The organism is Halorubrum sp. Atlit-28R (assembly GCF_003665955.1).
Lineage (GTDB): Archaea > Halobacteriota > Halobacteria > Halobacteriales > Haloferacaceae > Halorubrum > Halorubrum tropicale.
Genome location: NZ_QPLS01000001.1, coordinates 441,186 through 496,269, shown reverse-complemented (window position 1 = coordinate 496,269; position 55,084 = coordinate 441,186). Strand labels below are relative to the sequence as shown.

The window sequence follows — 55,084 nt, the reverse complement described above, 5'->3', positions numbered from 1 at the left end:
CCTGACGGGCGCGCTCCGGATTGAGCGAATTTGCGCTCGGCGCGTGACGTTCTCGCTCCCCTTTTCCACCGCTCCGACGCTTCCCATATCTCCCCCCTCGCCCGATCCTTTCGTCACGCTCCATCTACCCCTCTCCACTCTCCCTCCTCCTCACAGCGATTTATATGCGTTCGTCCAGATATTTGGGGTAGTGGAAGAAAACGCCAGTACGCGTCGCGGCGCACTGAGATCAATCGCCACGCTGGTAACTAGCGGAACGATCCTCGCGACCGCCGGGTGTCTTGACGGCGGGTCCGGTCCCAGTCTTGACAGTGAGATGGTTGTCGAGGGGCCGATGGTGAGCGTGTCCGCGTCAACCGATCTTTCTGCCACTGATACTGGATACGAACTGGCGATCACCGTCAGCAACAACTCAGAGAGGACCGCTGACACGGATGCCGAGGTCATCTGGGAGGTCAGCAATGACGAGAACGCGGTCGTGACACAAACCGAAACAAAAACCGTTGATCCTGGCGGTGAGACCACGCTTGTCGTAACTGCTGAAGACCCGAACGATTCGGTCACCGCCTATTCGGCGACTGTTCTTGCTGTACCGGCCTAACGGCCGCGTAGTCTCTCTCGGTAGTTGTTCCCGGTCTCCGAGCACATCGTCTACATTTCCGTCAGTTCTTAATCAACACTTCCAGACAAACCAAGTTGCTGTTAGTTAGGACCGAGAAGGCGGCGGGTTTCCGGCGTCCTGCTCGATCGCCCTGTCCCGACGTTTCCTTCCTCAAAACGTCCAGTCGCCGGTGAGCTTCATCCCGGTCGCCTTGCCCTCAGCCTCGAGCGCCGCCGCGATCTCGTCGGTGTCCCGACGCGGGATCGACGCGCTCGCCTCGGCGAGGTCGACGACCAGTTCGGTCAGCAGGATCGCCTGCTCCCGGAGGTTCCGCGACTCCAGTTTGTCGAGCGTGTCCGCGTGGGTGTGCCCCCAGCCGCGGCCGCGGCCCTCGGTCTCGCCCGAGATCATGTACCCCGGGATCCCCCGTTTCACGAACGGCCAGTGGTCGCTGTGGGGGACCAGCTCTCCGCCCGTCGACACCGGGTGATCGAAGCGGTCACTCACGCGCTCGGCGGCGGCCGCCAGCGCGTCGAAGTCGTGGTGGTCGACGCGGAGCGTCCGCCCGAACACGTTGCTGTCGACGTTGACGACGGCGCGGACCGCCTCTCGGTCCGCCGCCTCGGCGGCCACCGACGAGCCGACGAGCCCGACCTCCTCTGCGCCGAACGCGGCGAACCGCACCCGCACGCCGAGTTCGTCCTCGCGTGCCGCCAGCGCCCGCGCGACCTCGACTATCGTCGCCGTGCCCGCGCCGTTGTCCATGGCGCCCTCCGCGAGGTCGTGCGCGTCGACGTGCGAGGAGACGATCAGGTGCTCGTCGGTGTCGGGGCCGAGCTCGGCGACGGCGTTCCCGCTCGTCGCGGTCGGGGTCCCGCAGTCGACCGCGACGGTGAGCTCGTCGCCCTCGTTCCGGCGCGCGAGGCGGGCGCCGGTCTCCTTCGAGACGCCGACCGCCGGGACCGCCCCGATCGGCGCGTCCGCGGTCCCGACGCTGCCGGTCGGCGGGAGCGTCCCCTCGACGTGGTTGGCGAAGACGAAGGCGGCGGCGCCCGCGTCGACCGCGCGGTAGTACTTCTCGCGGCGGTGAATGAAGCGGTCGACGGAGTCGGGGGTGTCCGACGACGCCATGACGACTTTCCCCTCCAGGTCGGCCTCGAAGTCCTCGGGGACGCCGTGGCCGAGGTCGACGAACTCGCCGGTCGCCTCGCCGCTCGGACTCCGGGGCAGCGCGATACAGGCGTTCGGGCCGACCGCGACCGGGTCGCCGCTCGCGGCGTCCCGGACCGCGCTGTCGCCGCGCTCCCAGCCCTGGATCTCGAACTCCTCGACCGCGGCGTTTCGTGCGCCGGCGTCGGCGAACGCGTCGCGGGTCAGCTCGAGCGCCTCGCGCTCGCCCGGGGACCCGGCCATCCGGTCGCCGACGTCGACGAGGTCGGTGAGGTGGTTCCAGCCCGCGTCGCTCGTGAACGTCTCGCCGATCCAGTCGGTCATGGGTAGCGGTGTCGCGGGCGCCGCTCAAGCGTTTCGGTGGCGGCGGAGGCGGCCGGGACCGGATTCGACGGGGTCGCCGTCGGCTCAGACGGGGAGCGCCGGGAGGAGCACCGCCGCGGCCTCCGCGGCCTCGAACGTCGACCCGTACAGGTGATTCAACAGGAGGTATGTGACGACCCCGAGCACGAGCGAGAGGATCCACGCGCTCGCGGCGATGCGGCCGACCCGGCGGTGCGGCGTCTCCGTGCGGAGCTCCTGTTCCGTGTGCGTGAGCCCGAGCACGATGGCGTACAGGACGACGGGTACGGAGACCACCGAGAGGACGATGTGGACCGCGAGCATGACCAGGTACGCCGGGTACACCCAGTCCCAGAGGGGTACCCACGCGTACGACGACTCCAGGACGAACTCCTTGGTGCCGCCGCCGGCGACCTTCGGGAGGTACATGCCGAGGAACACGAGGATGAGGACGAACGAGGTCGTCATCGCCGCGGCGTGTTTCTTCACCTCGTCGTTGCGGATCCAGTACCACCCGAGCGAGAGGCTGATCACGGCCATCGTGTTGACGACGGCGATGGCGTGCGCGAGGAGGTCGACGGTGCCCTTCGTGAGCGTCGGGAACAGCGCCTGGAACTCGGGGACGAGGAAGACGCCGCCGACCGCGCCGTAGCCGACGAGCGTGAGGAGTACGGTGATCGCGCGGGCCCGGTCTTTGGCCCGGTCGCGGACGCTGGCGGTAGCCATACGACCAGTTGTCGCGGCACGGTTATTTCGCTTTCGAGGTCGGGCGCCGCAGCCGGGGGCGGTCCCGACGACGATCCGGGGTCACCGGTCGATGACGCCCGTCGCGGTCGCCACCTCGACGGCGGCCTCCTCGTTGATCCCGCCCTGGAGGATGGTGTAGCGGTCGCGGATCTCGTGGGCGCTCGTCAGGGCGGCGATCAGTTCGGCGTCGTCGATCCCCAGCTCGTCGGCGGTCGTCGGGGCGTCGAGCTCGGCGAGCGCGTCGCGGATCGCCGCCCACCGCCCGTTCTCGCCGCTGTGGAGGTACTCCGTCATGATCGAGGCGACGCCGACCTGGTGGCCGTGGAGCGCCTTGCCGGGCGCGATGCGGTCGAGTTGGTGGGAGATGAGGTGCTCCGCGCCGGAGGCGGGCCGCGAGGAGCCCGCGATGGACATCGCGACGCCGGACGAGACGAGCGCCTTCACGACCACCCACGCCGACTCCTCTAACCCCGGACGGATCATGTCGGCGTTCTCGACGAGCAGCTCCGCGGTCATCTCCGAGAGCGCCCCCGCGTACTCGCTGTACTCGACGTTGCGGAGGCGGCGGGCGAGCCGCCAGTCCTTCACGGCGGTGTAGTTGGAGATGATGTCGGCACAGCCCGCGGTCGTGAGCCGCCAGGGCGCCTCCGCGAGCAGCGTCGTGTCCGCGACGACGGCGAGCGGCGGGTCGGCGGCGACCGAGTGGCGCGTGTCGCCCTCGGGGATCGATGAGCGTCCGGAGACGATGCCGTCGTGGGAGGCGACGGTCGGGACGGAGACGAAGCCGACGTCGAGGTGGTCGGCGGCCATCTTCGCGATGTCGATCGGCTTCCCGCCGCCGAGTGCGATCAGGTAGCCGGGGTCGACCGCCTCGGCGGTCGCCTTCAGCTCCTCGACCGCGTCGAAGGAGGCGTCCTCGACGACGGCGGTCGCGGGGTCGTCGAACTGTGCCCGGACGCGGTCGCCGGCGATCTCGTTCGGCGTCGGGCTCGTCACGATCAGCGGCCGCCCCGTCAGGTAGAGCTCGCCGACCGCCTCGCCGAGGTCGTCGATGACGTCGTGTCCCACGAGGACGTTCCGCGGGAGCTTGATCCACGTCGTCTTCTCGAACATATCGGGCGGTCGCGCCGACGGGTCAAAGCCGTTGTCCATGCGCGTCGCGGGCCGCGCGGACGCGGCCGGGCGGCGGGCGCGAGCGGTCGGGGGCGGTCGCCCGCTACGCGCCGAGGGCGGCCAGCGTCGTCGCCGCGTCGTAGAGGAAGTACACGCCGAACCCGGCGAGCACGACCGCGGACAGCACCGCGACGATCGGCGCGAACGTCTCGATCCGGCGCTCGGCGGCGACGAGCCCGGTCGGGAAGCCGACGATCCAGGTCAGCACGCCGAGGAAGAACCCGCCGATGAGCGCCGGCGAGCCGGTCGCGACCACGAGCGTCCCCGCCAGGTCGCTCCCGACCACGGGGAGCCGCGCGAGCACGTCGAGCTCGCCGGGCCGGAGCAGCCCGACGCCGATCGTCAGCCAGAACAGCACCTGGTACGGGTTCGTCAGGGCGAGCACCAGCGCCTTGCGGAACCCCTTCCCCTCCGCGACCATCGGCTCCTCGCCGGCGGTCGGCCGGAACGACTCCCGCGCCCCGCGGGCGGCGCCGGCGGCGAAGTACAGCATCAGCACGCCGCCGACCGCGACCATCAGGCCCTGTAACAGCGGAAGCGACTCGACGACCGCGACGACGCCGACGTACGCGAGGACGAAGAAGATCGCGTCGGCGGTCGCCGCGCCGAGCCCGGCCCGGAAGCCGGCGAGGCGGCCGCGGAGGACTGACTCCTCGGCGATCACCGCGTTCATCGGTCCGGGCGGCGCCGCGAGCGCCAGGCCGAAGACGACGCCCGCACCGAGCGTGACGAGGGTACTCACGTCGCTCGAAACGGCCGATTTCGTGAAAAAGCCCGCGAAGAAGGGGCGGACAGCAGCGGACGGCACCGGCCGTCACGCCCGGGATCGGGACATCGACGGACGGATCCGAACGTCGGTGCGCACCGCGGACGACCAACCCCGGCCGGCGGCGACCCCGCGCCTACGCGTCCTGGAGTTCGGCGTCGCGGAGCGCCTCGTTGAGGTCCTCGCGGACCCGCTCGCCGGTCTCGCGGTCCATCGCCGTGGTGACGATCCGGTTCTCCTGGACGCTGGAGCCGTCGCGCAAGAGGAGCCGGACGTTGCCGTTCGTCCCCGCGCGCGTCGCCTTCGCGCGGAGCCCGGTCCGCGACCCCGTCCCGCCGGCGTCGATGGGGCCGGGAACGATCTTCTTGACGTGCGGGTGCTCCGCGACGGTCTGGACGGCCTTCCGCCCCTTGCGGCCGCCGATGAGCGTCGAGTGCGAGCCGCCGATCTTCTCCCGCGGCGGCGTCTCGACCACCGCCAGCGACCGGTCGCCCCGGCGGTCGAGCACCCAGCGGACGACCGGGCTCACGTCCGGCTCGCGGTCGTCGTCCGAGGGGTCGCCCGCGGCTCCGGCGTCGTCGCTCGCGCCGCCGTCCGGCACGCGGTAGAACTCGTGGTGGAGCTGCGCGCGGGTCTCGCGGAGCGGCTCGCGCTCCCCGGCTGCGTAGACGGTCTCGGGGCGCTTCCGACGGATCTCGTCGGCGACGCGGCCCGCGAAGTTCCGCAGTTGGACCTCGCTCAGCCGCTCCCGGTCCTCCGGCCGTGTGGTGACGGTCGTCTCGCCCACGACGTCGTCCTCGTCGAGCAGCGTCAGGTGCGCGCGGTCGGGCCCGAACTCGGCGACGACGGCGTCGGCGTTGGCGGTGTTACAGGTCAGACAGTAGTCCCCGGGCTTCTCCAACGGGGTCCCGCACCGCCGGCAGTTCATACCGATCGGACGGTCGTGTGCGGTAAAAGGCCGTCCGTTCGCCGTGCGACCGGCCCGTCGGGCCTCGATCCGGAATCGCCGCCCGGTCCGGAGCAACAGGTTATAACTCTCGCCGGTCTCCCTACCGGGTATGGACGGAGACCGACGCCCTCGGGGCGGTGACGGCCCCGAGCGGGACGCCGGGGAGCCGGAGACCGTCGAGGACCGGCTGGCGCGGCTGGTCCGCGACGGGCGGTTCAACGCGCTCGCGGCGTGGACGATGATCGCGGTCCTGACGGGGGTGCTCGTCGAGAGCGCGCTCGACTACGACCTCCTCTCGGCGGTCATCGTCGTCGGCCTCGGGGCGGTCGTCCTCGCGCCGACGGTCGCGGCGCGGGACTGGCGGGCGATGCTCCCCGCGGAGCTGGTCGGCCTCGCGCTGCTGCCGGTCCTCGTGCGCGCGGTGTTCGGCGGCGAGTTGGGGACGTTCGCCACCTACGTCGCCATCGCGGCGCTGGCGCTCGTGGTCACCGTGGACCTCCACATGTTCACGTCGCTGCGGGTGACCCACTGGTTCGCGGTCGTCTTCGTCGTGATGGCGACGCTGGCGACGGCGGCGGTGTGGACGGTACTGCGCTGGAACCTCGACCAGCGCGGCGGGACGACGTACCTCACGACGAACGACGCGCTGATGATCGAGTGGCTGTACGTCACGCTGGCGGGGCTCGCGGCGGGGCTCCTCTTCGACGGCTACTTCCGCGGACGCGGGCGCCGCCTCCGCCGCGCCATCCGGCGGGTGGTGCGGCGATGAGGCTGCTCCCGCGCCCCTCCATCCGGTCGCAGCGGCGCCTCACCGGCGCGATGCAGGTCCTCCTGATCGCCATCGTGGCTTACGGCTTCCTCGCCGGCGAGCAGAAGGCGATAAGCAACGGGATCATCGCCTTCCTCGTCACGCTGGTCCCGGCGGCGCTGGAACGCCGGTACGACCTCCCCTTGGACCCGTGGCTCGCCCTGTGGATCACGATGGCGGTGTTCCTCCACACCGTCGGGTCCGCCGGGTTCTACGCCCGGGTCGAGTGGTGGGACCACATGACCCACGCGCTGTCGGCCTCGCTGGTCGCCGCGGTCGGGTACACGACGCTCCGGGCGGTCGACCTCCACAGCGACGGCATCCGCATCCCGCCGCGGTTCGCGTTCGTCTTCATCGTCGTCGTCGTGCTCGCGTTCGGCGTGCTCTGGGAGCTGTTCGAGTTCGGGCTCGACATCGTCGCGACGGAGACGGGCATCGACATGCCGCTCGCGCAGCACGGGCTCGAAGACACGGTCAAAGACCTCACCTACAACACCATCGGCGCGGTGCTGGTGGGCCTGTTCGGACAGGCGCACCTCACCGGGGTCGCCGAGTTAGTCCGGGACCGGGTCCTCGGGAGCGCGGCCGAGTAACGCCGACCCGACGCCGGGCCGGCCGCGGCGGTCAGTTCAGGCAGGCGGCAACGACCCGCAGCGCGGCCTCGCCGCGCACCTCGTTCGCGAGCAGGGGCACGCGCTTCACCTCGCGGCCGCGGAACAGGTCGGTGGCCTCGCGGAGCGCGTTCTGCTGGACCTCCCAGCGGCGCGCGCAGAACTCGCAGGTCTCCGGGTTCGGCTCGACCACCCAGTCGGGGTCGACGCCGGCGCCGCTCCCCCCGGTCACGTCGTCGACGCCCTCCATCACCCGGTTAACGACGAGCGTGTCCACCGGAATCTCGAACTCGTCGAGGCGCGCGACCAGCCGCTCGGACTCGACGACGCTCATCTCCTCGGGGATCATCACGACGCGGAAGTCGGTCTTCGCCGGGTCGCGGAGGACGGCCCGCAGGCGCTCGATGCGCTCGCGGAGCTCGTCGAGGTCGGCCGACGGGTCGGGCTCGTCGTCGCTCCCGCCGAACATTCCTTTGAGTCCGTCCATCATCCCGGAGAAGCGCTGGCGGAGCTTCATCACGCGCCCCAGCATCGAGTCCATGATCTCGGGCAGTTGGAGCAGCCGGAGCGTGTGGCCGGTCGGGGCGGTGTCGACGACGACGCGGTCGAAGCGCGGGTCGTCGAGGTACTCCAGCAGCTGGCGCATCGCCGCGGCCTCGTCGGCGCCCGGCATCGTCCCGCCGAGGAGGCCGCCGAGCCCCTCGTCTTCGCCGACTTCGTCGCCCATGTCGCCGCCGGGGCCCATCCCGCCCATCGCGTCGCCCATCTCGCCGAGCCCGCCGAGCGGGTCGGCGTCGGCGCCGAACATCCCCTCCTCCATCGCGGCGTCGGGGTCGATCTCGGCGGCGTACAGCGGCAGGTCCTCGCGGATGCGCGCGGGTTCGGCCGGGATCTCCGTCTCGTAGGTGTCCGACAGCGAGTGCGCGGGGTCGGTGGAGACGACGAGCGTCCGGACGCCGCCCGCGGCCGAGGCGAGCCCCGTCGCGGCCGCCATCGTCGTCTTCCCCACGCCGCCTTTCCCGCCGTACAGCACGTAATCGGGCGCGTCGACGCCCGCCGGGAGGTCGGCGAGGTCATCGTCGACGGGCAGCGCCTCGTCCGCGTCCGCCGGCTCGACGGCGGCCTCGTCGGGCTCCTCGCCTTCGGGCTCGTCGACCCGGTCGACGGGTTCGACGTCGATGTCGTCCATACACGCGTGTCGTTCCGGCGGATACCTGTACCCGTCGGTCCGGCGGAGACGTCGACGCGGTCGCCGCGAGAGATCCGGTCGGCTCGGCCCACGGCGGACGACGCCGCACTCAGCACTCCCGCTCGTAGACGACCGACGGGTTCGCCTCGCCGACCACGACGATCTCGCCCGTCGCGCGCGGCTCGAATCCCTGCCCCTCGTAGAACGCGCGGCTCTCGTCGTGGGCTTCGAACGCCTCCAAGACGAGGCGGTCGTACCCCGCCGGAACGCGCGACAGGACCGCCTCGACCAGCGCGCCCCCGACACCGGTGCCCTGGTACTCGGGGTCGACGTAACAGGCGCGCAGCTCAGCCTCGTCGTCCCCGACGAACTCGTTGGTCCACTCGTCGTCCCACACCAGGGTCGCCCAGCCGACGACGGTCGTCGAATCCTCGGATCCGTCGTCGGCCACCGCGACGAACGCGCGGTTGTCGGCCGCCGATCCCGTGAACTCCGCGTGTTCCCGCTCGAAACCCTGGTCGAGCATCACCTCCTCTATCGTCGACAGCGCGTCCGGCGAGAGGAGGTCATCGTAGCCCTCCGCCCACGCCCGGACCGTCAGTTCCCTCCCCGCACGAACCTCCGCCGCGCTCTCCGGTTCGCGTACGTTCACGGCTCCTCCCTCTTATCGTCCGACAATAGTTCCGTCGGACCCGCCGAACCACCCGAAACGCCCTCGCCGAGTCCCCGTCGCCGCCCCCACCGGTCGGAGGCGGTTCGCGTTCGATTCGGGGTCCGCGGTGGAGCGCCCGCAAGACAGTTACCTCGACTTCACCGACACGCGGTATGCTCGTCCTCCAAGCCCTGCCGATGGAGGTGCTGATACTCGCAACCCTCGCCGTCCCGCTCGTGCTCGTTTACCTCGTCTACACGCTGGTTCGGGCGTTCGAAGCGCGCTGACGGACGAATCGGCGTCGCGCGGGACGACTGCGGCTACTCGACCGCGCCGTCGCGCTCGACGTCCGTCCCGAGGTCGGCCATCGCGTCGAAGAAGCCGGGGAAGGAGACGTCGACGTGTTCGGCGCCGCGGACCGTCGTCGTCCCCTCGGCCGCGAGCGCGGCGACGGACAGCGCCATGACGATCCGGTGGTCGCCGCGGCCGTCGACCGCCGCGCCCCGGAGGTCGCTCTCGGAGCCGTGGACGGTGAGCACGTCCGGTTCCTCGGTCGTCTCCGCGCCCATCTTTTCGAGCTCCTCGGCCATCGCCGAGACGCGGTCCGTCTCCTTGTAGCGGACGTGCTCGCAGTTCTCGATCCGGGTGTCGCCGTCCGCGACCGCGCCGAGCGCGGCGATCGTCGGGAGGAGGTCGGGCGTGTCGCCCACGTCGACGGCGACGCCGGCGAGGTCGGCGCGCTCGACCGCGATCTCGCCGGCCTCGCGGTCCCAGTCGACCGGCGCCCCCATCTCTTCGACGACGTCGACGATCGCGGCGTCGCCCTGCGCGCTCGGTCGCGCGCCCTCGATCCGGACCGCCCCGCCGGGGTCGGCCGCGACCGCGCCCGCGCCGAGCAGGTACGAGATCGACGAGAAGTCGCCGGGCACCGCGTACGTCCCGCCGCTCGGCGCGTACGTCTGGCCGCCGGGGACCGAGAAGCCGGCCGCGCCCGCGGCGCCGTCGAGCGGGTCGCCGCCGGCGTCGACGGGGGTCGCCTCGACGCCGAAGTCGCCGAGCAGTTCGAGCGTGATGTCGACGTACGGCGCCGACTTGAGCTCGGTCGTGAGCTCGACCTCAATCCCCTCGTCGGTGACCGCGCCGGCCATCAGCAGCGCGGTGACGTACTGCGAGGAGACGTCGCCGGGGATCGCGACCTCGCCGCCCGCGAGCGGGCCGGCGACCACGAGCGGGGCCTGCCCGTTCGACCGGGTCGACTCCGCGCGGACGCCGAGGTCGCCGAGCGCGTCGAGGAGCGGTCCCTGGGGCCGCGAGCGCAGCGACCCGTCGCCGGTGAGAACGGTCGTGCCCTCGGCGAGGGCGGCCGCGGCGGTGACGAGCCGCATCGTCGTCCCCGAGTTCGCGCAGTCGATCACGTCGTCCGGGACGGCGGGGCGGCCGCCGAACCCCTCGACGGCGAGCGCGTCGGCGTCGGTGAGGTCCGGCTCGACCTCGGCCCCGCCGTCGGCCCCCGCGGGCTCGACCGCCCCGCCGAACGCGGTGACCGCGCGGGCGGTGGCCCGCGTGTCGGCGGAGACGAGCGGCGACTCGACGGTCGCGCCGTCGCTGTACCCCGCGGCGAGGAGCGCGCGGTGCGTGTAGCTCTTCGACGGCGGCGCGCGGGCGGTCCCCCGGAGGGTCGAGCGCGTGATGTGGACGTCCATACCCACTCTGCCGCCCCCGGCGACAAGTCGGTACCGGCCGCGGCACGATTGCGGCTGCGCCGTCGGCGGCGGGCGACCCGCCGCGGACACTCGCCGCGACGCCGCGGCACACCCTTTATACCACCGGGAGCGTTAGCGTCGCGTATGCCCCAGTGTGAGATGTGCGGCGCCGAGGAGGCCTCGCTGACGACGACGAAGGTCGAAGGCGCCGAACTGGAGCTCTGTAGCTCGTGTACGGACTTCGGCACCGAGGTCCGCGATGAGTCGACGAGCTCCGGCGGCGGCAAGTACTCCACCAGCTCCAGCACCGGGAAGTCGTCCTCGTCGTCCGGCTCCTCCGGCTCCGGTGGCTCCTCGGGGAGCTCGACCCGCCGCCGCGACATGTTCGACGACATGGACGAGATCGCTACCGACTACGACGAGCGGATCCGCGAGGCGCGGGAGTCGCGCGGGCTGAGCCAGGAGGAGCTGGCCGACCAGCTCAACGAGAAGGCGAGCCTCATCCGCAAGCTGGAGCGCGGCGACACGCTCCCGACCGACGAGGTCCAGCGGAAGCTCGAACGCGCGCTCGACATCTCGCTGGTCGAGGGCCAGTCGGCCGACGACGCCGACTGGGAGACCGACGACGCGGGCACGATGACGCTCGGCGACGTCGTCAAGCGGAAGGACTGACCGACCCGCTCGCCCCGACCGACCTTTTCGTTCCCCGTCGACCGCGTGCTCAGACGCGTCGCCGGAGCCCGAGCAGCGCGACCGCGAGCAGCCCGAACGCGACGAGCGACAGGTTCGGGGCCGTGAGGCCGAGCAGCGGGCTCCGCCACTGAACGGTCGCACAGGGGCCGCCGACCGCACACTGCGTCATCGTCGCCTGGAGGTACGAGTGGTACGCGGCGAGCGGGAGGCCGACGGCCACGAGCGGCAGCGCTGTCCGCCAGACCGCCGGGCGACGCTCGACCGTCGCGACCGCCGTGACGACTGTCGCGGCCGACAGCCACGCGGTCGCCGGGGACGGGCGGGCGGTCACACCGTCGCGCCGCCGTCGTCCGTCTGCTCCGAGCCGCCGTACCGCTCCGTGAGGTAGTCGATGATGTACTCGACGGTCTCGGGGTCGTAGCTCCAGAAGCCGAAGAACTCGCCCGGCGCGCGCTCCTCCGCGAGCAGCGCGCACTTCGCCTCGTCGTAGCCGCCCCCGTCGTAGGCGACGAACCACGTCTCGCGGATCTCGGCGGCCTCGCCGACGTGGACAGTGTAGTGTTCCACGTCGGGTGCCTCGCCCTCGTCGGCCGCGTACGCGTGGACGTCGAGCCGCTCCTTCTCGCCGAGCAGGGCGTACGTGTCCGCCTCGCCGGTGAGCACGTCGAGCGTCTGGAACCCCGCGTGGAGCTCGCCGTCGCCCACCCGCCAGGCGCGGTCCTCGATCTCCCTGGACGCGGCGACCATGTCGTCGCGGGAGTAGGAGGTGAACATCGTCTCGTCGAGGTGGTCCAACACCGGCCGCCCGACGCGGTCACCCGTGCCGCCTCGTTCCCCCGATCCGCCGCTTCCCGTCTCGGACTCGGCGGCCTCCACGCCGGTGCCCGCCGTCTCCCCCTCGTCCGGCCGCGACAGCAGCTCGTCGACGGTCACGGCCGTGACGAACTCCCCGTCCCGCGCCAGGACGGCGAACTCCTCCGGGCCCGAGGCGGTCTGGTCGTCGACGATCCGGACGTTGCGGTCGGCGAAGTGCTCCCGGAGTTCGTCGGTCACCGCCGGATCGGCGTTGAACACGGTCAGCGTGGCCTCGTGCGCCTCCACGCCCGCGATGAGCTCGATGAGAGACATCCCTTGTCCGACCCACAACAGCGGGGTATAAGGACGTTTCTGCTCCCGGGACCGCGACCGTCCCCGGAAACCGGGATTCGAGGGGGACCGGCGAACCGGGCCGCCGCCGGGCGCGGTGCGGCGCGAAGCACGAACCTATTTGCGCCGCGCTCCCCCAGCGTGGGTATGTTCATCCTGGTGAACCTCAAGGCGTACCCGTGCGATCCGATCGAGGTAGCGACCGCGGCCCGCGACGTCGCCGAGGCGTCCGGCGCGCGAATCGCCGTCTCGCCGCAGGCTGCGGACGTCGCCCGCGTCGCCGAGACCGGCGTCGAGACGTGGGCCCAGCACGTCTCGCCGATCGGGCACGGCTCGCACACGGGCTCGACGCTCGCCGAGGCCGTCGCCGACAACGGCGCCGAGGGGACGCTGATCAACCACTCCGAGAACCGGCTGAAGCTCGCGGACGTCGACGGCTCCGTGCGAGCGGCCGAGCGGGCCGACCTGGAGACGATCGTCTGCGCGAACAACCCCGCGCAGGTCGGCGCCGCGGCCGCGCTCGGCCCCGACGCGGTCGCGGTCGAGCCCCCGGCGCTCATCGGCGGCGACGTCTCCGTCGCCACCGCCGACCCGGGGATCGTCGAGGACGCGGTCGCGGCCGCTGAGGCGGTCGACCCCGCGGTCGACGTGTTCTGCGGCGCCGGCGTCTCGACCGGCGAGGACGTGTCGACCGCCGGCGACCTCGGCGCGGCCGGCGTCCTGCTGGCCTCCGGCGTCGCGAAGGCCGACGACCCAGAGGCCGTGCTCGAAGACCTCGTGAGCGGGATCTGAGCCGCTGCGGGGGCTCGACGCCCCGATCTCAGCGGTCCGGTCGCGGCGGGCGACCCCCCATCCGTCCCGGAGCCGCTGCGTTTGCGGATCTGTATAAATACATCGATGTGAGCGACTCACACGATCGAGAAATCGCACGACTGCGGCGGGTTCGTTTCCGTGGCCGTATGGCAGCATCTAGTAACCTTTAACCGAAACAAGCCGCTAGCTATGACCAAGATGGCGAGCAACAAGATTCTCGGTATCGACCTCGGTACCACCAACTCCGCGTTCGCGGTGATGGAGGGCGACGAGCCCGAGATCATCGCCAACGCGGAAGGCGACCGGACCACCCCGTCGGTCGTCGCCTTCGCCGACGACGGCGAGCGCCTCGTCGGCAAGCCGGCGAAGAACCAGGCCGTCCAGAACCCCGACCGCACGATCCAGTCGATCAAGCGGCACATGGGCGACGACGACTACACCGTCGAGATCGGCGACGACGACTACACGCCGGAGCAGGTCTCGGCGATGATCCTCCAGAAGATCAAACGCGACGCCGAGGAGTACCTCGGCGACGACGTCGAGAAGGCGGTCATCACCGTCCCCGCCTACTTCAACGACAAGCAGCGCCAGGCGACGAAGGACGCCGGCGAGATCGCCGGCTTCGAGGTCGAACGCATCGTCAACGAGCCGACCGCGGCCTCCATGGCGTACGGCCTCGACGACGAGTCCGACCAGACCGTCCTCGTCTACGACCTCGGGGGCGGCACGTTCGACGTGTCGGTCCTCGACCTCGGCGGCGGCGTCTACGAGGTCGTCGCCACGAACGGCGACAACGACCTCGGCGGCGACGACTGGGACGAGGCGCTCATCGACCACCTCGCCGACGAGTTCCAGAACGACCACGGGATCGACCTCCGCGACGACCGGCAGGCGCTCCAGCGGCTGAAAGACGCCGCCGAGGAGGCGAAGATCGAGCTGTCGAACAAGAAGGAGACCACGGTCAACCTCCCGTTCATCACCGCGACCGACAGCGGCCCGGTCCACCTCGAACAGTCCGTCACCCGCGCGACCTTCGAGAACCTCACCTCGGACCTCATCGAGCGCACCGTCGAGCCGACCGAGCAGGCGCTCGCCGACGCCGACTACTCGAAGTCCGACATCGACGAGGTCATCCTCGTCGGCGGCTCCACCCGGATGCCGCAGGTCCAGGAGCAGGTCGAGGAGCTCGTCGGCCAGGAGCCGAAGAAGAACGTCAACCCCGACGAGGCGGTCGCGCTCGGCGCGGCGGTCCAGGGCGGCGTGCTCTCCGGCGACGTCGACGACATCGTGCTGCTAGACGTCACCCCGCTCTCGCTCGGGATCGAGGTGAAGGGCGGCCTCTTCGAGCGGCTCATCGAGAAGAACACCACGATCCCCACCGAGGAGTCGAAGGTGTTCACCACGGCCGCTGACAACCAGACCTCCGTCAACGTCCGCGTCTTCCAGGGCGAACGCGAGATCGCCGAGGAGAACGAGCTGCTCGGCGCGTTCCAGCTGTCCGGCATCCCGCCGGCGCCCGCGGGCACCCCCCAGATCGAGGTCTCGTTCAACATCGACGAGAACGGGATCGTCAACGTCGAGGCCGAAGACCAGGGCTCGGGCAACGCCGAGTCGATCACCATCGAGGGCGGCGTCGGCCTCTCCGACGAGGAGATCGAGGAGATGCAAGAGGAGGCGGAGAAGCACGCCGAAGAGGACGAGGCCCGCCGCGAGCGGATCGAGGCCCGCAACGAGGCCGAGACGACGATCCAGCGCGCCGAGACCCTGCTCGAAGAGAACGAGGAGGATCTCGACGAGGGCCTCGTCGGCGACATCGAAGACGCCGTCGAGGACGTCGAGGACGTGCTCGAAGACGAGGACGCCGACACCGACGAGATAGAGTCCGCCACAGAGGCGCTCACCGAGGAGCTCCAGGAGATCGGCAAGCAGATGTACGAAGGCCAGGCCGCGCAGGCCGGTCCGGGCGGCGCGGGCGGCGCCGGTCCCGGCGGCATGGGCGGCATGGGCGGCGCCGCCGGCCCGGGCGGCGCGGCGGGCCCCGGCGGCGCCGGGCCCGACGGCGACGACGAGGAGTACGTCGACGCCGACTTCGAGGACGTGGACGACGACGACGAGGAGTAAGCCGCTCCGACCCGATTCTCGACGCCGCGACCCCGCCGTTTAAATCGACCCGTCGATCAACACCAACCAACGAACGCAACGCATGAGCGAAGATTTCTACGACGTCCTCGGCGTGTCGCGGGACGCCAGCGAGGAGGAGATAAAGAAGGCGTACCGCAAACAGGCCGCAGAACACCATCCCGACGTCAGCGACGCCGAGAACGCCGAGGAGCGGTTCAAGAAGATCCAGAAGGCCAAGGAGGTGCTCACCGACGAGCAGAAGCGACAGCAGTACGACCAGATGGGCCACGACCGGTTCACCGAGGCCGACAAGCGCGGCGCGACCGGCGGCGGTGGCCCGGGCGGCGCCGGCGGGCCCTTCGGCGGCGCGGGCGGCGCCGGGGGCGCCGGCGGCTTCGAGGACATCTTCAACCAGTTCTTCGGTGGCGGCGGCGGTCGCGGCCGCGGCGGCGGTGGCGGCGGCGACCGGCCGCGGCAGGGACGCGACCTCAAGACCGGGCTGACCATCGACCTCGAAGAGGCGTTCGAGGGCGCGACCAAGGAGGTCACGCTCACGCGACCCACCACCTGCGCCACCTGCGACGGCGCGGGCCACCCCCCGGACGCGGACGTGGAGACGTGTCCGCAGTGTAACGGCCGCGGGCAGGTCCAGCAGGTCCAGCAGACGCCGCTCGGGCGCGTCCAGCAGACCTCGACGTGCCCCCGCTGTGAGGGCGAGGGCGAACTGTACAGCGAGGACTGCCCGGACTGCGGCGGCGACGGCGTCGTCCGCGAGGAGGCGACGCTCTCGGTCGAGATCCCGGCCGGGATCCGCTCCGGACAGAGCCTCCGGATGGAGCGCGAGGGCGCGCCCGGCGAGAACGGCGGCCCGAAGGGGGACCTCCTCATCGAGGTCGACGTCGACGTCGGCGACCGGTTCGAGCGCGACGGCGACGACCTCCGCGTCAACGAGGCCATCTCCTTCCCGCAGGCCGTCTTCGGCGACACCGTCGAGGTGGAGACGGTCGACGGCAGCGTCGAGATGGACGTCCCCGCGGGGACGCAGAGCGGCGAGACGTTCCGCCTCCAGGGGAAGGGGATGCCCCGGCTCCGGCGCCGCGGACGGGGGGACCTCTACGTGCAGGTCGCCGTCGTCGTCCCCGAGTCGCTCAACGACGAACAGCGCGAGGCGCTGGAGGCGTTCGCCGAGGCCGGCGGCGAGGACATCGACGTCGGCGGCGGGTTCTTCGAGAAGCTGAAGAGCTCGTTCTGAGCGGAGCGGGGCCCTCGTCCGGCGCTCGGACCGCTCTCATTTCGCGGCCCGTAGCTTTTCGTCCCTCCGAGTCGTCCGTCGGCGCATGGGCTACGACACGACCGCCTACGACGACGTCGAACCGCGCGCGCCCGGCATGTACTTCCTCCGCGACGCGCTCGACTGCGAGCGCCTCGGCGTGACCGTCGTCGAGGCCGACGCCGGCTGGGAGGGGATGGAACACGACCACGCCGACGGCGATCACGAGGAGGTGTACGTGCTGCTCCACGGCGAGGCGACGCTCACGGTGGACGGGGACGCCGTCGACCTCGCTCCCGGCGACGCGGTCCGCGTCGACCCCGGGTCCACCCGGGACCTCGCCTTCTCGGCCGACGGCTCGAAGATGGTCATCGCCGGCGCCCCGTGACGCCGCCGCGAGAGCGCGTTCTCCCGCCTCTCCCCCCGCCCGCAGCGCGGTCGACCACGGACCCGTTTCGTCGGCGCCGCAGCGTTAAGGCTCGGGCGCCCCGAACGTCGCGTATGGACCTCGTCGGGGATCTGCTCGCGCGCGATCGACGCACTCGCGAGACGGCGCTCGTCACGGCGGACGGTCGGGAGCGGAGCTACCACGACCTGATCACGAACGGGTACAAGGCGGCGAACGTGCTCCGGTACCTCGGCGTCCGCACGGGCGCGACCGTCGCCGTCGACCCGACGCCGGGCTTTCACACGACGCTCGCGTTCCTCGGCGCCGGCGCCGTCGGCGCACCGGTCCGGTTCGACCCGGCGGCGGGGATCGAGGCCGGCGACCGCGTCGTGCTCGCGCCGGTCGCGACCGCCGCCGCCTTCGACCCGGCGCCGGGCACGAACCTCGCCGCGTTCGGCGGGTCGCCGGAGCACCCCGAGACCACGCACTGGGAACAGGAACTGTGGAGCGAGAATCCGGGAACGCCGCCGAGCGACGTCGCCCCCGCCGACGACGCGGTCGTCGGGCCGGACCGGGCGTTCAGCCACCGCGAGTTGTGTTCGACCGCGGCGGCGGCCGTCGAGGCCGGCGCGATCGACGAGGGGACGCGCGTCGTCCTCCGTCGCCCCTTCTCCGATCCGCCGGCGCTCGCGGCCGGGCTCGTCGCGCCGCTCTCGGTCGGTGCGACGACAGTGCTCGCGCCGCCGGCCGGCGACGGCGAGCCGGACGGAGAATCGCGCGGCGACGTGGCGGTGGCCCCGCCGGACGCGGACGTTCCGGAACCGCGACGGATCGATCCGTCGTCGGTCGGTTCGGCGGCCGAGTAAATATCTCCGACCCGGGCCGTTCCCGGATTAGTCGTCCGCCGGGTTCGGCTCCGCGGGCGCCCGCTCCCCGTGGAGGAGGCAGGCGGACTCGTGGTCGGCCGAGTGCGCCGTGCGCTGCGGCTCCGTCTCGGCGCACGGCGTCGTGATCGCGTCCGACAGAACGCTCCCGGCCTGTTCCTCGTCGTCCTCGATGAGGAGATCGAGCGCCTCCGAGAGTGTCCGTTCGAGTTCGGGGTCGTCGACGGTCTCGCCGATGTCGAACTCGCGGCGGATCTCCGCGCGGATCTCCGCGCTGGTCGGCTCGGTGCCGCTGGCGGCGACGTTCTCGCGGACCCCTTCGACGTCGATCTCGCCGGCGTTGACGTTGTCGCGCAGGTTCAACAGCCCCCGCCAGTCCTCCTGGTCGACGTCGACGCCGTCCGGCTGGATCACCTTGTGACACCGCGTGTGGAACCGACAGCCGCTCGGCGGGTTCGTCGGGCTGGGGACCGTGCCCTTCAGCTCGATGCCGCCAACGCTCGCGCGCGGGTCCGGCGTCGGGATCGAAGACAGCAGCGCCTCGGTGTAGGGGTGTTGCGGGTTGGTGAAGATCTCCTCGACCGGACCGATCTCGACGATCTCGCCGAGGTACATCACGGCGACGCGGTCGCAGATCTGGCGGATCACGGACATGTCGTGGCTGATGAACAGCAGCGACAGCCCGAACTCGTCCTGGAGGTCGTTGATCAGCGAGAGGATCTCCGCCTGGATGGAGACGTCGAGCGCGCTCACCGGCTCGTCGGCGATGATGAGGTCCGGGTTCAACACGAGCGCCCGGGCGAGCGCGATCCGCTGTTTCTGCCCGCCGGAGAACTCGTGCGGATACCGGTCGAAGTCGTTCGCCGAGAGCCCGACGCGTTCGAGCAGGTCCTCGACGATGGCGCGGCGCCGGTGGCGGTCGCTCATGCCGTGGACCTTGAGCAGCTCGCCGACCGCGTTGCCGACGGACACCCGCGGGTCGAAGCTCGACGACGGGTCCTGGAAGATCATCTGGGCGCCCCGTCGGAACTCCATCATCTCCTGGTCGTCGAACTCCGTCACGTCGTTGGGGTGGGTCCCGTCGGGGTCGCGCGTCGCGCCCTTCCGGCCGTTCCCGTTGAAGATGACCTCTCCCGAGGTCGGCTCCTCTAGGTGGATGACGGAGCTCGCCGCGGTCGACTTGCCGCACCCGGACTCGCCGACGAGGCCGAGCGTCTCGCCCTCCTCGATGTCGAAGCTGATCCCGTCGACGGCGCGCGCGGCGCCGACCTGCCGGTTGAAGATCCCCTTCCGGATCGGGTAGTGCTTCTTCAGGTCGCGGACCGAGAGCAGCGGCTCAGTCATCGGCCGGACCCACCTCGCTGTCGCCGGCCGCTCCGGTCTCGTCGCCCGGCCCGAGCCCCTCGCTTCGCACTATCGAGGGGTTGCCGCCCGGCCCGTAGTGGACGCAGGAGACCTCTTGATCTGGCGCGACCTCGATCTCGTCCGGCTGGTCGCCGGTGCGGCACGCCTCCTCGGCGTACTCGCAGCGGGGCGCGAACCGACAGCCGTCCGGCGGGTTGTGCGGGTCCGGGAGCGTCCCCGGGATCCCGCCGCCGGAGCCGCCGAACTCCGGCAGACACTCCAGCAGCTGTTGGGTGTACGGGTGCGCGGGGTGATCGAAGATGTCGAGGACCCCGCCCCGCTCCATCACCTTCCCGGCGTACATCACGACGATCCGGTCGGCTATCTCCGCGACGACGCCGAGGTCGTGCGTGACGAACAGGATGCCCATCTCGAACTCCTCTTGGAGGTCGTCGAGGAGCTTTAAGATCTGGGCCTGGACCGTCACGTCGAGCGCCGTCGTGGGTTCGTCGGCGATGAGCAGGTCGGGGTCGCCGACCAGCGCCATCGCGATCATCACGCGCTGCTTCTGTCCGCCGGAGAACTCGTGGGGGTAGTCGTCGAACCGCGAGCTCGCGTTCGCGATCCCCACGCGGTCCATGAGGTCGACCGCCTTCGCGCGGGCCTCGTCGTCGGAGACGTCCTGGTGGATCTGGAGCGCTTCGGTGATCTGCCACCCGACGGTGTAGCAGTGGTTCATCGCCTCCTGCGGGTTCTGGAAGATGTGCGCGATGTCGTTGCCCCGGATGTTGCGGAGCTCCGACTCGGACATCGACAGCAGGTCGCGCCCCTTGTACCGGACGGTCCCCTCGATCTCGCCCGGCGGGGTGTTGATGATCCTGGTGATCGACTCGGTCGCGACCGTCTTCCCGGAGCCCGACTCGCCGACGATACAGACCGTCTCGCCGGTGTCGACGGTGAAGTCGATCCCGTCGACCGCGGTGAGGGTTCCGTTGTCGGTGCTGAACGTCGTCGTGAGGTTTTCGACCTCGAGTAGTGGCTGATCGTCGGCCATTATTCGTTCTCCGCCTCCGCTTCGGGGTTCAGCGCGTCCAACAGCGCGTCGCCGAGGAAGTTGAACGCGAGGATGGTCAAGAACAGCACGATACCCGGCGCCAGCACGATCCACGGGGCGAAGGAGAGGTCGCTCCGCCCGGCGGAGATGAGCTGCCCCCACGAGGGAACCGTCGAGTCACCGATCCCGAGGAACGCCAGCTGCGCCTCGAACAGCAGGAAGCCGGGGATGAGCAGCGTCAGGTTCGTGATGATACTGCTCGCCGCGTTGGGCACGACGTGGCCGCGGATCACTTGGTACGTGCTCGCGCCGCTGATCCGGCTCGCCTTGATGAACTCCTCCTCGGAGATGGACAGCGACTTGCTGCGCACGTAGCGGGCCATGCCGCCCCAGGCGAACAGCGAGAACACCACGATGAACATCCCCAGCCCACCGCCGTAGATGTACAGGATGAGCAGGAACATCAGGAACGTCGGGAACGAGAGGATGATGTCGACGAACCGCATCATGATCTCGTCGACCCAGCCGCCCGCGTACGCGCTCAGCGTCCCGAACGAGATCCCGATCGTCGCGACGATGGTCGTCGTGATGAACGCGATCTGCATGCTGATCGTCATCCCGTAGACGATCATCGTGAACACGTCCTTCCCGCCCTGCGTGGTTCCGAGCGGGTGTTGCCAGGTGCCGTGACACCGGTCGTTGATGACTTCGCCGACGCAGGTCGCCGGTGTCGTGTCCACGACGGACGTGAACACCGGCGGCTGGTAGGCGATGAGCAGTTCCTGCTCGGGGGCGCTCAACACGAGCGGCCCGACGAGTCCGCCGACGAAGACGATTGCGAGCCAGCCGAGGCTCACGACCGCCGGCCGGTTGCGCTTGAACTCCTTCCAGTAGTACCGCGTCATCCGCGGGTTCTGGTACAGCGGCAAGACGAGGTACCAGAACGCCAGGAACAGCGTGAAGATGAAGAGGAAGTCGATCGTCTCTAGGTTCCGCTCGAGGCCGATGAACTCGAAGGTCGGGGTCCGTTGACCGGTGAACCGCCAGTCGTACACGCCGAGCAGCGCGAGCGGGACCGTCGTCAGGAGCATCCCGAGCGAGTTGATCGACAGATCGAACCGTCCCGACCGCGAGAGGTCGTTCCAGTCGACTTGGTCGAACCGTTCGGATTCTTCAGTTGCCATTGTTCTCAGTTGAATTACCTGTCATCGTAGCTGATCCGCGGGTCGAGTACGGTGAACACGAGGTCCTCGAGGAGGTTCCCGATGACGGCGACGAACGTGAAGAACAGCGTCGTCCCCAACACGAGGCTCGTGTCCTGTGCGACCAGCGCCTCGTAGGTCAACCGTCCGAGCCCGGGAATGGCGAACACGACCTCGACGAGCAGCGACGCGCCGAGGAACAGCGCGAGCAGTTGCCCGACGAGCGTGGTCGAGAGCGGGACGAGGGTCGGCCGCATGACGTGATACGCGTACGCACGAAGCGGTGATACGCCCTTCGCCTTCGCGGTCTTCATGAAGTCGGCGTTCTGGAACTCCGCCGACTCGTTCCGGGAGACGCGCATCACGGCGCCGATCGACCCGGTGACCAAGACGAACACCGGCACCGCCAACTGCCTCGCGTTCTCCAGGCTGAACACCGGCACGCCCGTGTTGTAGGTGATCGGTATCCACTCCAGCCACACGCCGAAGACGAGCAGCAGGATGATCCCGAAGAAGAAGTTCGGGATGGCGTAGCCGAAGAACGCGAACCCGGTCGCCGCGTGGTCCTTCCAGCTGTACATGTTCGCGGCGGAGTAGACGCCGACGAGCGGGCCCAGGATGATCGTGAGGATCGTCCAGGGGATCGAGTACTGCGCGGTGTAGTACAGCGCCTGGGTGACGGCCTCCATGACGGGCTGGCTCCGACTCACGGACCAGCCCCAGTCGAGCGTGTACACGCTCCGAATGAAGTCGAAGTACCGGACGTGGAGCGGCTCGTTGAGGCCGCGTAGCTCGCGCGCGCGCTCTGCGGCGGCGGCCGGATCGCCCCCTTGGAGCGCCGCCTGCGTCGCCGCCCGCTGGACGGCCGGGTTCGGGGCGGCCGAGAGCAGCAGGAACGTGACCGTAACGATGATTAGCGATACCACTGCTGCCCAGAGAACCCGAGCGGTTACGTACCTTCCAAATCCCATGTGGTGTCTAAAACGGTGAGGTGAGAGCGGGGTGGTTCGGGCTTACTCGTCCGTCTCCGGGTAGAACTCGGACCAGCGGGGCTGCCAGGTGAAGTGCGGCGAGGCGAGCCCGCGATAGACCCCCTGGATGAGGTCTTGCTTGCTGATCGCCGACGCCATCGCCTGGCGGAACGGGACCAGCTGGAAGAGGTTACCCGGACCGGCGTTCCAGCCGTTCGCACGCTGGTTGACGGAGATGATCGTGTTGTACGGCGTGGGGACCTGCCGGACGGTGACGTTGTCGTCCTGATTGTACGACTCGTACTGCTCCGGCGGAATCGCGGCCGAGTCCGCCTCGCCGGTCTCGAGCGCGCCGAGACGCGACGCCTGCTCTTGGACGACGCTGATCGAGGCCTCCTCGAACAGCGGCCCCTCGGAGAACAGGTCGGGCCCCTCGTCGATGTCGCGGAGATAGTACTCGTCGTTGCGGACGTACTCGGTGCCCGAGCCGCGGTTCCACTCGGTGAGCTCGTACGCGCCGAGGTTCCCGGTGAACTGGAGTTCGAGCAGCTCCTCGTCCTGCTGGAGCCCCTCGACGTCCTCCTCCTCCACGTACGGCTGGACGAGGTCCTTCGGGATCGGGTACAGGAGCGGGTCGTACGTCTTGGGCCACAGGATGTTCGACGACTCCAGCGTCGCCTCGAACTGGAACTCGCCGGTCTGCTCGACCGTCACGCCGTCCCAGCTGCTCGACGCCGCGGTGGGCGCCCAGTCGGCCTGATGGAGCTCCTGCACGAGGTAGACGAAGTCCTCGGCGGTGACCTGCCCGTACGGCTCGCTGAACTGGAGGTTCTCCCGCACGTCGAACGTCCACACCTCGCCGTCCTCGGTGGACATGTCGTACAGCAGCGGGAAGTAGTCCTGGTTCTCGTCGAACGTGTACCCCTGGTCGAGCGCGCGGCCGATCGCGTTGCCGGCGCCGTTCTCGGTGTTGAAAAGCGGGTTGAGGGTGGTGAACCGCGCGGAGGTGACCGTGTCGTAGGAGCCGCTGATATTCGGCTCGCCCTCGTACCACGCGGGGAGGTCCCAGCCGTTCGAGAAGTTCTCGATCGGCCCCTCGAGCTCGGGGTTGTAGCCGACGATGTCGTCGCTGAACAGGAGGGTGATGTACGGCTGCTCGTACGCGAGGTTCTCGAAGATTTCGACGAACGCCTCCCGGAGTTCCTCGACGCTCGTCGCCTGCCGGGCCTCGTCGAACAGCTCCTGCGCGTTGAACTGCGGGTAGTACCCGACCGGGTTGTAGAACGGGTTTGCGCCGTCGAAGAACACGGAGTTCGTGAGCGGGTTGAGCGGGTAGGTGTTCAGCCCGAACACGATGGACATGTCCCACGCCTCGTTACTGGTGACCGACTGCGGGCCGGGGTTCTGCGGCGTCGGGTTCTCCCAGGTGACCTCCTCGCCGTTGACCGTGTCGGTGCCGCCCTGGGGCTCGCCGGTCCAGTACTCGTTGTTGAACCGCGTGCCGTCGATGGCCTCGACGGTGACGTCGATGCCGAGGTTCTGCCCGAGTTCCTGGGCGATGAAGTCGGCCGTCAGCTGCGAGGTCTCCTGGCCCGCGCTGTGGTAGATGTCGAGCTGGACCTGGTCTCCGTCGGGGTTGACCATCGTGTCCCCGTCGAAGGAGTAGTCGTACTCGGACTGCTCGAAGGCGCGTTCGGCCAGCGTGTGCGCGACGTCTCGGCCGTAGAGGGGGTCGACGCCGAATTTCGGGAAGTCGGAGAGTTCGAGGCTTTCGCCGCCGTCGGAGCCGTCCGACCCGTCGGACCCGTCCGAGCCGTCGCCGCCGTCGCCGCCGTTCCCGGAACAACCGGCGAGCGTCACTGCGCCGGCCATGCCGAGCGCGGAGAGCCATTGTCGCCGGCCGATATGCCGAGAATCATCACGATCCTCAATGTTTTGCCGTGGCATACAATCTGATACGAGCGTGTGTATAAAAAACTTCAGACTTCGGGACAGTTGTCGGGGACGATCACCTTACATCCGTTTCGATAATCGGCGTATCCGGGCGGGAAAACCGGTCTGTCGGGGTCCGTTTCAACACGGCTGTGGCAGTTTGACACAACCTACGTCGCGAAATTTACCCCAACTAACCGCTCAGTGACCTCGGACGCGGAGTCGGCGTCTCCGGAATAATCTCCGGACGCCTCCCGGAGCAGGCTCCGGGAGTTCCGGCGAGGCCGTGTTCCACTTCGCACGGTCCCGGTCAGACCGGCCTCGCGCACGCCCTTCAGTCGCCGCGACCGTCCTGACCGGCAACGTTGTCGGTTCCGGCGTCCCGCCCTTCGTTCGTGCGGCCCGAGGCGGCGACCTCTTCCGTTCCGATCGCTCGGCCGTCGCCGCCGTCGGCCGACGACCTCCCCGTCGATCCGTCGCCGGCCGCCCGCTCGTACCGCGCGATCTGCTCGCGGTGGAGGGAGTGAATCATGTCGGCGAGGACGCCGAACACGAGCAGCTGTATCCCGAGGATCGTCGCGCCGACCGCGCCGACGGCGACGATTTCGTGGCTGATCCCGAACGCGAGGTACCGGTAGAGGACGAACGCGCCCATCGCCAGCCCCGCCGCGGTCGCGGCCGCGCCGGCGCTTCCGAAGTAGAACAGCGGGTTGTTCGTCTTCGCCTTCCGGTACAGCTCCAGGAAGATCACGCCGCCGTCCCGGACCGGGTGGAGGTTCGTCGCGGAGCCGCCGGGCCGCTCCCGGTACGTGATCGGGACCACGGCGACCGGGACGCGGTTCTTCACGCATTCGACGGCCATCTCCGTCTCGATACCGAACCCGTCGGCGGTGAGGTGGAGCCGCAGGAACGACTCGCGGGTGAACGCGCGGTACCCGGAGAGGATGTCGCGGTAGCTCTCGCGGTGGATCGCCCGGAACGCGAGGTTGATGAGGCGGTTTCCGATCCGGTTGAGCCGGGTCATCGCGCCCGGGCGCATGTCCGCGAACCGGTTCCCGATGACGTGGTCGGCCTCGCCGTCGCGCAGGGGGTCGAGCATCGCCGCCGCGTCGCTCGCGTCGTAGGTGGCGTCCGCGTCCGCCATCAGGACGTACGGCGCCCGGACGTGGTCCCTGACCGCCTCCCTGACCGCCTGCCCCTTGCCGCGCCCCGACTGCTCCACGACGCGCGCGCCGGCCTCGCGGGCGATCGACTGCGTCCCGTCGGTCGAGCCGCCGTCGATCACGAGGAGGTTCTCGAAGCCGGCGTCCCGGAAGTCCTCGACGACGCGTGCGACCGTCTCGGCCTCGTTCATCGTCGGCAGCAGGACGCAGACGTCGTCGTGGTCGCTCATCAGACGAGCGATCACGGGGGAGTCGGTAAACTCTGTCCCTCCCGGTCGCCGGCCGGGGCTGCGGCCACCCACACGCTCATGTATGTGAACATTGATCGTGAGTGTATGCCCCACCCACCGGACCAACGCGCAGAGGAACTGCTCAGCGCCGCCCGCACCGCGACGGGAGACGAGCTGCGGAGCCTGACGTACTTCACGGAAGAGGACGTCGACCAGCTGTACCTCCGCAGCGACCTGAGCCGGACCGCCGACCTGGTCGGCTTCGCCGAGAACGAGCGTCAGGGGTTCCACGCGCAGTCGATGTACGCCAACACCCAGCTCGGCGACTACCAGTTCACGGTCCGCGTGTTCGAGAACGGATACCTCACGCGCGTCATCGCCAACGACCACGGCGTGTGGGTGACGACCGACTCGATGGAGATGGACCGGTTCGAGGAACTGGCGAGCGCGCTCGCGTCGATCCTCCGCTCGTTCGATCCCGCCTGATCCCGCGTCGGACCCCGAGCGCCGCTACCCGAGGTGGCTCTCGAACTCGCCGACCAGCTCCTCGGCGTCGACGGGCTTCGTCACGTAGCCGTCGGCGCCCGCCTTCACAGCCTCCATCATCTTCTCCTGCTGGTCGACGCTCGTACACATCACGATCACCGCGTCGGGCCAGCGGTCCTTGATGGCCGCCGTGGCCTCGATCCCGGTCATCTCCGGCATCACGACGTCCATCGACACCGCGTCCGGCTCGTACGCCTCGAAGAGTTCGACCGCCTCTGCGCCGTTCTCCGCCTCGTCGACGACCTCGAACCGCTCCGCCAGCGCGTCCCGAACGACGGTCCGCTGGAAGGAGGAGTCGTCGACGACGAGTACCCGCTCGGTCATACCCGTTCTCTCACCCTGACCGACATAAGCGCGCGGATCGGTCCCCGCTCCGACCATCCGTCGTGAATCCGATCTCGGCCTCGATCCGCCTCGTCGTCGCGGCGGCGGCGTCCGGCCCCCCACCACGGTGCGCCAAGTATCCCTTGTATATTCGGCTCGGCGTATAATGAACATGGGAACAAGGTTAAGGTCTATCCGGCGGTACGGTCGGGCATGGAAACGCGGAAGGTCCAGCGGCTGGGGCCGTCGACGCTGGCGATGACCCTCCCGGCCGAGTGGGCGCAGGAACACGGCGTGAACAAGGGCGACGAGGTGTCGCTGCGGATGGGCGGGAAAGGGACGCTCACGGTGCTTCCCGAGTCGGTGAGCACCGAGGAGTCGGAGGCGGTGATCAACGCCGACGGGCTCGACGCGCGCTCGCTCGAACGCGCCATCGTCGCACAGTACGTGTTGGGGCGGCGCGTGATCCACGTCCGCAGCGAGGGGGCGCTCGACAGCGAGCACATCAACGCGGTGTACAAGGCCGAGACCCAGCTGATGGGGCTCGGCGTCATCGAGGAGACCCCGGAGGACATCTCGATCCGCTGTTCGGTCGACCCAGAGGACTTCACCCTCGACAACCTGCTCGAACGGCTGGAGAACACGGGGTCGACGATGCGCGGCGAGGGCGTGAAGGCGCTCGCCCACGGCAACCCCGACCTCGCGCAACGCGCGCTCAACCGCGAGCGGCAGGCGAACAAGATATTCGTCCTCCTGCTCCGGCTCATCTTCACCGCCTATCAAAACCCCAACCTCGCGCGCGCGGTGGGCCTCGAAGAGGGGTTCCCGCTGATCGGCTACCGCTCCGTGGCGAAGAACCTCGAACTCACCGCCGACAACGCGGAGGACATCGCCGAGATCGTGATGGAGGCGGACGGGCATACCCTCGACGTCGACAGCGCGACGATGCGGCAGATCCGCGAGTTCACCGACCAGGTTGACGAGCTGACGGCGCTCGCGGTCCGGGCGGTCGTCGAGCGCGACTACGACCTCACGGTCGAGTGCCGCGACCTGTTCTCGCGGTTGGAGGACCGCGAACAGGAGATTCTCGACGAGCTCCCGAACGACCTGGACAACGAGACGCTGCTCATGACCCGGGAGGTGCTCGTCAGCCTCCAGCACACCGCGGAGTACGCCATGCGAAACGCCGAGATCGCGGCGAACCTCGCGCTCAACGAGGCGTCGGACCACGTCGAGATCATCTGATCGCGGCGTCCGGCCCGCAGTCTTCCCTTCTGTCTCCCCGACGCGTGTCGCGCGGTTCGCATGAACTAAGTGGTCCCCCGCGAAGCGACTCGTATGAGCGAGGGTTCCATCGAGTCGGACAAGGAGGTCGGCGTCGCGCTCGCGCTCGGCGCCATCGCGGTCGTCGGCGCCGTCGTGATGGCAGCGTACCCGGGTCAGCTCGGGAAAGCGTGGGGGTTCGCGGGCGCGTTCCTCTTCGCGACGCTCGCCGTCGGCGCGGTCCAGCTGTTCGACTGACCGGTCCGCGCCCCGGATCGGTCGGCCGACCGCGAAAGACGAGAAACCGTTAAGGACGTCAGACGCGTAGGTCTGGTAATGAGCGAGTACACCGAGGAGGAACAGCGGATCCTCGCGTACCTCACGGACAGCGTCACCCGTGGTGAGCGGTACGTTCGCTCGAAGACGATCGCCGACGCGATCGGCCTCACCGCGAAGCAGGTGGGCTCCCGGCTCCCGCGGCTCGCCGAGAAGTCGGAGGACGTAGACATCGAGAAGTGGGGCCGTGCGAAGTCGACCACCTGGCGCGTGACCCCGGAGGGTTGAGGTCGTCGGACGACCGCGTCCCCCGCACCCGACACCGTCGACGCGCATTTTTAACCCCCGTAGTCCCAAACGAGTACGTATGACCGTTCGAGTCTCCCGGACGTTCGAGTTCGACGCGCCGCCGGCCGACGTGTGGGCGTTCATCTCGGACGCGGAGCAGCGCGCGGGCGCCATCAGCGTGGTCGACTCCTTCGAGGTACACGACGACGGCAGCGCGACCTGGCACGTCGCGCTCCCCATCCCGATGATCCGCTCGACGATCGACGTCGAGACGAAGGACATCGCCCGCGACCCCCCGAACCGAGTGAAGTTCGTCGGGAAGTCGCGGGCCTTCCGCGTCACCGGCGAACACGAGATCACCGAGACCGACGGCGGCTGCCGGCTCGCCAACGAGTTCGTCGTCGACGGGAAGCTCCCCGGCGTCGAGTCCTTCTTCAAGCGGAACTTCGACGCCGAGCTGGACAACTTGGAGGACGCGCTCCGCGCTTCGCTCGCCTCGCCGGCATGAGGCTCGCCGGCGTCCAACTGGCGGTCGAGGGCGGCGCGGTCGCGGCGAACGTCGACCGGGCGCTCGACCGGGTGCGGGCGGCCGCCGACGAGGGAGCTGACCTCGTCGTGCTCCCCGAGCTGTTCGACGTGGGCTACTTCGCGTTCGACGCGTACGGCCGGGCCGCTGAGAGCCTCGCCGGCGACCGGCTCGCCCGGTTCGCGGCCGCGGCCGACGACCACGACGTGGCGGTGCTGGCCGGCACGGTCGTCGAGGACCTGTCCGCGTCGGCCGCGGACGGCCTCGACGTGCCGGCCGAGTCCGGGCTCGCAAACGCCGCGGTGCTGTTCGACGCCGACGGCGAACGGCGCCTCGTCTACCGGAAGCGCCACCTCTTCGGGTACGGCTCCGAGGAGACGGACCGGATGGTCCCCGGCGAGCGGGCACCCGTGGTCGACCTCGGGGGCGTCACGATCGGGGTGACGACCTGCTACGACCTCCGATTCCCGGAGCAGTTCCGCGGGATGGTCGATCGGGGCGTCGAGTGCGTGCTGGTGCCGAGCGCGTGGCCCTACCCGCGGATCGAACACTGGCGGACGCTCGGCCGCGCGCGGGCCATCGAGAACCTCGCGTACGTCGCCGCGGTCAACGGGAGCGGGCGGTTCGGCGACGACGCGCTCTGCGGCCGGAGCGCGGTGTACGACCCCTGGGGGACCGCGCTCGCGTCGGTCGGCGACGAACCGGGCGTCGTGACCGCGACGGTGGACCCCGACCGGGTCGCGGCGGTCCGCGAGGAGTTCCCGGCACTGCGCGACCGCCGGTGAGCCGACCCGCGCGTGCCTCGCGTGGGGCGTCGGATCCGGCGTGCCTCAACCCCGCCTCGCCGGATCCCACGTGCCCGGATCCCGTCTCGCCGGATCGCGCCGTTCCGGATCTCACACATTTATACGCCTGAGGGACATAGCGTCTTTTGCCGAAGACCGACGCTTTTCTCGTTGGAATTCGGCGTTAATCGATCCGCGCGCCCGTCCCGACCGCCCGGGCGGCGACGCCGACGACAGCCTGGGGGTCCGCTGTCCGGCCGTCGCCCGCCGCCTCTCGCCGCCGCTTCGCCTTTCGCCCGCCTCCCACCTCTCCCACCCCTTTCCCTCGTTCCCTTGATGGCCAACGTCGTCTCCGTTCCGTCCGGTTTTGTCCCTTTCACACTCCGAGTATCTCTCCTGATAACTCGGGCGGTAGGTTCTTAGGTCGCTCGGGATAGGAAGTAAACGCCGCGGACGAATCCGACAGGCCCCATCCCGTTCCGGGCGGGCCGGTCGGCCACTCGCTTCCACCGTCCGTCGTCCGTCGGCTTGGGTTCGGGTCCACCCGCTCCCACACCGAGCCCGAACCCGCTTCTGTTCGCGCCCCGCTCCGCTCCTCGAACAGTGACCGCCGTCGTCGCCGCGCGCGGCCGAAGCGCAAGGACGAAACCCTCGGCCGACGAACCGGCGGTCGAATGTTCCCCCGCGAGTACCGCGGCGTCGCCTTCGTCGTCGGGCTGTTCCTGATCGTCCAGGTGGGCGCGCTGGCGCTCGTCCCCGAGTTCGCCGAGAGCGGGTACCAGGCGGTCGAGAACCCGGACAACCCCGTGAACAGCGTGGTGTACGTCGCGGCCATCGTCGTGATGACCGGACTGATGCTGGCGGCGTTCCGGTACGACTTCGACGGGGCGATCCGGCTGCTGATCGTCGGCGTGTCGGCGTGGCTCTCGTGGTACGTGTTCTCCGCGCTCGTCCCGCCGCTCGCGGCCGCCGTCCCGGCGGTCGCGGTCGCGGTCGGCCTGCTCGTCCACCCCGAGTGGTACGTCATCGACACCGCCGGTGTGTTGATGGGCGCCGGCGCCGCCGGGTTGTTCGGCATCTCCTTCGGCCTCCTGCCCGCGCTGATCCTGCTCGCCGTCCTCGCCGTTTACGACGCGGTCTCCGTGTACGGCACCGAACACATGTTGTCGCTCGCGGAGGGCGTGATGGACCTGAACATCCCCGTCGTGCTGGTGATCCCGCTGTCGCTGTCGTACTCGCTGCTCGACGGCGGGTCGGCCAGCGACGAGGCCGCGGGGGTCGGCGACGAGTCGGCGTCGGACGCGGAAGGCGGCGAGACGACGGGCTCCGACGCGGACGCCGACGACGCCGTCGCGGACGCGAATGACGCCGAGGACGTGGCCGCCGACCCCGCCGACACCGGCGACCGCGACGCGTTCTTCATCGGCCTCGGCGACGCCGTCATCCCGACGGTGCTGATCGCGAGCGCGGCGACGTTCTCGCCGGCGAGGGACCTCGCGGTCCCGCTCCTCGGCGTCAACCTCCCCGCGCTGCTGGCGATGGTCGGGACCCTCGCGGGGCTGCTCGTCCTCATGCGGTGGGTGATACAGGGGCGGCCGCACGCGGGGCTTCCCCTCCTGAACGGCGGCGCCATCGGCGGCTACCTGATCGGCTCGGTCGTCGCCGGGGTCCCGCTGATCGAGGCGCTCGGACTGGCGGGATTCTTATAGGTCGATTCGGCGCACGATGAGTTCGTCCACGGACCACCGACCGACACGAACACCCCCGAAGCCCCAGCCGCGAGGCGACCAGACGCTCGCTGCGCTCCTCGTCGCTCGCGTTGCTCGCTTCTGCGGTGCTTACGTCGCCTCTGGTCGCCTCGCGGCTGCCCCTTCGAGTCCCGCCCGACCGCAACCGCACCTCACGCCTCCCCAGCCTCGCGGTTCGCGCTCTCCGAGCGCTCACCGCGTCCCTCGCGCGTGCCGCCTCGCGGCCTCCGCTTCGCGTCGGCCGCTCGCGGGCACGCGCCACCGCAAAAAATTCGCTATCCGCCGTCTGCGGGGTTCCCGTCGCGCGTCTTCACGGCGACGCCCGAGCCGAGTTGTTCGGCCTCCGCGCCGGAGAGCTCGGCGCGCCCGACACCGAATATCGCGTCGGACTCGTCGACGACGAGCACCTCGTCGCCCGGCCGGATCCCGCCGTCGGCCGCGGTGACGAACTTCGCGAACGCGTTGCGCCCCTCGCGCACGAACGGCTCGCTCTCCTCGCCGACGACCATCCGGTGTCGGGGCGGTGCGAACGCCCTGTGGATTCTTCTCCCGCCCGCGAGCCCGAGCGTGAACCGGCCGTCGGTGCCGTACGAGACGAGCCGATCGCCCTCGCTGCTGCCGGGCGTGTCGTCGACGTCGCCGTCGATCACCTGTCGCGGGCGACCGCCGCTCGACCGGCGCACGGTGAGCGGGTCGCCCGGCGGGAACAGCGCGTCGCCCGCGCCGGCCCCGAACTGGTAGTCTGCCGCCGTCCGCAGGTCCGCGAGCGTGTCGGCGTCGGTCATGGCCGCGGTTCTCCGCGCGCGCCCAAAGCGGTTGCGACACCGCCCGCGGCTCACCCGAGCGGCGGGTACGTCGCGGCGCCGTCGCCGTCGACGCGCCAGCGGTCGGCGAGCGCCCGGTACGCCGCCGGGTCGGCGGCCGACTCGGCCGGGACCCTCTCTGGCGGCGACTCCCGCAGCGCCTCGGCCACCGCCTCGCGGTCCGTCGTGGTCGGGCCGCCGGGACTCTCGCCGAGGAGACCGGCCAGCTCGTCGGCGGCCGCGACGACCGCCCGAACCGCCTCGATCCGGTGGCCGAGGTCGAGCGCCGCGGTCAGCCGGGACGCCGCCGCCTCGCCGTCCCCGCGCCGGGCCGCCGCGGCGCCCAGCGTCGCGAGCGCCTGCGCCTCGACCTGCGTGAACCCGCCGGCGCGGGCCGACTCGACGGCGGACTCCAGCGCGGCCGCCGCGGCGTCGCCGTCCCCCCGAGCCAGCGCCAGCCGGCCCCGGACCCGGTCTAACTCCGCCAGCCGCTTGTGCCCCGCGTGGTCGTCGAGCAGCGACGCGGTCCGGTCGACCCACCGCTCGGCCGCGCCGAGGTCGCCGCGGTCGATGGCGACCTCCGCCAAGATGGCGGTCACCATCGCGCAGCGCGTGTCGGCGCCGAGCGCGTCGAGGCGGTCCAACGCGTCGGTGAGGTACCGCTCCGCCCGGTCGAGGTCGCCGGCGACGTGGGCCGCGCTGCCGAGGTGGCTCAGCGCGAACGCCTCGTACAGCTCCGAGCCGACCCGCTCGGCGATGGCCCGCGCCTCCGCCGCGCGGGCTACCGCCTCGCCGACGGCGCCGCGCTGCTCGGCGACCGCCGCGAGGTTCAAAAGCGAAATGGCCTCGCGGTGTTCGTCGCCGACCGTCCGGTAGCCGTCGAGCGAGCGCCGCGCCGTCCGCTCGGCCGCGTCGAGGTCGCCGCGACGGCGCAGCGCCACCGCCTGGTTCGCGCGCACGTTCGCCGCCCCGTGCGTGTCGTCGTAGGCGCGGAACAGGTCGCCGGCCACCCGGTAGTGGGCGAGGACGGCGTCGGTCCCGTCGAGCCCGTCGAGCGCGTTGCCGACGTCCATCAGCGCCTTCGCCTCCGCGATGGGGTCGCCGACCTCGACGGCGATGGCGTACGCCCGCGAGGCCGCCTCGTAGGCCTCCTCGAAGTCCCCGTCGAAGTGAGCCGCCTGGGCGCGACCGCGGACGGCCGCCGCGAGCCCGCCGCGGTCGCCCGCGGCCCCGAACAGCTCCTCGGCCCGCTCGTACCGCTCGCGCGCCGCGTCGTACTCGCCGCGCCGCCGCGCCACGTCGCCGTACCCGCGCTGGCGCTCGGCGGCGCCCGCCTCGTCGGCGGGCCGCCACGCGTCGAGCGCCGCCGTCGCCCCGTCGAGGTCGCCGGCGTCGACGTACATCCGGGCCACCCACTCCGGCGGCCGGTCGCGCAGGCCGTCCGGGCACGCGTCCGGGAGATCGATCCAGGCGTAGCGAACGCGCCCGTACAGCGGCGCGAGCCGGGGGTAGCGACGGCCCACGCCGTACACCGCCCGGACGGTCTCCGCCGCCCACGCGCCCGGGTCGCGCTCGATCCGATCGACCGTCGGCGCGTCGCCGCCAACGGCGCGCCGGACGCGGGCGCGCCGCGTCGGGTCGTCCGCGAGCGCGAGCACCCGCGAGACGGCCCGCCCCACGCGCCTGGCGACGATCGGCGCCGGCTCCCGCTCGACGAGCCGCTCCAGGAACAGCACCGACCACTCGTCGTGGACCGCGCGGTACCCCTCGTCCCCGGAGCAGACGAGGGCGGTCCCGACGAGGCGGTCGAGCGCGCGCCGCACCCCGTCGACGGTCGGCGACGGGTCGCCGTCGCCCCCCTCGGGGTCGCCTCCCGAACTCCCCGCCGGCCCGTCGACGAGCGCGTACGCCAGGGTCCCGACGTCGCCCACGCCGGCGACGTTGAGGAGGTTCACGAGCGCCGCCACGTCCGCCGTCGGCGGCGGCCGGTTCCGGACCTCCCGGACCGCCTCCGCGACCGCCGCCTCCAGTCCGGACTCGGGGTCGGCGTCTCCGCTGCGTCCGGCCGTCCCGTCGCTTGTCTCGCGTTCTCCCGAGGCGCCGGCCGCGCTCTCCCCCGGGTCGGCGCCGGCGACCGACCCGGTCGCGCCCTCGCCGCTCGCGCGGACGAGGCGGTGGACGAGCGCGAGCAACTCCCCGACGCGCTCGTCGTCCGCGCGCCGCACGTCGTCGAGCAGCGCGTTCGGGTCGGCCGCCGGCGCCGACCCGGTACAGTCGGCGACGTGGGCGACGAACCGCTCCACCTCGCGCGCGTCGAGCCGGGGCATCCGCACGGTCGCCATCTCCCGGCGGTAGCGCAGGTCGGCCGGGGACAGCGGGAGCCCGTCGGGGTCGTCGTACGGCTCCTCGCGGGCGTCGAACAGGAAGGACACGCCGTCGCGGTCGGCCAGTTCGCGGGCGAGACCGACCGCCTCCGCGGCCCCGGGGTCGACCGCGTCCTCGACGACCACGAGGTGGTGGCCGTCCCCCGCGGTCACGCGCTCGCGGAGCCGCTCCGTCGCGGCGAACGGGTCGCCGCCGTCGCTCGGCCGGTACGTCACCGGACCGCGTCCCGACCGGTACCACTCGACCGCGACGCTCCGGCACACCGTGCTCTTGCCGCTGCCCGGCGGGCCGACGAGCGCGTGGTCGGTGCCCTCAGTGAGCCCGTCGACGAGCAGCCCGGCGATCGACCGCCGCTCGCCGTCGCGCACCGCGGTCCTGTCGAGGACGTACCCCGCGTCGACCTCCGGGAACGACGCCGTCGCGCGGAGCGGTCCGTACGGGTCCGGCTCGCCGGAGAGCCGGTCCTCGTCGACCGCGTGGAACCCCTGCGCCGAGAGCGGGCTCCGCCCGGTGTCGTCGGACCCGGTCCCCCCGAAGAGCCGACCGCCGGTGTGCCCTGTCTTCTCGTCCGCCCCGGCGGATCGCTCCCGGCCGTCGGTCGCGTCGGGGTCGCCGCCCGCCGACGAGTCGCCGGCCTCCCCCTCGGATCGGTCGCCACCGCGCGCGTCGCGCCCGGTCTCGCCCGTCTCGGCGTCGTCCATCGCCGCGAGCGCGTCGCCCGTGTCGTGCCCGCGGTCGATCAGTCCCCGCACCTTCCGTTCCGCCCACTCGACGGCCTCCGGCTCGGTCGACGCCGCCGCCCCGTGGAGCGTCCCGCCGTCGTCGAAGGTGAGAAGCAGCGCGGTCCCGTCGGCCGCGACCACCCCCGCGTCGACGGCGTCGACCGCGGCGACGCGGGACCCCTCCCGCCGCGCGACGGCGCCGAGGTCGTCCGCGAAGCGCTCGGCGGCGTGTCGGTACGCCCGGTCCGCGAGCGCCAGGTCGACGGTCCCGCCGCCCGCGGCCGTGCGCCGGAGCCGCTCCGCGACCCGCGGGTAGGGGAACGCGGGCAGCGCGGCCGCGACCGCGTCCGCGTCGGCGAGCGCTCCGTCGAGCACCTCCAGCGGCCGGTAGGGGTCCGGGGCCGCGGCCCGGTACGTCTCCGCCTCGCGGAGGACCGCGGGGTCGACGTCGACGTCTGCGCCGAGCGGGTCCAGCACGTCGCCCGCGGCCGCGAGGTCGTCGGCGGCCGTCAGGAACTCGCGGTACTCGGTGGCGAGGAGGCGGCCGGACAGCGTCGTCCGATAGCCGTCGGTCTCGCTCGCGACGAGCCCGGCCGCCTCGAGCTCGTCTATCGCCCGGTTCACCGTCGACCGGGAGTGGCCGAGCGCGTCGACGAGCTCGTGTTTGCGCAGCGGCTCCGCGGCGAGCCGTTCGAGGAAGTCGAGCCGGCGCTCGACGGCGCCAACGAGCTCCGACGCCTCCGTCATACGTGCTTCCGCACCACACCCACCGGTATAACTGTTTCTTCGGTGACGACTCTCGCGCGCGGTGGCACAGTGTTTCACTGGGTGAGAATAAGGGCGTCACCGTCACACTCGCTCCCATGAACGAGGACCGTGGGAGCGGGGGCGACGAGGCGGAGGCGTCGGCCCGGCTCGACGAGGCGGAACCGAGCGGCCAGGACGACGCCAAGCCGGTCGAGTCCGCCGGGGCGGCGCCGGACGGGGCCGACGCGTCCGACGACGACGCCGACACCGACTCCGACGCGGCGGGCGACGGCGGCTCGACGTCAGGCGGGTCCGGGACGGGCGCCGCGGACCTGCCGACCCGCGCGTCGCGGACCGTCGCGGCGTCGCGGGCGGCCGCCGACGACCTGGCGGCGTGGGACCCCGGCGACGTCGACGCGCTCGTGCGGTCGGTCGGCGAGCGCTTGGCCGACAGGGAGACGGTCAGCCGGCTCGCGCGGTCGGCGGCCAACGAGACCGGGCGCGGCCACCCGGGGACGAAGGCCGAAAAGATAGCGACCGCGCTCGACGCCGCCCGGCGGACGCTGCGGGACGCGCCGACCGCCGGCGTGGTCGACCGCGACGGCGCGCGCGGGACCGTGACCGTCGCCGGGCCGGTCGGCGTCGTCGGCGCGGCGGTCCCCGCGACCCACCCGGTCGTGATCCCCGCGGTCCTCTCGCTGTACGCGCTCGCCGCCCGGAACGCGGTCGTCTTCGCGCCCTCGCCGTCGACCGTCGAGACGTGCGACGTGGTCGTCGAGACCGTCCGCCGCGCGCTCGCCGACGCGGGGGCGCCGACCGGCGCGGTCTCGATGCTGCCGGCGCCCGCCGCGAAGCCCGAGACGGACGCGCTGTTCGAGCGCGCCGACCTCGTCGTCGCGGCCGGCTCCGCGGCGACGGTCGCGGCGGGGCAGCGCTGCGGGACGCCGAACCTCGCCGCCGGCGCCGACGGCGTCGTCGCCGTCGCGGACGGGTCGGTCCCGGCCGAGGCCGTGGCGACGCGCGTCGCGGTCGGCGCGACGTACGACTTCGGCGCGCACCCCGCGGGCGACGCCGCGGTCGTCACGGTGTCGCCGGCGGTCGACTCCTTGTGTTCCGCGCTCGAATCGGAGGGGGGCTACGTCCTCGACGCGGCCGAGCGCGACCGGCTGCGGTCGCTCCTCGGCGACGCCGACGACGGGGCGACGGACCCCCGCGGGAACTCGCCGCGGTGGCTGGCGGCCGAACTCGACCTCCCGAGCGCGGCCCGCGAGGCGGCGTTCCTCGTCGCCGAGCCCGACGGCGTCGACGACCGGCTCGCGGCGCTGCCCGGGATCCCCGCGGTCGCGGTCCACGGTCGGAGCGGGTTCGACGGCGCGCTCGCGCTCGCCGCGGAGATCGGGTCCCCGCACGCCGCGGCGGTCCACACCACCCAGCAGCGCCGCGCGCGACGCGCCGCGGAGCGGCTCGCGCCCGGGCGCCTCGTCGTCAACCAGCCGGGGATCGCGGCGACCGGCGCGCGCTCCAACGGGTTCGAGGCGGCGCCCGTGCTGGGGGGCGGCGCCGCCGAGGGGAGCCAGCTCCGCGGCGGGCTCACGCCCGACCGCCTCGCGCAGACGGCGACCGTCGCGGCGACGAGCGTCGCGGACGAGGCGTCCCACCGGAACGGGGCCGGCGACACGCTCCGCGGTCCCTGAGCCGCGTCGTCGGGATCGGGCGGGTCGGCCGGCTCAGAGCTCGATCCGGTCGACGATCGAGCCGTTCCCGTCCCGCCCGTCGCTGTGGGTGTTGATCGCGACGGTCCGGATCCGGTCTTCGAGCAGCGAGCCCTCGATCTTCGCCTTGAGCAGGGAGTCGACCTGGTAGACGCCGGCGGCGTTGTTCATCCGGATCACGACCTGAACGGGGGTCTCGTCGCCCTCGCGGAGCGAGACGCGCTCGATCGCCTGCGAGGAGACGGTGTTGATCCCGCGCCCGCCCTCCTCGTAGGGGACCCGCGAGCGCCCGCGTTCCATGTCGAGGCCGTCGGCGATCCGGACCACGCCGGCCTCCAGCGTGAGCGGCTGCTCCTCCGTGTGGTGACACAGGATCGCGTGGAGCACCTCCGCCTTCACGCGCACCCGGTCCGCCACGCCGTAGAACGCCGGGAGCAGGTCGTCCAGCAGGTCCGCCGCCAGCGGGATCGAGTAGTATGGGTGGTCGTGGCGGTGGACGACGTGGCCGATGTCGTGGAGCGTCGCCGCCAGCGCGACGATCACGGGCTCGTCCGCCTCGTCGAGCCCCTGCTGGCGGGCGCCGTTGAACTCGACGCCGCCGGACTTGAGCAGGTCGTACAGCCGGAGCGCTCGGTCGCGGACGATCCCGACGTGCTTGGCGCCGTGGTCGTTGTACCCCTTCCGCGCGACCGGGTTGACGTTCTGCGCCTCCAGGTAGGCGACGATCTCCTCGTCCGATTCGAGCCGCGCGAGGACCTCGTTGAGGCGCTCGTCGGGGAACGCGTGCTCGGCGTCCGGGTCGTACTCGTGGCGGGCGGCGTCGGTGTCGGCGCTGATCTCGTCGGCCGCCGTCGGTTCGTCCGGTGGGGCCGGGTCGGGGACGTCGTCGCCGTCGATCGGGTCGCGGGCGTCGTCGGACGGGTCGTTCATGCGTCTCCCAGAGTCGCCCGGCCGGCATAAATGTGCGAGCCCTCGGTCCCCGTCCGGACCGCCGAGGCGGCGCTCGCGAACCGCGTCGCCGACCCCGAGCCGGTGTCGCGGCTGTGGCGGTCGAGGCGGTGGCCGGGTTCGACAGGCCGACGTTCCGGCTGAACCTCGCGACCGCGGTCGCGGCGGTCGCGCTCGCGACGCGGCCCGCCGTCCGCGGCGACGGCATCGGAGCGGGTCCGTGAGCGACCGCCGCGGCAGTTTCGACCCGAGACACAACGTATAAGCGCGCGACCGATCCATATGGCGATGTGACCCGACCCGCGTCCGCACGCGGCCCGCAGTCGACGCCAGCGGCGCGGCTCTTCTCGAAAAAACGCGCGTGAGCCGTCCGCCGGCGGGAGTGGCGACCCCGTCCCGGACGACCCCCGGCTCGCGCGCATCGACCCGTTCACCGACCCGGACTCACCGCAGCACCCATGACAGACACGACCACCACGACACCCTACGCGACGCACGACGCGACGGACGGCGAACCGACCGACGCGCCCTTCGAGGGCGTGTACCCCGCGATGACGACCCCCTTCACCGACGGCGACGCGGTCGACCACGACCAGCTCGCCGCGAACGCCCGGTTCCTCGAACGCGCCGGCGTCGACGGCGTCGTCCCCGTCGGCTCGACCGGCGAGTCGGCGACGATGAGCCACGACGAGCACGTCGCGGTGATCGAGACGGTCCGCGACGCCCTCGACGACATCCCCGTCATCGCCGGCACCGGCTCGAACAACACCGCGGAGGCGCTCTCGCTGTCGCGGCGCGCGGCCGACGCGGGCGCCGACGGCCTCCTCCTGATCTCGCCGTACTACAACAAGCCCGAGCCGCAGGGGTTCCTCGACCACTACCGCACCATCGCCGACGAGGTGGACCTCCCGCAGATCGTCTACAACGTGCCGAGCCGGACGGGCCAGTCGATCCCGGTCGACGTGACCGCCGAGCTCGCCGAACACCCGAACGTCCGCGGGTACAAGGCCGCCTCGGGCGACCTCAACCTCATCAGCGAGGTGATCGAGCGCACCCGCGACGAGGCGTTCGCCGTGCTGTCGGGCGACGACGGCCTCACGCTGCCGGTCCTCTCTATCGGGGGCACGGGGACGATCAGCGTGGTCGCCAACGTCGAGCCCGAGCGGACCTGCGCGATGGTCGGCGCCGCGCTCTCGGGCGATTACGACCGCGCGCGGACGCTCCACCACGAGCTGTCGCCGCTCGTCCGCGAGCTGTTCGCCGAGACGAACCCGATCCCGGTGAAGGAGGCCATGCACATCCGGGGCCGGGGCGGCCCCCGCGTCCGCTCGCCGCTCTCGCGGCTCTCGGCCGAGCGACGCGAGTCGCTCCGCGACCTGCTGGCCGCGTACGAGGAGCAGGCGCCGGGAGCGATCGACCCGACGGCCGTCGACCCCGCGGCGACGGAGGGCGCGGAATGAGCGCGGACGCGCTCTCGCTCGCCGTCACCGGCGCGGGCGGCCGCATGGGCCGCGAGGTGATCGAGGCGGCCGCCGACCGCGAGGGCGTCGCGGTCGCGGTCGCGGTCAACCGGACCGAGACCGAGCCGGTCGCGGGCGTCCCGGTCGCCGACGCCGCCGACCTCGACGACCTGCTCGCGAGGGAGGCGCCCGACGCCCTGATCGACTTCACGGGCCCCGACTCCGCGGTCGCGTACGCCGAGACCTGCGCCGACGCGGGCGTCCCGCTCGTCACCGGTACGACGGGGTTCGCCGACGCCCAGGTCGCCGACCTCCGAGCCGCGAGCGAGGCGGTGCCCGTGCTCAAGGCGTCGAACTTCGCCCGGGGCGTGGCCGCGCTCCGCCGCGCGGTCCGCGAGGCCGCCGCGGCGCTGCCCGGCTACGACGCGGAGCTGACCGAGACGCACCACAACGCGAAGCGCGACGCCCCCTCGGGGACCGCGAAGTCGATCCTCGACGACGTGGCGGCCGTGCGCGGCGACCTCGACGAGCGCGTCCACGGCCGCGAGGGCGACGCGCCCCGAAGCCCGGGCGAGGTCGGCGTCCACGCCCGCCGGGCGGGCGACGTGACCGGCGAACACGAGGTCCTGCTGGCCGGCAACCGCGAGACGCTGGAACTCACGCACCGCGCCGGCGACCGCGGGGTGTTCGCCGAGGGCGCGCTCGACGCCGCCGCGTGGCTCGCCGGCCGCGACCCGGGCTGGTACGGGTTCGACGACGTGCTCGACGCGGCCGACGACGGGACCGACCGCACCGACGGGGGCGCCGATGAATAACCTCAGGACATCTGAATATCGACGAGTAAATACCGACACTCATCCATACTCCAGCCAATGAGCCTCGAAGCCGACGTCGCCGACCTGTGGAACCGCTATCAGGACGGGCTGACCGCGGCGGACGCGACCGACGCGGACGCGGCCGTGATAGACGAGTTCCTCGCCGCCCTGGAGGCCGGCGAGGTCCGCGCCGCCGAGAAGACCGGCGACGACGTGACCTCGTGGGAGGCCAACGAGTGGGTCAAGCGGGGGATCCTGCTGAACTTCGGCCTGCGCGAGACGGAGCCGCGAGAGTACGGCGGCGTCACCTACCACGACGTGCTCCCGCTGCGCGACACCGACGACCTCGCCGAGCGCGGCACGCGGAACACCCCGGACGGGACGACGATCCGCCGCGGCGCGTACCTCGGCAGCGACTGTATCATGATGAGCCCCTCGTTCGTCAACGTGGGCGCGTACGTCGGCGACGGCACCCTCGTCGACTCCTGTGACACGGTCGGCTCCTGCGCGCAGCTGGGCGAGAACGTCAAGCTCGGCGCCAACACGCTGATCGGCGGCGTCCTCGAACCGGTCGAGGACGCGCCGGTGATCATCGAGGACGGCGTCTCGCTGGGCGCGGGCTGTCGCGTCACCAGCGGGTTCCGCGTCGGCGAGGACTCGATCGTCGGGGAGAACACGCTTCTCACGCCCCGGATCCCCGTCTACGACCTCGTCGAGGAGGAGGTCGTCTACGGCCACCTCCCGGCCGAGCGCCGCGCGTTCACCCGGATGGTGGAGTCGTCCGTCGGCGACCACGACCTCTTCGAGGGCGGCGCGTACAAGCCCGCGGTCGTCGCGACGCACGTCGAGGAGGAGACGCTGGAGGCGACGCGGCGGGAGGACGCGCTCCGGGAATGAGCGACGCGGACGCGAGCGCGGCGCCGACCGCCCCCGACGAGAACCCCCCGGTCCGCCGCGTGAGCGACTGGGACGCCGACCGCCTCCGCGACCTCGCGGCCGCGCACGAGACGCCGCTGTACGTCCAAGACCTCGACCGCGTCCGCGAGAACTGCGAGCGGCTGCTCGCGGCGTTCCCCGACGCCGACGTACGGTACGCCGTCAAGGCGCACACCGGCCGCGCCGTCCTGGAGGCGGTCCGCGACGCGGGCCTCGACGCCGAGTGCGCCTCGGCGGGCGAGGTCGACCGCGCGCTCGCCGCCGGCTTCGACGGCTCGCGGCTCCACTACACCGCGGTCAACCCGCCGGCCCGCGACCTCGACTACGTCGCCGGCGTCGCCGCGGCGGAGCCGGACCTCACCGTCACCGTCGGCGCCGTCGACACGCTCGACCGCCTCCTGGAGCGGGGCTACGACGGCCGCGTCTGCGTCCGCGTGAACCCCGGCGTGGGCGCGGGCCACCACGAGAAGGTCACCACCGGCGGCGCCGCGAAGTTCGGGATCCCGTACGACCGGGCCGCGGACGCGGCGCGAGACGCGGCCGAGCGCTTCGACGTGGTCGGGGTCCACGCCCACGCCGGCTCGGGGATCGACCCGGAGCAGCTGGACAGCCACCGCGAACTGGTCGCGCGGATGGGCGACCTGGCGCGCGAGCTGGCCGACCCGGACGGCGACGCGGCCCCCGTCGACCTCGACTACGTCGACGTGGGCGGCGGGTTCGGCGTCCCCTACGGGGAGGACGCCCCGCCGCTCGACCTGCCGGCGGTCGCCGAGGCGACCCGCGAGGCGGTCGCGCCGCTGCCCGACGGCACCGACCTCGCCGTCGAGCCCGGGCGCTACGTCGTCGCGGACGCGGGCGTCCTCCTGACGCGGGTGAACACGGTGAAGCCGACGCCGGACGAGACGGTCGTCGGCGCCGACGCGGGGATGACCGACCTGCTCCGCCCGGCGATGTACGACGCCTACCACCCGATCCGCAACCTGGGCGGCGGGCGGGACCGCGACGGGGGCGACGCGCCCCCCGTCGCCGAGCGGGAGGCAACCCCTGTCACGGTCGCCGGACCTATCTGTGAGACCGGCGATACGCTGGGTACGAACCGCGCGCTCGCCGACCCGCACCGGGGGGACCTCCTCGCGGTCGGGACCGCGGGCGCGTACGGGTACGAGATGGCGAGCCAATACAACTCACGACCGCGGCCGGCGGAGGTCGCGCTCGACGACGGGACCGCGACGGTCGTCCGGCGCCGAGAGGCGCTCGACGATCTGACGACGGTCGAGCGAGAGGCGGCGCGTGCCCGCGCCGACCGGACGGAGGGCGGCCGATGAGCACCCACGCCGTCCCGGTCGAGAAGTACCACGGCACGGGCAACGACTTCCTCGTCGTCGACGCGGCCGACGAGAACGTCGGCGACCGCGCGGCGTTCGCGCGGGCGCACTGCGACCGCGAGACGGGCGTCGACGGCGGCGACTTCACCGCTGCGGACGACCGCGGCGCGCCGTCGGGCCGACGCGGCGCGGACGGCGTCCTCTTCCTGTCGATCGAGGAGCGGTTCGACCCGACCCGCGTCGTGATGACGCTGGTCCAGCCGGACGGCTCCACCGCGACGATGTGCGGCAACGGGGCCCGCGTCGTCGCGCGCTGGGCTCACGACCGGACTGGCGACCGCGAGTTCATGATCGACACGCAGGCGGGCACCCGCCGCGCCACGGTGACCGCGGACGGGAGCGCCGCCACCATCGAGATGGGCGAGCCGACGTTCGACCCCCGCCGCGTCCCGGTCGCCCGCGAGGGCGCGCTCGCTGACGAGCCGCTGGTCGACGAGCCGGTCGCGGGGCTGCCCGTCACCGCCGTCCACACCGGCGTCCCGCACGCGGTCGCGTTCGTCGACGGCGGCCGCGACGACCCCGACGGGATCGACGCGGTCGACCTCGACGCGGTCGCGCCGCCGGTCCGACACGCCGACGTCTTCCCCGAGGGCGCGAACGTCAACCTCGCCGCCGTCGTCGACGACGGCGCCGGCGACGGACCGGCGGTCCTCGACCAGCGCACCTTCGAGCGCGGCGTCGAGGGCGAGACGCGCTCCTGCGGCACCGGCGCGGTCGCGGTCGTCGCGGCCGCCCGCCGCCTGGGCCTGATCGAGGGCGAGTCGGCCGTGAGCCGGCCGCCGGGCGGCGAACTGCGGATAACGGTACCGGACCGCGGCCACGCCACGCTCGCCGGCCCCGTCGCCCACGAGTTCTCGGGGGCGCTCCCCGCCGACCCCAGATGAGCGGCGACGGCGATGCCGGCTCGGGTTCGGACGCGGGGCCCGACTTCGACCCGGTCTCGTTCCTCGAAGACGCGGTCCGGATCCCCTCCCACGAGTCGCCCGACGAGATGCGCGAGTCCGTCGTCGACCTCCTCGACCGACGGGGCGCCGACCCCGCGGTCGTCGCGGACGGCTGCGTCCTCGCGGAGAAGCGCTCGCCGGCGCCCGGGGCGGGGCCGCACCTCGTGTTGAACACGCACCTCGACACGGTGACGCCGCACGTCGCGTTCGAGCGCGGGCCGGCGCGCGACGGCGAGCGCGGCGCTCAGACGGGGGCCGGGGACGACCCGGACGAGGTGATCCGCGGCCGGGGCGCCTGCGACGCGAAGGGGCCGCTCGCGGCGCTGCTCGCCGGCTTCCTCGCCGCCGACCCCGACCGCGGGCGGACCACGCTCGCGCTCACCCCCGACGAGGAGGCGCTGTCGCTCGGCGCCGCGGCGCTGACCGGCCGGCTGCCGGGGACCGACGACCGGCTCGACGGGGACCTGTACCTCGTCGGCGAGCCCACGGGGCTCGACGCCTGCACCGCCGCGAAGGGGCGGTTCCAGGCGACCGTCGAGCTGTCCGGGGTCGCCGCGCACGCCGCCGAGTTCGCGGGCGCGAACGCGGTCGCGGCGGCCGAGGACGCGCTCGCAGCGGTCCGGACGTTCGACGCGGACGCGACCGCCCACCCGCAGTTGGGGCCGCCGAAGCTCACTCCCACGGTCGTCGAGGGCGGCGCGGCGACGAACCAGGTGCCGGCGGACTGCGAGATAACGGTCGACCGGCGGAGCGTCCCGCCGGAGACCGCCGAGGAGTTCCGGTCGTCGCTCGCGGACGCGGTGCGGGAGTCGCTCGCGAGCGGCCCGGCCGGCGACCGGGGCGTCGACGCCGCCGTCGCGCTCACCGACCGCGAGTCGCCGTTCCTGGAGGCGTTCGCGACGGACCCGGACCACGACCTCGTCCGAACCGTCGCCGACGCGGCGCGCGACGCGAGCGACGCGGTCGGCCTTTCGGACGAGCGCGGGGGCGGCGTCCGGCCGTTCGGCGCGGCGACGGAGGCCTCCTACTTCGCGCCGGCGCCGACGGTCGTGTTCGGGCCCGGAGACCTCGCCGACGAGGCGGGCGCGGTCGCGCACGCCGAGCGGGAGTACGTCCGGGTGCGCGAGGTCGAGGCGGCGGCGGCGGCGGTCGAGGAGACGGTCGCCGCGCTGCTCGGGTGAGCGCGGCCGCGCTCGGGCGCCCGCTCGCAACGCCGGACTGGACGCTCGCCGGCTACAGCAGGAACGTCTCCTCCTTCTCCGCGAGGTCGACGAAGTCGTCGGCGGCCGCGATCAGCTCGTCGGCGGCCGAGTTGCCGAACCCCATCGCCTCCACGCGGACGCCCTCGTGGCGGAGGTGCGAGCAGAGCCGGGCGAAGTCGCCGTCGCCGGTACAGAGGACGACCGTGTCGACGTGGCTGGCTAAGGAGACGGCGTCGAGGCTCATCCCGAGGTCCCAGTCGGCCTTCTTCGACCCGTCGGCGAACGTCTTGATCTCCTTGATCTTCGTCTCGAAGCCGATGTCGCGGAGCGCCTCGAAGAAGCTCTCCTCCTCGGGCGAGTCGGCGCGGATGACGTACGCGATGGCGCGCACGAGCGACCGGTCCGCGACGGCCTCTTCGAGGAGGCCGGAGTAGTCGATGTTCCGCGAGTAGACGCTCTGTGCGGAGTGGTACAGGTTCTGCGAGTCCGCCAACACCGCGACGCGCTGGTCCGGGTGAATGTCGTTCATAGCCCCTCCTTCACCGCCCGCCGTTAGGGGCTTTGGGATCCGCGCGGCGGCGAGTCCCGGGCGCGGGCAAGCCGCGGCGACCACCATGGTTTATGTCAGACGATGGCGACCGTGACCCATGGACGAAAAGCGGTTCGTCGTCGCCCTCTTCGGCCTCGCGGTCGCGTTCGTCGCCGGCTACGTGGCCTACCGGTTCGTCGCCCCGCTCACGGTCGCCGTCTTCCTCTACTACTCGACGCGGCGGTTCTACCACCGGCTCGAACGCTTCCGACTGCCGGCTCGGGTGCGCGCCGTGATGTCGCTGTCGCTCATCGGCGTGCCGCTCATCGGCCTGGTGAGCTACACCCTAGTGCTGCTGATCTTGGAGGCGCGCCGGTTCATCGAGACGTACCCGGTGGCCGACACCATCGGCGCGGAGAACTCGGTGATCGGCGACCTCGCGGAGCTGTCGAACCCGACGGCCGACGAGCTGCTCGCGGCGTACCGGTCGGGGCAGTTCGACCCCCTCATCGACCTCGTTTCCGAACAGGCGTCGCTGCTGGCGAGCACCCTCTCGGGGCTCGCCCTGAACCTCCTCATCACCATCGTCGTGACCTACTACCTGCTCATCGACGGGTCCCGGTTCCACAGCTGGCTCCTCTCGTTCGACGACGACGCGGTCGTCCGCGAGTACCTCGAGACCGCCGACGACGAGCTGGAGGCGGTGCTGTACGGGAACCTGCTCAACGTCATCGCCATCGGCATCATCGCCGTCGTCACCTACCTCGGGTACAACGCGGTCGCCCCGGCCGCCGTCGAGATCCCGTACCCCACGCTCGCCGGCGCGCTCACCGGCGTCGCCAGCCTGATCCCCGTGATCGGGATGAAGATCGTCTACATCCCGATCGCGGCGGCGATGTCGGTCCCGCTCGCGCTCGACGGCGACCTCTCGCTGCTCGTGTACGTCGCGGGGTTCCTCGCGGTCGCGGTCGTGGTCGTCGACACCATCCCCGACATCGTCCTGCGGCCGTACTTCAGCGGCAAGACAACCCACGTCGGGCTGCTGATGCTCGCGTACATCTTCGGCCCGGTCGTGTTCGGCTTCCACGGGCTGTTCCTCGCGCCGATCATCCTCGTGCTGGCGCTGACGTTCGCGGACACCGCGCTGTTGCGCCTGCTCGGCGTCGAGCCGGACTCGGGGCCCGAGATCTCCGCCGGACAGCGTCAGCTCGACGAGTTCTGAGCCGTCGCGGGCGCAGGGCGGTTCAGTAACGGTTCGCGGCGAGCCGAAGTCATATATCCTCGGTCGACGACCGGGCCACGTATGCGACTCCACGTCATCGGACTCGGCGGGGCCGGCGGGCGGGTCGCCGACCGGCTCGCCGCGGCGCACGGCGACGACCCGTTCCTCGGGGGCGTCAACGCCTTCGACACCGACATGGACGCGCTCGGGGCGCTGGACGCGCTCGGCGAGGAGCGTCGGTACCGGTTCGGCGACGCCGCGGGCGGGGACGGGCTCCAGGGCGACCTCCACGCCGGGCGTCGCCTCGGCGACGCGCACGCGAGCGAGCTCGGGCGGGCCATGGACGACCAGCGGCCGTCGCTCGCGGAGGCGTTCCTGCTCGTCGTCGGCCTCGGCGGCGCGGCCGGCGCGGGCGCGGCGCCCGCGCTCGCCGCGGAGCTCTCGCGGCTCTACGACGCCCCAGTCTACGCCTTCGGCTTCCTCCCCACCCGCGACGAGACGGAGGAACCGGACGACGACGCCCCGCGAAGCGCGTCCGCCGGCGGGGCGAGCGGCGCGGGGGCGGGCGCGGGAGCCGGTGACGGGCCCGCGCCGCCGACCCCGCACCGCCCGCTCGCCGAGCGGAACGCGGCCCGGACGCTCGACGCGCTCTCCGAGGAGTGCGCGGCGGTCTTCCCCTTCGACAACGCGGCGTGGCTCCGTCCGAGCGAGACGCTCGGCGGGGCGCGAGACCGGCTCAACGGGGTCGCGGCCGAGCGGATCGCGGCCCTGTTCGGCGCGGGCGAGACGCCGGAGGGCACGGAGACGCCCCAGCAGGTGCTCGACGCGAGCGACGTCGCCCGCGCGGCGGGCGGTGACGGCGAAATCGCGGCGATCGGGCACGCGACGCAGGCGGTCGACGCGCCCGACTCGGGCTCGAAGTTCGGGCTCGGGCTGTTCGGCTCCTCGGAGCCGGCCGAGGTCGACACGAGCGCCGCGGTGTCGGCAATCGAGACGGTGATCCGGAAGGCGACCCGCGGGAAGAACACGGTCGAGGTCCCCGACGGGCGCGCCGACCGGACCCTGCTCGTGGTCGGCGGCCCGCCGGCGTGGCTCAACCGCGAGGCGATCGCCGACGGGCGGCGCTGGCTCGCCGAGGAGGCCGGCTCGGACGCGATCCTGAGCGGCGACGCGCCGGTCCCGGAGGGCGACGAGGTGTTCGCCGTCGTGATCCGGTCGGGGATCGACGAGCCGGACCGGGTCCGGGAGATCCGCGAGACGATCGAGTGACCGCGCCGGCGCGGGCCGGCGGCCGACGCCCGGCGGGCGACCCGAACCGGTTAACCGGGTGGCGCGCCCAGTAACCCCGTGACGACGCAGGCAGACCTCGGGATCGACCTCGACGTGCGCGACGCCGCGGCCGTCGCGGAGCGGCGCGACGAGCTCGTCGCCGCCGTGCGCGACCACGCCGGGGCGATCGCCTACCAGCTCGCGCGGCTCCAGGGCGGCGACTACGGCCGGGAGACGCTGTCGACGCGCGGCGGCGAGTGGACGGTGAAACACGAGACGGGCGAGCTGGAGTTCCTCCTGTTCTCCCCGAAGTCGGGCTCGGACACGTACGTCATCTCGACGAAGCAGCCGCCGGACCCCGCCGACCTCGCGGTCGCGCTCGACGACTACGCGGCGTTCGTGGCGGCCTGGAACGACCACGTCGACTCGCTGTCCGGCGTCCTCGACGACGTGAGCGCCGAGTTCCCGGAGCCGGCGACCACCGAGGGCGTGGTGGCGGAGCGCGACCGCGTCCTCGACGCGATCCGCGAGACCTGCGCGGTCATCGCGGGGGAGATCCACCGGTACGAGGGCGACGACTACGGGACGTTCACGGCGCGCGTGGAGGGCGACCGCTGGGAACTGAAGTACGACGAGGGGTGCGTCTCGTACCTCCGGATCGGCGGGTCGGGCGGCCTCTACCTCCTCTCGCAGTACGGCGCGCCCTCCGCGGCCGACGTCCGGGAGTACGCGGACGGGTTCCGCGGCTTCGTCGCGGCGTACAACGAGTTCGTCGACGGCCTCGAAAGCGACCTCGAACGGATTTCCGTCTGAGGCTCCGTCTCGACCGACCGGCCGGCCTCTTCGCGCACTCACCGCTCCGTCCCGTCCGCGGCGCTCAGGAGGTCGCCGAGCAGAACCGGGTACCGCCGCGAGACGACCGCCGCGTACACGGCGGCCGAGACCCCGGCGCTCACCGCGACGGCGACCCCGAACCCGACCGGGGAGAGGGAGGCGAGCCCCGGCGCGTTCAGGGCCCACCCGACGCCGACGAGCCCCGCGGCGGCGGCGAGCGCGCCCGCGACCGCTCGGGCGACGGCCCGCGAGTCGATCTCGAGGTCGAGGAACCGCTGTCGCTCGGCGGCGGGGACCGCCGCGACGGTCGAGGCCTCCCGGTCGAACTCGATGGCCCCGGCCTCGGCCATCACCGGGCAGTGGTGCTGGTACAGCGACGCGTACACGCTCTTCCGCTCCTCGCTCGCGACGGCCGCCGGATCGATCCCCCGTTCGCGGGCGGCGACCCGGCGAGAGGCCTCCGCGAGGCTCACCGGGCCGTCGCGGCGGTGGAGCAGTGCCCACAGGAGCCGGCGCCGGCGGTTCCCCAGGATCCCGAGCAGGTCGTCCCGGTCGACGACCGACTCCGAGTCCGCCGGGCCGAGCGGTCTCCGCCCGTCGTCGCCACTCTCGGAGTCGGCGGATCCGACGCCGTCGTCTCCGGTCGCGTCCCCACGGCGGCCACGTCCGTCGTCTCCCACGGACGCACCGCCGTCGGCGCGCAATCCGCGTCTCCCACCCCATTCCCCGTCGCGTCTCGTGTCTGTTGGTAACATACCACTTTCTACGGCGACGGCCGACTAATGTATTGGCCGATATGATCACGAACATGAGTGATTGCCTCAGTCGGTCGCCGTCACGCCGGCCGGGAACGCTGCGCGGGTCCGCCGGTCCGTCGCCGCCGCCCGGAGCGGATCCGGATCCCGCCGACGGCGTCGCGCCGTCGGCCGGCGAAACGACTCGTTACCGCCGGCGCCGCCGCGGTAATCCGTCGTAGCAATCGGTTAATACCTACTTATCCTCGGTGGTGTGGTGTCTCACGTCCCTCCCCCCGCGACGCTCGGACGCCCCACAGGGGCGCTCCGTTCGGACCGGCGTGGGACGATCCCTCATGTCACGAACTCCCTCGAAATCGCTCACGGTCGTCATCGCCTCGCTGCTGGTCGTCTCCGCGGTCGCCGGCGCCCCGGCGGCCGTCGCGCAGGACGGGCCGCCTCCAACGCCGGCCGCCTACTTCGGCGAGATAACCGTCGACGGCGAGCCCGCCCCCGAGGGCGTCGAGGTCACGGCGTACGTCGACGGCGAACTGCGCGGGAGCCTCACCACGACCCAGACCGGCGCGTACGGCGGTTCCTCGGCGTTCGACCGGAAGCTCGTCGTCGAGGGGACCGACGCCGACGCGGGCGCGACCGTCGAGTTCCGGGTCAACGGCGAGGTCGCTTCGACCGACGACGCGATCGAGTGGGAGCCGGGCGAGGTCCGCCGCGTCGACCTCGCGGTCGGCGATGGCGCCGACGGCGGCGACGGTTCGGACGGGTCGGACGGCGGCGACGGATCAGACGGTGCCGACGGCAGCGACGGTTCGGACGGGTCGGACGGCGGTGACGGTTCGGGCGGCGGAGACGGGTCGGACGGCGCCGACACCGATGGCGGCGGTGGCGGCGGCGCCGTCGCGCCTCCGCCGAGCGGCGACGCCGTCGAGACGACCGCGGCCTCGGTCGAGATGGCGAACGGCACCGCGACCCTCTCCGCGGGCAGCGTCGGGACCGACGAGGTCGTCGAGGCCGACCTGCCGAACGGGACGGCGACGCCGAACGCGACGCTCGCCGCGCTCTCGGTCGCCCCCTCCTCGGAGATCCTCTCGTTCGGCGTTGAGGCGACGGCGATGGCCCCCTCGGAGCTGCCCGACGGCGTGCGCGACCACGAGGGTGCGGAGACGGTGTCGGTCTTCGAGATCGAGCCGACCACCTTCGACTCCGGCGCCGTCGAGTCCGCCGAGATCCGCTTCGAGACGGAGATGTCGGCGTTCTCCGACGCGGAGTCGCCCGAGGGCGTCGCCCTGTACCGCTACGTCAACAACCGGTGGCGCGAGCTCCCGACGACGTACGAGGGCGACGGCGTCTACGTCGCCGAGACGCCCGGGTTCTCCTACTTCGCGGTCGGCGGCCCGCAGTCCGACGTGACGGTCGCCGAGGCCTCGCTCGGCGCGGCCGAGGTGTCCCCCGAGAGCGAGACGGAGGTGGCGGTCAGGCTGCGGAACGCGGGCGACGCCGAGGGGACGACGAACGTCGGCCTGCGGATCAACGGCGAGCTCGTCGCCGACCGGACGATCACGGTCCCCGCCGACGCGACGCGGCGCGTCACGTTCACGCCGCGGTTCCCCGAGGTCGGCGAGTACGACGTGGCCGTGGGCTCGACCGAGGTCGGAACCGTCTCGGTCGTCGAGTCCACCGACGACGCCGACTCCGGGAACGGCGGCGGCGCCGGCGCGACCGGCGACGGGAGCGGGGACGCTTCGGACGACGGCGCGCCGCTCGAAGGGTTCGGCGTCGGCCTCACGCAGGTCGTCGGGCTCGTGAGCCTGCTGCTGGTCGTGGCCGGCGGGTTCCTCCTGTTGCGCCGGGAGTGACCGACCGGTCGCCTCGGCTCTCGGCGACGTCGTCGAGCGCTCCTCCCGCTCGATCGATGCGCGTTCGTGCCTATCTCGATCGTGTTTTGGCAATACTTATTCATCTCTGTTGGGTACCGACTCGCACATGTCGATCACCCTTCCGGGGCCGACGCTCGGCGTCGTCGGCGGCGGACAACTGGGCCGGATGCTGGCCGAAGCCGCGGCGCCGCTCGGCGTCGACCTCGTCGTGTTGGACCCGACGCCCGACTGTCCGGCGGCGCCGGTCGCGACCGACCAGATCGTCGGCGACTTCGACGACGCGGACGCACTCGACGAGCTCGCGGCCCGCGTCGACGCCCTGACCTTCGAGATCGAGCTCGCGGACCCGGACCGCCTCGCGGCCGCGAGCGAGGAGCACGGCGTGCCGGTCCACCCGGACCCCGGCACCCTGGAGACGATACAGGACAAGCTGGTCCAGAAGGAGGCGCTCGCGGACGCCGGGATCCCCGTCCCGGAGTTCGTCGCGGTCGCGACCGCCGAGGGGCTCGAACGCGTCGTCGAGGAGTTCGGCGGCGTCATGCTGAAGGCCCGCCAGGGCGGCTACGACGGCCGCGGCAACGTCTCGGTGGAGACGCCCGACGAGGCGGCCGACGCGCTCGATCAGATCGGCGGCGCCGCGATGGCCGAGGAGTTCCTCGACTTCGAGCGCGAGGTCGCCGTGATGGGTCTGAAGGGCGCGGACGGCGAGACGCGGACCTACCCGGTCACGGAGACGGTCCACCGCGAGGAGATCCTCCGCGAGAGCGTCAGTCCGGCCCGGGCCGACGACGCGGTCGTCGCCGAGGCCGAGTCGGTCGCGCGCGACGTGCTCGACGTGCTCGACGGCCGGGGCGTCTACGGCATCGAGCTGTTCGAGACGCCCGAGGGCGAGGTGTTAGTCAACGAGATCGCGCCGCGCCCGCACAACTCCGGCCACTGGACGATCGAGGGCGCGCGTACCTCGCAGTTCGAGAACCACGTCCGGGCCGTCCTCGGCTGGCCGCTCGGCCCGACCGGCCTCGTCGCGCCCGCGGTCACGGCGAACCTCCTCGGCGACGTTCACGAGAGCAGAGCTCTCGTGAGCCAACCGGAATCACGCTGTGATTCCGGTGACGTGGACGAGCGGGGGGCGGCGACGCTCCGGAACGTCGAGTCCGTCCTCGACGCGCCCGACGCCGACCTCCACTGGTACGGCAAAGACGACGTGTACCCGCTCCGGAAGATGGGCCACCTGACGGTGACGGACCGGGGCGCGACCGACGAAGCCGACCCCGACGCGCTGCTCTCTCGGGCGCGAGAGCTCCGCGACGGGCTGACCTTCCGAGACGCGTAGCCGTGGACCGTCCGGTCTTCAGGAGTTTCGGTCGATCCACGCCCAGAAGGCGTCGAAGTCACGCGCGCCGGCGTCGTCCGCGATACCGCTGAGGGTTCCCTCCCGAAGCTCGTCGTGTAGCGGAACCGTGACGTGCCGTCTGTTCCTCTCGTTCGCCGGATGCTCGTAGTACAGCTGCGCGTGGTCGCCGGTCGTTCGTCGCCACTCGAAACCGCCGCGGTTGACGAGGACCTTCACGACCTCCCGCCCAGAGAACGTGCGCCTCGCCACGCTATTCGAGGACGTCGGGCGGTTCCGCGTCTCCGGTCGCGTTCTCCTCGGGGTCGATCCCGTGTTCCCGAAGCTCCTCGTCGGTCGGCTCGCGACCGATCTCCCCTCGGTGGAGCGCGACGGCCTCGTCGAGGTTCTCCAGCGCGTCGGACCGGGACTCTCCCTGCGTCGTGACGCCCGTCCCGACGTCTCGGGCGATCCACCCCCCCCCCCTCGTCTCGCCAGAGGCGGATCTCCCCGTCGCGGTCCGCTCCGTCTTCCGTCGAGCTCGCCATTACCGTATCTTTCGTCCGATTTCGTTGATAAGGGTTGGGCAGACGAACGACCGATACCAGTGCGCCGACCAAGTGACGACTCGATGCCGGACGGTCTCGCACCCGACGCGCCACGCGAACGCCAGTCGATCCGGCTCCCGCCGGACCGAATCGAGGCGCTCCGCCAGTGGGCGGAGGAGGGAACCGCCCTGACGGCTGCGGTCCGCGTCTGCGACCCCGACGGTCGGCTCGCGCTCGTGAGGACCTCGTGGTCGGACGGCTGGGTGCTCCCGGGCGGCGCGGTCGAACCGGGGGAGTCGCCGGCGGCCGCGGCGGCGCGGGAGGTCCGCGAGGAGACCGGACTCGACGCGGCGATCGGCGACCCGGTCGTCGTCTTCGAGCAGTCGTACGTCGACGCCGAGCGCGACGTGTTCGCGTTCGAGGCCGAGTACGTCGTCTTCGCGGCGCGCGCCGAGGGGTGGATTCCCGACACGGCCGATCTCGGAGTCGATCCGGACGAGATCCGCGCCGCGCGGTGGTTCGACGAAGTCCCGGCGAACCTCCACGACGGGGATCTGCTCCGGGGGCTCCTCTGACCGCGCTTCGAGGGGAAGTTCCCTCCGGCTCGCCGCATCCGGCACTTCCTTACCGGCCTCCGCCGAATCCCTGTCCATGACCACGGTGGACGACCTGATCGACCGGCTCGAAGCGGAGGCGGCGGCCGACGCCGACCCGGCGACTACCCCGGACGTGGGGATCATCATGGGCTCGGACTCGGACCTCCCCGTCATGGAGGACGCCTACGAGGCGCTCGACGACCTCGGCTTCGCGGAACAGACCGACTTCGACGAGGCGCCGGACGCCCGGTTCACCTACGAGAGCTACGTCGTCTCCGCGCACCGCACGCCGGAGCTGATGTACGCGTACGGGGAGACGGCGTCCGCCCGCGGGCTCGACGTGATCATCGCCGGGGCCGGGGGGAAGTCCGCGGACCTGCCGAACATGAC

At 71.8% G+C, this 55,084-nt stretch carries 55 protein-coding genes and 1 pseudogene (2 of these 56 only partly in view); 32 read left to right on the top strand and 24 right to left on the bottom strand.

What is annotated here, in order from left to right:
- On the top strand, nt 1-5 hold the 3' portion of the coding sequence (locus DVK06_RS02610; RefSeq protein WP_053771620.1) for a hypothetical protein. It extends 439 nt beyond the left edge of the window; the window shows 5 of its 444 coding nt (coding positions 440-444); its start codon lies beyond the left edge, outside the window; its stop codon occupies nt 3-5.
- A gap of 185 nt (nt 6-190) precedes the next feature.
- Nucleotides 191-601 carry a hypothetical protein gene (locus DVK06_RS02605; protein ID WP_121599171.1) on the top strand — a complete coding sequence of 137 codons (411 nt, stop codon included), beginning with the start codon at nt 191-193 and terminating at the stop codon, nt 599-601.
- A gap of 171 nt (nt 602-772) precedes the next feature.
- Here DVK06_RS02605 and DVK06_RS02600 read toward each other — a convergent pair whose 3' ends face one another.
- From DVK06_RS02600 to DVK06_RS02580, 5 genes are all read right to left on the bottom strand, one after another.
- Nucleotides 773-2,095, bottom strand: a complete 1,323-nt coding sequence (locus DVK06_RS02600) for a M28 family peptidase (protein ID WP_053771618.1) — start codon at nt 2,093-2,095, stop codon at nt 773-775.
- Between the two features lie 84 nt (nt 2,096-2,179).
- Nucleotides 2,180-2,839 carry a DUF420 domain-containing protein gene (locus DVK06_RS02595; protein WP_053771617.1) on the bottom strand — a complete coding sequence of 220 codons (660 nt, stop codon included), beginning with the start codon at nt 2,837-2,839 and terminating at the stop codon, nt 2,180-2,182.
- Nucleotides 2,840-2,920: 81 nt separating this feature from the next.
- Nucleotides 2,921-3,973 (bottom strand): NAD(P)-dependent glycerol-1-phosphate dehydrogenase, encoded by a 1,053-nt coding sequence (locus DVK06_RS02590; protein WP_121599170.1) that lies wholly within the window; start codon nt 3,971-3,973, stop codon nt 2,921-2,923.
- 103 nt (nt 3,974-4,076) lie between these two features.
- On the bottom strand, nt 4,077-4,775 hold the full coding sequence (locus DVK06_RS02585; protein WP_053771615.1) for a LysE family translocator: 699 nt from the start codon (nt 4,773-4,775) through the stop codon (nt 4,077-4,079).
- A 160-nt stretch (nt 4,776-4,935) separates the two neighbouring features.
- Nucleotides 4,936-5,727, bottom strand: a complete 792-nt coding sequence (locus DVK06_RS02580; RefSeq protein WP_121599169.1) for a DUF2103 domain-containing protein — start codon at nt 5,725-5,727, stop codon at nt 4,936-4,938.
- Between the two features lie 130 nt (nt 5,728-5,857).
- On the opposite strand from DVK06_RS02580, the gene DVK06_RS02575 reads away from it, so the two are divergent.
- Both DVK06_RS02575 and DVK06_RS02570 read left to right on the top strand, forming a co-directional pair.
- On the top strand, nt 5,858-6,517 hold the full coding sequence (locus tag DVK06_RS02575) for a hypothetical protein (RefSeq protein ID WP_121599168.1): 660 nt from the start codon (nt 5,858-5,860) through the stop codon (nt 6,515-6,517).
- Nucleotides 6,514-7,149 (top strand): hypothetical protein, encoded by a 636-nt coding sequence (locus tag DVK06_RS02570; RefSeq protein ID WP_121599167.1) that lies wholly within the window; start codon nt 6,514-6,516, stop codon nt 7,147-7,149. The genes DVK06_RS02575 and DVK06_RS02570 overlap by 4 nt, the downstream gene beginning before the upstream one ends.
- 31 nt (nt 7,150-7,180) lie before the next feature.
- Here the strand turns inward: DVK06_RS02570 and DVK06_RS02565 are convergent, their stop codons facing one another.
- The 3 genes from DVK06_RS02565 to aroA form a co-directional block, all read right to left on the bottom strand.
- Nucleotides 7,181-8,356 carry a TRC40/GET3/ArsA family transport-energizing ATPase gene (locus tag DVK06_RS02565; RefSeq protein ID WP_121599166.1) on the bottom strand — a complete coding sequence of 392 codons (1,176 nt, stop codon included), beginning with the start codon at nt 8,354-8,356 and terminating at the stop codon, nt 7,181-7,183.
- 109 nt (nt 8,357-8,465) lie between these two features.
- Complete coding sequence (locus DVK06_RS02560) at nt 8,466-9,008, bottom strand: GNAT family N-acetyltransferase (RefSeq protein ID WP_121599165.1); 543 nt, start codon at nt 9,006-9,008, stop codon at nt 8,466-8,468.
- A 320-nt stretch (nt 9,009-9,328) separates the two neighbouring features.
- Nucleotides 9,329-10,711, bottom strand: coding sequence for a 3-phosphoshikimate 1-carboxyvinyltransferase (gene aroA / locus DVK06_RS02555; protein WP_121599164.1), 1,383 nt, complete (start codon nt 10,709-10,711; stop codon nt 9,329-9,331).
- A gap of 144 nt (nt 10,712-10,855) precedes the next feature.
- Between aroA and DVK06_RS02550 the strand changes: the two genes are divergently transcribed.
- A complete protein-coding gene (locus DVK06_RS02550; protein ID WP_121561834.1) occupies nt 10,856-11,383 on the top strand; it encodes a multiprotein bridging factor aMBF1 in 528 nt (175 codons plus the stop codon).
- A 49-nt stretch (nt 11,384-11,432) separates the two neighbouring features.
- On the opposite strand, the gene DVK06_RS02545 is transcribed toward DVK06_RS02550, so the two are convergent.
- Nucleotides 11,433-11,735 carry a disulfide bond formation protein DsbB gene (locus tag DVK06_RS02545; RefSeq protein ID WP_121599163.1) on the bottom strand — a complete coding sequence of 101 codons (303 nt, stop codon included), beginning with the start codon at nt 11,733-11,735 and terminating at the stop codon, nt 11,433-11,435.
- Nucleotides 11,732-12,532: a DICT sensory domain-containing protein gene (locus DVK06_RS02540; protein WP_053771606.1), complete on the bottom strand. Its 801-nt coding sequence runs from the start codon at nt 12,530-12,532 to the stop codon at nt 11,732-11,734. Before DVK06_RS02540 ends, DVK06_RS02545 begins: the two co-directional genes overlap by 4 nt.
- Before the next feature lie 165 nt (nt 12,533-12,697).
- Here DVK06_RS02540 and tpiA point away from each other — a divergent pair, with 165 nt between their 5' ends.
- The 5 genes from tpiA to DVK06_RS02515 all read left to right on the top strand — a co-directional run bounded on the left by tpiA (nt 12,698) and on the right by DVK06_RS02515 (nt 18,008).
- Complete coding sequence (gene tpiA / locus DVK06_RS02535) at nt 12,698-13,342, top strand: triose-phosphate isomerase (RefSeq protein ID WP_121599162.1); 645 nt, start codon at nt 12,698-12,700, stop codon at nt 13,340-13,342.
- A 210-nt stretch (nt 13,343-13,552) separates the two neighbouring features.
- Complete coding sequence (gene dnaK / locus DVK06_RS02530; RefSeq protein WP_121599161.1) at nt 13,553-15,484, top strand: molecular chaperone DnaK; 1,932 nt, start codon at nt 13,553-13,555, stop codon at nt 15,482-15,484.
- Between the two features lie 82 nt (nt 15,485-15,566).
- Nucleotides 15,567-16,736 carry a molecular chaperone DnaJ gene (dnaJ, locus tag DVK06_RS02525; protein ID WP_053771603.1) on the top strand — a complete coding sequence of 390 codons (1,170 nt, stop codon included), beginning with the start codon at nt 15,567-15,569 and terminating at the stop codon, nt 16,734-16,736.
- A gap of 85 nt (nt 16,737-16,821) precedes the next feature.
- Nucleotides 16,822-17,142 carry a cupin domain-containing protein gene (locus DVK06_RS02520; protein WP_053771602.1) on the top strand — a complete coding sequence of 107 codons (321 nt, stop codon included), beginning with the start codon at nt 16,822-16,824 and terminating at the stop codon, nt 17,140-17,142.
- A gap of 113 nt (nt 17,143-17,255) precedes the next feature.
- Nucleotides 17,256-18,008 carry a hypothetical protein gene (locus tag DVK06_RS02515; protein ID WP_121599160.1) on the top strand — a complete coding sequence of 251 codons (753 nt, stop codon included), beginning with the start codon at nt 17,256-17,258 and terminating at the stop codon, nt 18,006-18,008.
- 27 nt (nt 18,009-18,035) lie between these two features.
- Here the strand turns inward: DVK06_RS02515 and DVK06_RS02510 are convergent, their stop codons facing one another.
- From DVK06_RS02510 to aglJ, 6 genes are all read right to left on the bottom strand, one after another.
- Nucleotides 18,036-19,370, bottom strand: coding sequence for an ABC transporter ATP-binding protein (locus DVK06_RS02510; protein ID WP_121599159.1), 1,335 nt, complete (start codon nt 19,368-19,370; stop codon nt 18,036-18,038).
- Nucleotides 19,363-20,424 (bottom strand): ABC transporter ATP-binding protein, encoded by a 1,062-nt coding sequence (locus DVK06_RS02505; RefSeq protein ID WP_121599158.1) that lies wholly within the window; start codon nt 20,422-20,424, stop codon nt 19,363-19,365. Before DVK06_RS02505 ends, DVK06_RS02510 begins: the two co-directional genes overlap by 8 nt.
- Entirely contained in the window at nt 20,424-21,608 is a 1,185-nt protein-coding gene (locus DVK06_RS02500; protein WP_121599157.1) for an ABC transporter permease, read from the bottom strand. Before DVK06_RS02500 ends, DVK06_RS02505 begins: the two co-directional genes overlap by 1 nt.
- 14 nt (nt 21,609-21,622) lie before the next feature.
- Nucleotides 21,623-22,597 (bottom strand): ABC transporter permease, encoded by a 975-nt coding sequence (locus tag DVK06_RS02495; RefSeq protein ID WP_121599156.1) that lies wholly within the window; start codon nt 22,595-22,597, stop codon nt 21,623-21,625.
- A gap of 42 nt (nt 22,598-22,639) precedes the next feature.
- Nucleotides 22,640-24,544, bottom strand: coding sequence for an ABC transporter substrate-binding protein (locus tag DVK06_RS02490; protein ID WP_121599155.1), 1,905 nt, complete (start codon nt 24,542-24,544; stop codon nt 22,640-22,642).
- 319 nt (nt 24,545-24,863) lie between these two features.
- A complete protein-coding gene (aglJ, locus tag DVK06_RS02485) occupies nt 24,864-25,922 on the bottom strand; it encodes an S-layer glycoprotein N-glycosyltransferase AglJ (RefSeq protein WP_121599154.1) in 1,059 nt (352 codons plus the stop codon).
- 105 nt (nt 25,923-26,027) lie between these two features.
- Between aglJ and DVK06_RS02480 the strand changes: the two genes are divergently transcribed.
- Nucleotides 26,028-26,408, top strand: a complete 381-nt coding sequence (locus tag DVK06_RS02480; RefSeq protein ID WP_053771594.1) for a hypothetical protein — start codon at nt 26,028-26,030, stop codon at nt 26,406-26,408.
- Nucleotides 26,409-26,432: 24 nt separating this feature from the next.
- On the opposite strand, the gene DVK06_RS02475 is transcribed toward DVK06_RS02480, so the two are convergent.
- A complete protein-coding gene (locus tag DVK06_RS02475; protein ID WP_053771593.1) occupies nt 26,433-26,792 on the bottom strand; it encodes a response regulator in 360 nt (119 codons plus the stop codon).
- A 213-nt stretch (nt 26,793-27,005) separates the two neighbouring features.
- Between DVK06_RS02475 and DVK06_RS02470 the strand changes: the two genes are divergently transcribed.
- The 6 genes from DVK06_RS02470 (at nt 27,006) to DVK06_RS02445 (ending at nt 31,639) form a co-directional block, all read left to right on the top strand.
- The gene (locus DVK06_RS02470; RefSeq protein ID WP_053771592.1) at nt 27,006-28,037 is read left to right on the top strand and encodes a phosphate uptake regulator PhoU; all 1,032 of its coding nucleotides are present in this window, start codon (nt 27,006-27,008) and stop codon (nt 28,035-28,037) included.
- 93 nt (nt 28,038-28,130) lie between these two features.
- Nucleotides 28,131-28,313, top strand: coding sequence for a hypothetical protein (locus tag DVK06_RS02465; protein WP_053771591.1), 183 nt, complete (start codon nt 28,131-28,133; stop codon nt 28,311-28,313).
- 78 nt (nt 28,314-28,391) lie between these two features.
- Nucleotides 28,392-28,619, top strand: a complete 228-nt coding sequence (locus tag DVK06_RS02460; protein ID WP_053771590.1) for a hypothetical protein — start codon at nt 28,392-28,394, stop codon at nt 28,617-28,619.
- A 79-nt stretch (nt 28,620-28,698) separates the two neighbouring features.
- Nucleotides 28,699-29,127 carry a CoxG family protein gene (locus DVK06_RS02455; RefSeq protein ID WP_053771589.1) on the top strand — a complete coding sequence of 143 codons (429 nt, stop codon included), beginning with the start codon at nt 28,699-28,701 and terminating at the stop codon, nt 29,125-29,127.
- Nucleotides 29,124-29,930 carry a nitrilase-related carbon-nitrogen hydrolase gene (locus DVK06_RS02450; RefSeq protein WP_053771588.1) on the top strand — a complete coding sequence of 269 codons (807 nt, stop codon included), beginning with the start codon at nt 29,124-29,126 and terminating at the stop codon, nt 29,928-29,930. The genes DVK06_RS02455 and DVK06_RS02450 overlap by 4 nt, the downstream gene beginning before the upstream one ends.
- Before the next feature lie 674 nt (nt 29,931-30,604).
- Nucleotides 30,605-31,639, top strand: a complete 1,035-nt coding sequence (locus DVK06_RS02445) for a presenilin family intramembrane aspartyl protease PSH (RefSeq protein ID WP_121599153.1) — start codon at nt 30,605-30,607, stop codon at nt 31,637-31,639.
- 314 nt (nt 31,640-31,953) lie between these two features.
- On the opposite strand, the gene DVK06_RS02440 is transcribed toward DVK06_RS02445, so the two are convergent.
- Both DVK06_RS02440 and DVK06_RS02435 read right to left on the bottom strand, forming a co-directional pair.
- On the bottom strand, nt 31,954-32,463 hold the full coding sequence (locus DVK06_RS02440; protein ID WP_053771586.1) for a PUA domain-containing protein: 510 nt from the start codon (nt 32,461-32,463) through the stop codon (nt 31,954-31,956).
- Nucleotides 32,464-32,513: 50 nt separating this feature from the next.
- Complete coding sequence (locus tag DVK06_RS02435; RefSeq protein WP_121599152.1) at nt 32,514-36,335, bottom strand: MarR family transcriptional regulator; 3,822 nt, start codon at nt 36,333-36,335, stop codon at nt 32,514-32,516.
- A gap of 116 nt (nt 36,336-36,451) precedes the next feature.
- Between DVK06_RS02435 and DVK06_RS02430 the strand changes: the two genes are divergently transcribed.
- On the top strand, nt 36,452-38,029 hold the full coding sequence (locus DVK06_RS02430) for an aldehyde dehydrogenase family protein (RefSeq protein ID WP_121599151.1): 1,578 nt from the start codon (nt 36,452-36,454) through the stop codon (nt 38,027-38,029).
- A gap of 33 nt (nt 38,030-38,062) precedes the next feature.
- On the opposite strand, the gene DVK06_RS02425 is transcribed toward DVK06_RS02430, so the two are convergent.
- Nucleotides 38,063-38,977 carry an HD domain-containing protein gene (locus tag DVK06_RS02425; protein ID WP_053771583.1) on the bottom strand — a complete coding sequence of 305 codons (915 nt, stop codon included), beginning with the start codon at nt 38,975-38,977 and terminating at the stop codon, nt 38,063-38,065.
- Between the two features lie 113 nt (nt 38,978-39,090).
- Between DVK06_RS02425 and DVK06_RS19560 the strand changes: the two genes are divergently transcribed.
- From DVK06_RS19560 to DVK06_RS02395, 7 genes are all read left to right on the top strand, one after another.
- The gene (locus tag DVK06_RS19560) at nt 39,091-39,219 is read left to right on the top strand and encodes a hypothetical protein (RefSeq protein WP_255410336.1); all 129 of its coding nucleotides are present in this window, start codon (nt 39,091-39,093) and stop codon (nt 39,217-39,219) included.
- Nucleotides 39,220-39,453: 234 nt separating this feature from the next.
- On the top strand, nt 39,454-40,455 hold the full coding sequence (dapA, locus tag DVK06_RS02420; RefSeq protein ID WP_121599150.1) for a 4-hydroxy-tetrahydrodipicolinate synthase: 1,002 nt from the start codon (nt 39,454-39,456) through the stop codon (nt 40,453-40,455).
- Nucleotides 40,452-41,270 (top strand): 4-hydroxy-tetrahydrodipicolinate reductase, encoded by an 819-nt coding sequence (gene dapB / locus DVK06_RS02415; RefSeq protein ID WP_053771581.1) that lies wholly within the window; start codon nt 40,452-40,454, stop codon nt 41,268-41,270. The genes dapA and dapB overlap by 4 nt, the downstream gene beginning before the upstream one ends.
- Before the next feature lie 57 nt (nt 41,271-41,327).
- Nucleotides 41,328-42,167 carry a 2,3,4,5-tetrahydropyridine-2,6-dicarboxylate N-succinyltransferase gene (locus DVK06_RS02410; RefSeq protein WP_053771580.1) on the top strand — a complete coding sequence of 280 codons (840 nt, stop codon included), beginning with the start codon at nt 41,328-41,330 and terminating at the stop codon, nt 42,165-42,167.
- Nucleotides 42,164-43,531: a diaminopimelate decarboxylase gene (gene lysA / locus DVK06_RS02405; protein WP_121599149.1), complete on the top strand. Its 1,368-nt coding sequence runs from the start codon at nt 42,164-42,166 to the stop codon at nt 43,529-43,531. The genes DVK06_RS02410 and lysA overlap by 4 nt, the downstream gene beginning before the upstream one ends.
- On the top strand, nt 43,528-44,475 hold the full coding sequence (dapF, locus tag DVK06_RS02400) for a diaminopimelate epimerase (RefSeq protein WP_121599148.1): 948 nt from the start codon (nt 43,528-43,530) through the stop codon (nt 44,473-44,475). The genes lysA and dapF overlap by 4 nt, the downstream gene beginning before the upstream one ends.
- On the top strand, nt 44,472-45,716 hold the full coding sequence (locus DVK06_RS02395; RefSeq protein WP_121599147.1) for a M20/M25/M40 family metallo-hydrolase: 1,245 nt from the start codon (nt 44,472-44,474) through the stop codon (nt 45,714-45,716). The genes dapF and DVK06_RS02395 overlap by 4 nt, the downstream gene beginning before the upstream one ends.
- Before the next feature lie 52 nt (nt 45,717-45,768).
- On the opposite strand, the gene DVK06_RS02390 is transcribed toward DVK06_RS02395, so the two are convergent.
- On the bottom strand, nt 45,769-46,266 hold the full coding sequence (locus DVK06_RS02390) for an NYN domain-containing protein (RefSeq protein ID WP_053771576.1): 498 nt from the start codon (nt 46,264-46,266) through the stop codon (nt 45,769-45,771).
- Nucleotides 46,267-46,384: 118 nt separating this feature from the next.
- On the opposite strand from DVK06_RS02390, the gene DVK06_RS02385 reads away from it, so the two are divergent.
- The 3 genes from DVK06_RS02385 to DVK06_RS02375 all read left to right on the top strand — a co-directional run bounded on the left by DVK06_RS02385 (nt 46,385) and on the right by DVK06_RS02375 (nt 49,570).
- Nucleotides 46,385-47,488 (top strand): AI-2E family transporter, encoded by a 1,104-nt coding sequence (locus DVK06_RS02385; RefSeq protein ID WP_053771575.1) that lies wholly within the window; start codon nt 46,385-46,387, stop codon nt 47,486-47,488.
- A gap of 81 nt (nt 47,489-47,569) precedes the next feature.
- Nucleotides 47,570-48,757: a cell division protein FtsZ gene (locus DVK06_RS02380; RefSeq protein ID WP_121599146.1), complete on the top strand. Its 1,188-nt coding sequence runs from the start codon at nt 47,570-47,572 to the stop codon at nt 48,755-48,757.
- Nucleotides 48,758-48,835: 78 nt separating this feature from the next.
- Nucleotides 48,836-49,570 (top strand): hypothetical protein, encoded by a 735-nt coding sequence (locus tag DVK06_RS02375; RefSeq protein WP_121599145.1) that lies wholly within the window; start codon nt 48,836-48,838, stop codon nt 49,568-49,570.
- Nucleotides 49,571-49,608: 38 nt separating this feature from the next.
- Here the strand turns inward: DVK06_RS02375 and DVK06_RS02370 are convergent, their stop codons facing one another.
- Nucleotides 49,609-50,271 carry a hypothetical protein gene (locus DVK06_RS02370; protein WP_233561592.1) on the bottom strand — a complete coding sequence of 221 codons (663 nt, stop codon included), beginning with the start codon at nt 50,269-50,271 and terminating at the stop codon, nt 49,609-49,611.
- 410 nt (nt 50,272-50,681) lie between these two features.
- On the opposite strand from DVK06_RS02370, the gene DVK06_RS02365 reads away from it, so the two are divergent.
- Both DVK06_RS02365 and DVK06_RS02360 read left to right on the top strand, forming a co-directional pair.
- Nucleotides 50,682-52,199, top strand: coding sequence for a PGF-pre-PGF domain-containing protein (locus DVK06_RS02365; RefSeq protein WP_121599143.1), 1,518 nt, complete (start codon nt 50,682-50,684; stop codon nt 52,197-52,199).
- A gap of 127 nt (nt 52,200-52,326) precedes the next feature.
- On the top strand, nt 52,327-53,553 hold the full coding sequence (locus tag DVK06_RS02360) for a 5-(carboxyamino)imidazole ribonucleotide synthase (protein WP_121599142.1): 1,227 nt from the start codon (nt 52,327-52,329) through the stop codon (nt 53,551-53,553).
- An 18-nt stretch (nt 53,554-53,571) separates the two neighbouring features.
- Here DVK06_RS02360 and DVK06_RS02355 read toward each other — a convergent pair whose 3' ends face one another.
- Both DVK06_RS02355 and DVK06_RS19185 read right to left on the bottom strand, forming a co-directional pair.
- The gene (locus DVK06_RS02355; RefSeq protein ID WP_121599141.1) at nt 53,572-53,823 is read right to left on the bottom strand and encodes a type II toxin-antitoxin system HicA family toxin; all 252 of its coding nucleotides are present in this window, start codon (nt 53,821-53,823) and stop codon (nt 53,572-53,574) included.
- A 1-nt stretch (nt 53,824) separates the two neighbouring features.
- Nucleotides 53,825-54,098 (bottom strand): annotated as a pseudogene (locus DVK06_RS19185) (type II toxin-antitoxin system HicB family antitoxin).
- A gap of 83 nt (nt 54,099-54,181) precedes the next feature.
- Here DVK06_RS19185 and DVK06_RS02345 point away from each other — a divergent pair.
- Both DVK06_RS02345 and purE read left to right on the top strand, forming a co-directional pair.
- Nucleotides 54,182-54,673 (top strand): NUDIX hydrolase, encoded by a 492-nt coding sequence (locus DVK06_RS02345; RefSeq protein WP_121599140.1) that lies wholly within the window; start codon nt 54,182-54,184, stop codon nt 54,671-54,673.
- 76 nt (nt 54,674-54,749) lie between these two features.
- A protein-coding gene (gene purE / locus DVK06_RS02340) for a 5-(carboxyamino)imidazole ribonucleotide mutase (protein WP_121599139.1) crosses the window boundary here: on the top strand, nt 54,750-55,084 show its 5' portion. Its footprint extends 274 nt past the window's final position; the window shows 335 of its 609 coding nt (coding positions 1-335); its start codon is at nt 54,750-54,752; the stop codon falls past the right edge of the window.

Coding starts and splice junctions, on each gene's coding strand:
- DVK06_RS02540 (WP_053771606.1), bottom strand. CDS start 12,532: ATGTCTCTCATCGAGCTCATCGCGGGCGTGGAGGCGCACGAGGCCACG.
- DVK06_RS02515 (WP_121599160.1), top strand. CDS start 17,256: ATGGACCTCGTCGGGGATCTGCTCGCGCGCGATCGACGCACTCGCGAG.
- DVK06_RS02520 (WP_053771602.1), top strand. CDS start 16,822: ATGGGCTACGACACGACCGCCTACGACGACGTCGAACCGCGCGCGCCC.
- DVK06_RS02510 (WP_121599159.1), bottom strand. CDS start 19,370: ATGACTGAGCCGCTGCTCTCGGTCCGCGACCTGAAGAAGCACTACCCG.
- DVK06_RS02580 (WP_121599169.1), bottom strand. CDS start 5,727: ATGAACTGCCGGCGGTGCGGGACCCCGTTGGAGAAGCCCGGGGACTAC.
- dapB (WP_053771581.1), top strand. CDS start 40,452: ATGAGCGCGGACGCGCTCTCGCTCGCCGTCACCGGCGCGGGCGGCCGC.
- DVK06_RS02460 (WP_053771590.1), top strand. CDS start 28,392: ATGAGCGAGTACACCGAGGAGGAACAGCGGATCCTCGCGTACCTCACG.
- DVK06_RS02410 (WP_053771580.1), top strand. CDS start 41,328: ATGAGCCTCGAAGCCGACGTCGCCGACCTGTGGAACCGCTATCAGGAC.
- dapF (WP_121599148.1), top strand. CDS start 43,528: ATGAGCACCCACGCCGTCCCGGTCGAGAAGTACCACGGCACGGGCAAC.
- DVK06_RS02360 (WP_121599142.1), top strand. CDS start 52,327: ATGTCGATCACCCTTCCGGGGCCGACGCTCGGCGTCGTCGGCGGCGGA.
- DVK06_RS02425 (WP_053771583.1), bottom strand. CDS start 38,977: ATGAACGACCCGTCCGACGACGCCCGCGACCCGATCGACGGCGACGAC.
- DVK06_RS02430 (WP_121599151.1), top strand. CDS start 36,452: ATGAACGAGGACCGTGGGAGCGGGGGCGACGAGGCGGAGGCGTCGGCC.
- DVK06_RS02475 (WP_053771593.1), bottom strand. CDS start 26,792: ATGACCGAGCGGGTACTCGTCGTCGACGACTCCTCCTTCCAGCGGACC.
- DVK06_RS02590 (WP_121599170.1), bottom strand. CDS start 3,973: ATGTTCGAGAAGACGACGTGGATCAAGCTCCCGCGGAACGTCCTCGTG.
- DVK06_RS02500 (WP_121599157.1), bottom strand. CDS start 21,608: ATGGCAACTGAAGAATCCGAACGGTTCGACCAAGTCGACTGGAACGAC.
- dnaK (WP_121599161.1), top strand. CDS start 13,553: ATGACCAAGATGGCGAGCAACAAGATTCTCGGTATCGACCTCGGTACC.
- DVK06_RS02550 (WP_121561834.1), top strand. CDS start 10,856: ATGCCCCAGTGTGAGATGTGCGGCGCCGAGGAGGCCTCGCTGACGACG.
- DVK06_RS02495 (WP_121599156.1), bottom strand. CDS start 22,597: ATGGGATTTGGAAGGTACGTAACCGCTCGGGTTCTCTGGGCAGCAGTG.
- dnaJ (WP_053771603.1), top strand. CDS start 15,567: ATGAGCGAAGATTTCTACGACGTCCTCGGCGTGTCGCGGGACGCCAGC.
- DVK06_RS02575 (WP_121599168.1), top strand. CDS start 5,858: ATGGACGGAGACCGACGCCCTCGGGGCGGTGACGGCCCCGAGCGGGAC.
- DVK06_RS02565 (WP_121599166.1), bottom strand. CDS start 8,356: ATGGACGACATCGACGTCGAACCCGTCGACCGGGTCGACGAGCCCGAA.
- DVK06_RS02480 (WP_053771594.1), top strand. CDS start 26,028: ATGCCCCACCCACCGGACCAACGCGCAGAGGAACTGCTCAGCGCCGCC.
- DVK06_RS02385 (WP_053771575.1), top strand. CDS start 46,385: ATGGACGAAAAGCGGTTCGTCGTCGCCCTCTTCGGCCTCGCGGTCGCG.
- DVK06_RS02505 (WP_121599158.1), bottom strand. CDS start 20,424: ATGGCCGACGATCAGCCACTACTCGAGGTCGAAAACCTCACGACGACG.
- DVK06_RS02570 (WP_121599167.1), top strand. CDS start 6,514: ATGAGGCTGCTCCCGCGCCCCTCCATCCGGTCGCAGCGGCGCCTCACC.
- DVK06_RS02600 (WP_053771618.1), bottom strand. CDS start 2,095: ATGACCGACTGGATCGGCGAGACGTTCACGAGCGACGCGGGCTGGAAC.
- lysA (WP_121599149.1), top strand. CDS start 42,164: ATGAGCGACGCGGACGCGAGCGCGGCGCCGACCGCCCCCGACGAGAAC.
- tpiA (WP_121599162.1), top strand. CDS start 12,698: ATGTTCATCCTGGTGAACCTCAAGGCGTACCCGTGCGATCCGATCGAG.
- DVK06_RS02595 (WP_053771617.1), bottom strand. CDS start 2,839: ATGGCTACCGCCAGCGTCCGCGACCGGGCCAAAGACCGGGCCCGCGCG.
- DVK06_RS02455 (WP_053771589.1), top strand. CDS start 28,699: ATGACCGTTCGAGTCTCCCGGACGTTCGAGTTCGACGCGCCGCCGGCC.
- DVK06_RS02490 (WP_121599155.1), bottom strand. CDS start 24,544: ATGCCACGGCAAAACATTGAGGATCGTGATGATTCTCGGCATATCGGC.
- dapA (WP_121599150.1), top strand. CDS start 39,454: ATGACAGACACGACCACCACGACACCCTACGCGACGCACGACGCGACG.
- DVK06_RS02395 (WP_121599147.1), top strand. CDS start 44,472: ATGAGCGGCGACGGCGATGCCGGCTCGGGTTCGGACGCGGGGCCCGAC.
- DVK06_RS02435 (WP_121599152.1), bottom strand. CDS start 36,335: ATGACGGAGGCGTCGGAGCTCGTTGGCGCCGTCGAGCGCCGGCTCGAC.
- DVK06_RS02445 (WP_121599153.1), top strand. CDS start 30,605: ATGTTCCCCCGCGAGTACCGCGGCGTCGCCTTCGTCGTCGGGCTGTTC.
- aroA (WP_121599164.1), bottom strand. CDS start 10,711: ATGGACGTCCACATCACGCGCTCGACCCTCCGGGGGACCGCCCGCGCG.
- DVK06_RS02465 (WP_053771591.1), top strand. CDS start 28,131: ATGAGCGAGGGTTCCATCGAGTCGGACAAGGAGGTCGGCGTCGCGCTC.
- DVK06_RS02450 (WP_053771588.1), top strand. CDS start 29,124: ATGAGGCTCGCCGGCGTCCAACTGGCGGTCGAGGGCGGCGCGGTCGCG.
- DVK06_RS02390 (WP_053771576.1), bottom strand. CDS start 46,266: ATGAACGACATTCACCCGGACCAGCGCGTCGCGGTGTTGGCGGACTCG.
- DVK06_RS02440 (WP_053771586.1), bottom strand. CDS start 32,463: ATGACCGACGCCGACACGCTCGCGGACCTGCGGACGGCGGCAGACTAC.
- aglJ (WP_121599154.1), bottom strand. CDS start 25,922: ATGAGCGACCACGACGACGTCTGCGTCCTGCTGCCGACGATGAACGAG.
- DVK06_RS02365 (WP_121599143.1), top strand. CDS start 50,682: ATGTCACGAACTCCCTCGAAATCGCTCACGGTCGTCATCGCCTCGCTG.
- DVK06_RS02380 (WP_121599146.1), top strand. CDS start 47,570: ATGCGACTCCACGTCATCGGACTCGGCGGGGCCGGCGGGCGGGTCGCC.
- DVK06_RS02345 (WP_121599140.1), top strand. CDS start 54,182: ATGCCGGACGGTCTCGCACCCGACGCGCCACGCGAACGCCAGTCGATC.
- DVK06_RS02470 (WP_053771592.1), top strand. CDS start 27,006: ATGGAAACGCGGAAGGTCCAGCGGCTGGGGCCGTCGACGCTGGCGATG.